47 protein-coding genes and 1 pseudogene (1 of these 48 only partly in view) are annotated in these 57,312 nt (G+C 65.7%); 27 read left to right on the forward strand and 21 right to left on the reverse strand.

Translation table 11 applies throughout. The annotated features are described in order from the left end of the window. A partial coding sequence (locus RBA41_RS29630; RefSeq protein WP_306627964.1) for a hypothetical protein occupies positions 1-896 on the reverse strand: 896 nt, incomplete at its 3' end. Between the two features lie 48 nt (positions 897-944). Between RBA41_RS29630 and RBA41_RS29635 the strand changes: the two genes are divergently transcribed. Continuing rightward, positions 945-1,925, forward strand: a complete 981-nt coding sequence (locus RBA41_RS29635; RefSeq protein WP_306627965.1) for a hypothetical protein — start codon at positions 945-947, stop codon at positions 1,923-1,925. A gap of 51 nt (positions 1,926-1,976) precedes the next feature. On the opposite strand, the gene RBA41_RS29640 is transcribed toward RBA41_RS29635, so the two are convergent. After that, positions 1,977-2,393 (reverse strand): MarR family winged helix-turn-helix transcriptional regulator, encoded by a 417-nt coding sequence (locus tag RBA41_RS29640; RefSeq protein ID WP_306627966.1) that lies wholly within the window; start codon positions 2,391-2,393, stop codon positions 1,977-1,979. Positions 2,394-2,484: 91 nt separating this feature from the next. Here RBA41_RS29640 and RBA41_RS29645 point away from each other — a divergent pair, with 91 nt between their 5' ends. Further along, a complete protein-coding gene (locus RBA41_RS29645) occupies positions 2,485-3,219 on the forward strand; it encodes a siderophore-interacting protein (RefSeq protein ID WP_306627967.1) in 735 nt (244 codons plus the stop codon). On the opposite strand, the gene RBA41_RS29650 is transcribed toward RBA41_RS29645, so the two are convergent. Both RBA41_RS29650 and RBA41_RS29655 read right to left on the reverse strand, forming a co-directional pair. Beyond that, on the reverse strand, positions 3,201-3,695 hold the full coding sequence (locus RBA41_RS29650) for a helix-turn-helix domain-containing protein (protein ID WP_306627968.1): 495 nt from the start codon (positions 3,693-3,695) through the stop codon (positions 3,201-3,203). The genes RBA41_RS29645 and RBA41_RS29650 overlap by 19 nt on opposite strands. A 99-nt stretch (positions 3,696-3,794) precedes the next feature. Beyond that, the gene (locus RBA41_RS29655; protein ID WP_306627969.1) at positions 3,795-5,225 is read right to left on the reverse strand and encodes a pyridoxal phosphate-dependent decarboxylase family protein; all 1,431 of its coding nucleotides are present in this window, start codon (positions 5,223-5,225) and stop codon (positions 3,795-3,797) included. A gap of 110 nt (positions 5,226-5,335) precedes the next feature. On the opposite strand from RBA41_RS29655, the gene RBA41_RS29660 reads away from it, so the two are divergent. The 3 genes from RBA41_RS29660 to RBA41_RS29670 all read left to right on the forward strand — a co-directional run bounded on the left by RBA41_RS29660 (position 5,336) and on the right by RBA41_RS29670 (position 8,478). Beyond that, a complete protein-coding gene (locus tag RBA41_RS29660) occupies positions 5,336-6,238 on the forward strand; it encodes a LysR substrate-binding domain-containing protein (protein WP_306627970.1) in 903 nt (300 codons plus the stop codon). Between the two features lie 106 nt (positions 6,239-6,344). Beyond that, complete coding sequence (locus tag RBA41_RS29665) at positions 6,345-7,871, forward strand: flavin monoamine oxidase family protein (RefSeq protein ID WP_306627971.1); 1,527 nt, start codon at positions 6,345-6,347, stop codon at positions 7,869-7,871. 226 nt (positions 7,872-8,097) lie between these two features. Continuing rightward, entirely contained in the window at positions 8,098-8,478 is a 381-nt protein-coding gene (locus RBA41_RS29670; protein ID WP_306627972.1) for a translational machinery protein, read from the forward strand. A gap of 65 nt (positions 8,479-8,543) precedes the next feature. Here the strand turns inward: RBA41_RS29670 and RBA41_RS29675 are convergent, their stop codons facing one another. Further along, entirely contained in the window at positions 8,544-10,085 is a 1,542-nt protein-coding gene (locus RBA41_RS29675; RefSeq protein ID WP_306627973.1) for a methyl-accepting chemotaxis protein, read from the reverse strand. 295 nt (positions 10,086-10,380) lie between these two features. Here RBA41_RS29675 and RBA41_RS29680 point away from each other — a divergent pair, with 295 nt between their 5' ends. After that, on the forward strand, positions 10,381-11,079 hold the full coding sequence (locus RBA41_RS29680; protein ID WP_306627974.1) for a GAF domain-containing protein: 699 nt from the start codon (positions 10,381-10,383) through the stop codon (positions 11,077-11,079). Here RBA41_RS29680 and RBA41_RS29685 read toward each other — a convergent pair. Beyond that, positions 11,076-11,471: a YbaN family protein gene (locus tag RBA41_RS29685; RefSeq protein ID WP_306627975.1), complete on the reverse strand. Its 396-nt coding sequence runs from the start codon at positions 11,469-11,471 to the stop codon at positions 11,076-11,078. The two genes, RBA41_RS29680 and RBA41_RS29685, sit on opposite strands and share 4 nt — an antisense overlap. A 92-nt stretch (positions 11,472-11,563) precedes the next feature. After that, positions 11,564-12,349, reverse strand: a complete 786-nt coding sequence (locus tag RBA41_RS29690; RefSeq protein ID WP_306627976.1) for a hypothetical protein — start codon at positions 12,347-12,349, stop codon at positions 11,564-11,566. 118 nt (positions 12,350-12,467) lie between these two features. Between RBA41_RS29690 and RBA41_RS29695 the strand changes: the two genes are divergently transcribed. From RBA41_RS29695 to RBA41_RS29715, 5 genes are all read left to right on the forward strand, one after another. Then, the gene (locus tag RBA41_RS29695) at positions 12,468-14,327 is read left to right on the forward strand and encodes a TonB-dependent receptor (RefSeq protein WP_306627977.1); all 1,860 of its coding nucleotides are present in this window, start codon (positions 12,468-12,470) and stop codon (positions 14,325-14,327) included. Positions 14,328-14,513: 186 nt separating this feature from the next. Beyond that, entirely contained in the window at positions 14,514-15,104 is a 591-nt protein-coding gene (locus tag RBA41_RS29700) for a ComF family protein (RefSeq protein ID WP_306627978.1), read from the forward strand. Continuing rightward, on the forward strand, positions 15,101-15,757 hold the full coding sequence (locus RBA41_RS29705) for a hypothetical protein (RefSeq protein ID WP_306627979.1): 657 nt from the start codon (positions 15,101-15,103) through the stop codon (positions 15,755-15,757). The genes RBA41_RS29700 and RBA41_RS29705 overlap by 4 nt, the downstream gene beginning before the upstream one ends. Positions 15,758-15,962: 205 nt before the next feature. Beyond that, a complete protein-coding gene (locus RBA41_RS29710; RefSeq protein WP_306627980.1) occupies positions 15,963-16,505 on the forward strand; it encodes a hypothetical protein in 543 nt (180 codons plus the stop codon). Continuing rightward, complete coding sequence (locus tag RBA41_RS29715) at positions 16,472-17,194, forward strand: substrate-binding periplasmic protein (protein WP_306627981.1); 723 nt, start codon at positions 16,472-16,474, stop codon at positions 17,192-17,194. Before RBA41_RS29710 ends, RBA41_RS29715 begins: the two co-directional genes overlap by 34 nt. Positions 17,195-17,209: 15 nt before the next feature. Here the strand turns inward: RBA41_RS29715 and trpS are convergent, their stop codons facing one another. Continuing rightward, entirely contained in the window at positions 17,210-18,229 is a 1,020-nt protein-coding gene (gene trpS, locus RBA41_RS29720) for a tryptophan--tRNA ligase (RefSeq protein WP_099875312.1), read from the reverse strand. A 214-nt stretch (positions 18,230-18,443) separates the two neighbouring features. Then, positions 18,444-19,157, reverse strand: a complete 714-nt coding sequence (locus RBA41_RS29725; RefSeq protein WP_306627982.1) for an aspartate/glutamate racemase family protein — start codon at positions 19,155-19,157, stop codon at positions 18,444-18,446. Between the two features lie 117 nt (positions 19,158-19,274). Here RBA41_RS29725 and RBA41_RS29730 point away from each other — a divergent pair, with 117 nt between their 5' ends. Together RBA41_RS29730 and RBA41_RS29735 are read left to right on the forward strand one after the other, a co-directional pair. Then, the gene (locus RBA41_RS29730; RefSeq protein WP_306627983.1) at positions 19,275-19,448 is read left to right on the forward strand and encodes a DUF6726 family protein; all 174 of its coding nucleotides are present in this window, start codon (positions 19,275-19,277) and stop codon (positions 19,446-19,448) included. Between the two features lie 63 nt (positions 19,449-19,511). Next, positions 19,512-19,952, forward strand: coding sequence for a hypothetical protein (locus tag RBA41_RS29735; protein ID WP_306627984.1), 441 nt, complete (start codon positions 19,512-19,514; stop codon positions 19,950-19,952). Here the strand turns inward: RBA41_RS29735 and RBA41_RS29740 are convergent. Continuing rightward, positions 19,946-21,658 (reverse strand): hypothetical protein, encoded by a 1,713-nt coding sequence (locus tag RBA41_RS29740; protein WP_306627985.1) that lies wholly within the window; start codon positions 21,656-21,658, stop codon positions 19,946-19,948. The two genes, RBA41_RS29735 and RBA41_RS29740, sit on opposite strands and share 7 nt — an antisense overlap. Before the next feature lie 191 nt (positions 21,659-21,849). On the opposite strand from RBA41_RS29740, the gene RBA41_RS29745 reads away from it, so the two are divergent. Together RBA41_RS29745 and RBA41_RS29750 are read left to right on the forward strand one after the other, a co-directional pair. After that, entirely contained in the window at positions 21,850-22,467 is a 618-nt protein-coding gene (locus tag RBA41_RS29745; RefSeq protein ID WP_306628012.1) for an LON peptidase substrate-binding domain-containing protein, read from the forward strand. 121 nt (positions 22,468-22,588) lie between these two features. Next, positions 22,589-23,353 (forward strand): anti-sigma factor, encoded by a 765-nt coding sequence (locus RBA41_RS29750; protein ID WP_306627986.1) that lies wholly within the window; start codon positions 22,589-22,591, stop codon positions 23,351-23,353. A gap of 96 nt (positions 23,354-23,449) precedes the next feature. Here RBA41_RS29750 and RBA41_RS29755 read toward each other — a convergent pair whose 3' ends face one another. Beyond that, on the reverse strand, positions 23,450-26,566 hold the full coding sequence (locus RBA41_RS29755) for a ligand-binding sensor domain-containing diguanylate cyclase (protein WP_306627987.1): 3,117 nt from the start codon (positions 26,564-26,566) through the stop codon (positions 23,450-23,452). A gap of 312 nt (positions 26,567-26,878) precedes the next feature. Between RBA41_RS29755 and RBA41_RS29760 the strand changes: the two genes are divergently transcribed. From RBA41_RS29760 to RBA41_RS29785, 6 genes are all read left to right on the forward strand, one after another. Further along, positions 26,879-28,411, forward strand: coding sequence for a DEAD/DEAH box helicase (locus tag RBA41_RS29760; RefSeq protein ID WP_306627988.1), 1,533 nt, complete (start codon positions 26,879-26,881; stop codon positions 28,409-28,411). A 182-nt stretch (positions 28,412-28,593) separates the two neighbouring features. Continuing rightward, positions 28,594-29,538, forward strand: a complete 945-nt coding sequence (locus tag RBA41_RS29765; protein ID WP_306627989.1) for a glycosyltransferase family 2 protein — start codon at positions 28,594-28,596, stop codon at positions 29,536-29,538. A 15-nt stretch (positions 29,539-29,553) separates the two neighbouring features. Further along, entirely contained in the window at positions 29,554-29,940 is a 387-nt protein-coding gene (locus RBA41_RS29770) for a GtrA family protein (protein WP_306627990.1), read from the forward strand. A gap of 40 nt (positions 29,941-29,980) precedes the next feature. Next, on the forward strand, positions 29,981-31,732 hold the full coding sequence (locus RBA41_RS29775; RefSeq protein ID WP_306627991.1) for a hypothetical protein: 1,752 nt from the start codon (positions 29,981-29,983) through the stop codon (positions 31,730-31,732). A gap of 121 nt (positions 31,733-31,853) precedes the next feature. Next, positions 31,854-33,287 (forward strand): MBOAT family O-acyltransferase, encoded by a 1,434-nt coding sequence (locus tag RBA41_RS29780; RefSeq protein WP_306627992.1) that lies wholly within the window; start codon positions 31,854-31,856, stop codon positions 33,285-33,287. A 1-nt stretch (position 33,288) separates the two neighbouring features. Beyond that, positions 33,289-34,488, forward strand: coding sequence for a hypothetical protein (locus tag RBA41_RS29785; protein ID WP_306627993.1), 1,200 nt, complete (start codon positions 33,289-33,291; stop codon positions 34,486-34,488). A 15-nt stretch (positions 34,489-34,503) separates the two neighbouring features. Here RBA41_RS29785 and RBA41_RS29790 read toward each other — a convergent pair whose 3' ends face one another. Genes RBA41_RS29790 through RBA41_RS29805 form a run of 4 tightly spaced genes read right to left on the reverse strand, consistent with a single transcriptional unit; the run spans position 34,504 to position 41,739 of the window. Further along, positions 34,504-38,274 carry a glycosyltransferase gene (locus RBA41_RS29790; protein ID WP_306627994.1) on the reverse strand — a complete coding sequence of 1,257 codons (3,771 nt, stop codon included), beginning with the start codon at positions 38,272-38,274 and terminating at the stop codon, positions 34,504-34,506. Next, positions 38,274-39,722, reverse strand: a complete 1,449-nt coding sequence (locus tag RBA41_RS29795) for a class I SAM-dependent methyltransferase (RefSeq protein ID WP_306627995.1) — start codon at positions 39,720-39,722, stop codon at positions 38,274-38,276. Before RBA41_RS29795 ends, RBA41_RS29790 begins: the two co-directional genes overlap by 1 nt. After that, positions 39,719-40,939, reverse strand: coding sequence for an ABC transporter ATP-binding protein (locus RBA41_RS29800; RefSeq protein ID WP_306627996.1), 1,221 nt, complete (start codon positions 40,937-40,939; stop codon positions 39,719-39,721). Before RBA41_RS29800 ends, RBA41_RS29795 begins: the two co-directional genes overlap by 4 nt. Then, positions 40,939-41,739 (reverse strand): ABC transporter permease, encoded by an 801-nt coding sequence (locus tag RBA41_RS29805; protein ID WP_099875330.1) that lies wholly within the window; start codon positions 41,737-41,739, stop codon positions 40,939-40,941. Before RBA41_RS29805 ends, RBA41_RS29800 begins: the two co-directional genes overlap by 1 nt. A gap of 366 nt (positions 41,740-42,105) precedes the next feature. Here RBA41_RS29805 and RBA41_RS29810 point away from each other — a divergent pair, with 366 nt between their 5' ends. Beyond that, positions 42,106-43,305, forward strand: a complete 1,200-nt coding sequence (locus tag RBA41_RS29810) for an acyltransferase family protein (RefSeq protein ID WP_306627997.1) — start codon at positions 42,106-42,108, stop codon at positions 43,303-43,305. On the opposite strand, the gene RBA41_RS29815 is transcribed toward RBA41_RS29810, so the two are convergent. Further along, positions 43,228-44,097: a YncE family protein gene (locus RBA41_RS29815; protein WP_306627998.1), complete on the reverse strand. Its 870-nt coding sequence runs from the start codon at positions 44,095-44,097 to the stop codon at positions 43,228-43,230. The genes RBA41_RS29810 and RBA41_RS29815 overlap by 78 nt on opposite strands. 166 nt (positions 44,098-44,263) lie before the next feature. After that, positions 44,264-45,637 carry an ABC transporter ATP-binding protein gene (locus RBA41_RS29820; RefSeq protein ID WP_306628013.1) on the reverse strand — a complete coding sequence of 458 codons (1,374 nt, stop codon included), beginning with the start codon at positions 45,635-45,637 and terminating at the stop codon, positions 44,264-44,266. 239 nt (positions 45,638-45,876) lie between these two features. Here RBA41_RS29820 and RBA41_RS29825 point away from each other — a divergent pair, with 239 nt between their 5' ends. Both RBA41_RS29825 and cysC read left to right on the forward strand, forming a co-directional pair. Beyond that, positions 45,877-46,146 carry a hypothetical protein gene (locus RBA41_RS29825; RefSeq protein WP_289310202.1) on the forward strand — a complete coding sequence of 90 codons (270 nt, stop codon included), beginning with the start codon at positions 45,877-45,879 and terminating at the stop codon, positions 46,144-46,146. Positions 46,147-46,172: 26 nt separating this feature from the next. Beyond that, positions 46,173-46,757 (forward strand): annotated as a pseudogene (cysC, locus tag RBA41_RS29830) (adenylyl-sulfate kinase); the annotation flags it as partial. Positions 46,758-46,770: 13 nt separating this feature from the next. On the opposite strand, the gene RBA41_RS29835 reads toward cysC, so the two are convergent. From RBA41_RS29835 to RBA41_RS29850, 4 genes are all read right to left on the reverse strand, one after another. Continuing rightward, positions 46,771-47,553 (reverse strand): Crp/Fnr family transcriptional regulator, encoded by a 783-nt coding sequence (locus tag RBA41_RS29835; RefSeq protein ID WP_229413375.1) that lies wholly within the window; start codon positions 47,551-47,553, stop codon positions 46,771-46,773. A gap of 13 nt (positions 47,554-47,566) precedes the next feature. Next, positions 47,567-47,878 carry a VanZ family protein gene (locus RBA41_RS29840; RefSeq protein WP_229413376.1) on the reverse strand — a complete coding sequence of 104 codons (312 nt, stop codon included), beginning with the start codon at positions 47,876-47,878 and terminating at the stop codon, positions 47,567-47,569. 94 nt (positions 47,879-47,972) lie between these two features. Next, positions 47,973-49,352: a tetratricopeptide repeat protein gene (locus tag RBA41_RS29845; RefSeq protein ID WP_306627999.1), complete on the reverse strand. Its 1,380-nt coding sequence runs from the start codon at positions 49,350-49,352 to the stop codon at positions 47,973-47,975. Continuing rightward, on the reverse strand, positions 49,349-51,166 hold the full coding sequence (locus RBA41_RS29850; protein ID WP_306628000.1) for a CHASE2 domain-containing protein: 1,818 nt from the start codon (positions 51,164-51,166) through the stop codon (positions 49,349-49,351). The genes RBA41_RS29845 and RBA41_RS29850 overlap by 4 nt, the downstream gene beginning before the upstream one ends. Positions 51,167-51,471: 305 nt before the next feature. On the opposite strand from RBA41_RS29850, the gene RBA41_RS29855 reads away from it, so the two are divergent. The 3 genes from RBA41_RS29855 to RBA41_RS29865 form a co-directional block, all read left to right on the forward strand. Continuing rightward, positions 51,472-52,812, forward strand: a complete 1,341-nt coding sequence (locus tag RBA41_RS29855; RefSeq protein WP_306628001.1) for a FecR family protein — start codon at positions 51,472-51,474, stop codon at positions 52,810-52,812. 254 nt (positions 52,813-53,066) lie between these two features. Then, on the forward strand, positions 53,067-53,291 hold the full coding sequence (locus RBA41_RS29860) for a hypothetical protein (protein WP_306628002.1): 225 nt from the start codon (positions 53,067-53,069) through the stop codon (positions 53,289-53,291). Between the two features lie 139 nt (positions 53,292-53,430). Then, on the forward strand, positions 53,431-57,312 hold the 5' portion of the coding sequence (locus tag RBA41_RS29865; protein WP_306628003.1) for a DUF4214 domain-containing protein. Its footprint extends 384 nt past the window's final position; the window shows 3,882 of its 4,266 coding nt (coding positions 1-3,882); its start codon is at positions 53,431-53,433; the stop codon falls past the right edge of the window.

Raw genomic sequence — 57,312 nt, forward strand, 5'->3', positions numbered from 1 at the left:
TGATGCATCAATGCCAGCGCGCCGAAATACACCATTCCCAGCGCACAGGCCGTACTTGCCGGCGCGCGGCGAAACAGCGGAATCACTTTTTTCAGCGTTTCCGGAACCACCTTGTAGGTATCGGCAATCCAGGCAAGCAGCAGCACGTTCGCGAATCCGCAAAACAGCGCCAGGTAGAAGGCCTGCGATGGCCAAATCGCCGCCGGCCACAGCGTTCCAAGGCCTGTCAGGGACAGGAAAACCAGCTGATACACAATGGTCGGCACCTTGATCACATAGGTCCACAGCGCCTTGGCCGCTTTGAGCACCGTTTCGTAAAACACCACCAGGAAGCAGATCAGCGCAACGACCTTGATGAGATTGACCCAGGACATATAGCGCGACCACACCGGCGGCTCGCTCGCTTCCGTTTTGACGGCGCCTGCCGCCGTTTCCCGGAAGTCGCTCGGGCTGACATATTTGCCGGCGACTTCCTTTGCCATCCGTTCGCTCAGATAGCCATCTTTCTGCATCTGCTTGATCAGTTCGGTCTTGATATCGCCAGCCGTGCGCGGAGACGGGGCGCTTGCCGGAGCCTGATGAGGTTCAGCGGCGGGACCCTGGGCAAGAGCGCCCGCGCTCATGATCAGCATCCATCCAAGGAAGATAAGTCGCCACGCAATATTCATATTTTTTCGCCTGATGATATTAACAGGATGATAACGCATCCACTGCCGGTTGCGGCGCCGGGAAATCGCCTTTCGCCGCACCTCGCACGTTGAATTGCAAGCCTGCACCGGGATGATCGCGCCGAAAAATAGCGGCCTGAGCGGTTGAGAAGCATCAAATGGAGGCGAGAATCGACCGATACACTCGACTCTTGAAGCGGCCCGTTTGCACTGCGTGCAGGGCGGCATCAACCTTTCGCTGCCACCTTTTTGCGCAGCAATTTCAAGGAGAAACTCATGAAAACAATACTCTCAACCATCGCCGCGGCGAACGCCATGGCGTTCGCCATGGCCTTTGCCAGCGGCGCCGTCTCGGCCCAGCCGACCGTGAGCACCTCACAAGCCGGTACAGGCAACACGCTGTACGTGGACCAGACGGCGCCCGACTACGAATACTATGAACTGCGCGCCGCGATCAAGCAGACAGGCAATAACAATGTCGCCGGCGATCCGGCATCGAAAACGCCGGGCATTCTTCAGGTGCGCTCTTACGATGCCTATGCTGAAATTGTTCAGACCGGAAACAAAAACGCGGCGAGCATAGCGCAGGACAATATCCACCGCAGCGGTACGAACATCAAGCAACTCGGCAGCGACAACAAGGCTGTCGTGAAGCAGAAGAATTCCGGTGAAGTAGCCAATACGATCGAGCAAGTCGGTAACCGCAATGCGCTCAATGTCGATCAGCTCGGGTTATTCCCATTCAGCATCCGGGCCTACCAGACCGGCAATGACAACGACATCACGGCGAAACAGGTTAATTCGGGTTTTGGCGGGCCGCTGGTCGTACAGACCGGCAATTTGAACAAGGTCACGATCGACCAGGATAACGCCGTGTATTCGGGTGTCGAAGTGCAGCAGTTGGGCAATGCCAATAACGCCAGCGTCAGGCAGAAGGATTCCTACTTCACGCGCCAACAGTCCATTCTCCAGAAAGGAAATAACAACCTCGCCAGCAGCGACGAGCAAGGCCACGATAATGCCAGCCTGATTGTCCAGACCGGCAATCTTAATAAAGCCACTGTCGTCCAGCGTCTGGACTACAGCCAGTCGCTCGTCACCCAGACCGGTAACAGCAATATCGCGTCCGTCACGCAAAACGGCGGCAAGAACTACGACACGCCGAACATCGCGAAGATCGCCCAGAATGGGAATGGCTTCTACGCCAACATCATCCAATCCGGCAGCGCCAATCACACCAGCATCGTGCAGCACTAGCAGTCACCCGGGAGCCTGGCCTTGGCAGGTTCCCTGGTGCGAATGCCATTCCTACCCGGCCTGGTCCAGATTGCCCTTCACCTGCAACAGCAGGGCGAGCAGCATTTCCTGCTGCTCCCCGTTCATCCCCCGTACCGCCTGCGCGTTCAGCTTGCCCGCTTCGGCCTGGGCCGCCTGCTGGATGGCCCGGCCGGCATCGGTCAGCGACAGGCGCGTGTTGCGGCGGTCGGCCGCATCGGCTTCCCCATGCAGCAATCCGCGTTTGCGCAGCCCGGTGATCAGGCGCGCCACCTGTGCCTTGTCGCGTCCGCTGTGGCGCGCCAGCTCGCTCTGGGTCGAGCCCGGATGATGGCCGAAAAACGCCAGCACCTTCGCTTCCATATGCGTCAGCTCATGCTGGCCGTCGCGCAATGCCTGGAATTGCTGCGAGCGGTACTGATGCATGATCGAATGGATCAGCTCCAACACGGCATCTTGGCGTGCCTCAGTAGAATGGTTGACATTGTCATTCGATTCGGGGATGATAGTGGACATTGTCAACCAATTGAAAGATAAAGACATGAGTATAGACTCTCGCGTCAGCCGTGTGCAGCGTGTGCGCCACGAGCTCAAGATTCGCCAGGTCGAGGTGCTGAGCGTGCGCGCCATCGGCAGCCATTTCCGCAGCATTAGCTTCGGCGGCCCGGCGCTGCACGATTTCCATAGCGCCTCGTTCGACGACCACGTCAAGTTCATCCTTGGCGACGGTCCCGATGCGGCCAAACGCGACTACACCCCGCGCAGCTTCGATCCCGCCGCTGGCGAGCTGGTCATCGAATTCGCCTTGCATGGCGATGGCCCCTGCGCGGCCTGGGCAGCCCAGGCCGAGCCGGGCCAGCAGGTGATCATCGGCGGCCCCAAGGGCTCGCTCATCATTCCGGTCGATTACGAGTGGCATTTGCTGGTCGGCGACGAAACCGGCTTGCCGGCGATTTCGCGCCGTCTGGAGGAGCTGCCCGCCGGCGCCCGCGCGACCGTCATCGTGAAGGTGGACGATGCCGCCGACCGCCGCGCTTTTGCCGGCCAGGCCGAGGTCGACCTGCGCTGGGTCGCCAGCGATGCCGACCTGCTGGCCGCCGTGCAGGCCTGGACGCTGCCAGCCGGCGAGGGCTATGCCTGGTGCGCCGGCGAAGCCGCCACCATGGCCGCGGTGCGCCAGGAACTGGTCGGCGTCAAGGGCCTGGACAAGACTGCCATCCGCGCCGCCGCCTACTGGAAGCGCGGCGGCAGCGGGTTTCACGAAAACCTGGAGTAAGCCGCTGCGGCTTGCGCGTCGTCAACTGGGGCATCGAACCAGATGCCGTAGCGGTCGCCTTGCCACGACAGCAAGTAAAACAGATACGCCGTGGACAGCATGATCAAGCCGCCAGCGAGCGCCGCTTCGCTCACGAAGCCCAGCAGGCAAAACAGAAACCCGCTGGCGTGCGACACGGCTTCGATGCGTTTGGCGACGCGCCGGGTCGGGTGCATGTGCAGAAAGCTGAAACCGAACCAGCAGCGCAGCCACAGCGGCAGCGTGTGCCAGTCGAGCGCGTGTTTGTCGATCACGAATGTCTCCTCGGTCAGGGTCGACACCTCCACTTCAAGCACCGCCGCAAGACATTTGAGCGACTCCACACTGGCCTTGTGGCCGCTTTCGATGCGCTGGATCGTCCTGACGCTCAAGCCCGACATCTGGGCTAGCTGTTCTTGAGAAAGATGGCGGCTGAGACGAAGTTGTTTAAGAATCATCATGGTTCCCGAGGCTGGTGAACCATGAGTATCGACCGATTTGCGCCGTGTCGGTGACGAAAATCACCCGACAGCGGCCCGACAGTAGCCTCATTGGCGCTATTTCCCCGCGTTTTCCTGCCCCCGCAAGGCCTGCGCGACCGCCGCGACCGCGCGCGCGACATCGGCGTCGCCGGTCTGCCAATTGCATACCGATACCCGCATGCAGCGCTTGCCGCGCCAAGTAGTGTTACTGAACAGCGCCTCGCCGCTGGCCAGCACGGCGCTGGTGACCTCATCCGTCCAGCGGTCGTGATCGCCCTGGGTGGCGCCCGGCGTGCGATCGAGAAAACGTACCAACCCCTGATTGATCTGCGGTTCCCACATAAGTTCAACGCCGGGCAGGGCGGCAATGCCGGTCACGAGCGCATGCGCGGCCGCGCAACAGCGCTCGATCATGGCGTCGACGCCGCCGCGTCCGAGCTCGCGCAGGGCGGCATAGGCGGCCACGCCGCGCCCGCGCCGCGACCATTCCGGATTCCAGTCCGCCGGCTCGCGCACCTGATCGCTGTGGGCAACATAACTGGCTTCGTAAGACATGGCGCGCCGCTGCGCACCGGCATTGGCAACAAAGGCAAACCCGCTGTCGTAGGGTACGTTCAACCACTTGTGACCGTCGGTCGCCCAGGAATCGGCCTGCGCCACGCCGGCCAGCAGATGGCGGTAACGCGCGCTGGCGTTGGCCCACAGGCCGAAGGCGCCATCCACGTGCACCCAGGCGCCGTAGCGGTGCGCCAGGGGAATCAGCTCGGCGAAACGATCGTAGGCGCCGATGTTGAGGTCGCCCGCCTGCAGCAGCACGATGACCGCTGTGCCGGCGCTGTCGGCCAGCGCCTGTTGCAGCGTCGCCGCGTCGAGCTGGCCAGCCTGGTTGACGGGCAGGCCGGTCACGGCGCCCGTGCCCAGGCCCAGCAAGCGGGCCGCGCGCGTGATGCTGCCGTGGAACTGGTCGCCGCTCAGAATGCGGATCGGCGGCGCGCTGCACAGGCCATCGCGTTCCACATCCCATCCACGGCGCGCCAGCAGCGCATTGCGAGCCGCCGCCAGGGCGGTCGCGTGCGCCATCTGGCAGCCGCTGGTGATGGCGAAGCTGGCGTCGCGCGGCAAGCCGAGCAATTCCTTCAGCCAGGCGCCGCAGACCTCTTCAATCACGGTCACGGCCGGCGCGCAGGCATATGCGGCTGCGTTCTGGTCCCAGGCGCTGGTGAGCCAGTCGGCCGCCAGCGCGGCCGGCAAGGCACCGCCGATCACCCAGCCGAAGAAACGCCCGCCTGCGCTGCCAGTGATGCCGCCGGCCGAATCGGCGGCCAGCTCGTCGATCACTTGCGCGGCCGGCATGCCGCCATCGCCCAGCGGCTTGGACAGCCGTGCGCGCAGGTTGTCGAGGCTGGCGCGGGCGCCGACCGGTTGCTGTTCCAGATGATCCAGATGGGCCAGCGCGTGGCTCAGGGCACGTTCCAGTGCCGGGCGAAACGGGGAAAGGGTAGTCATGGCGATCCGCGGCGGCCTTATTCAGTTGTGTAGCCCCGAGCGTAAGGCCGGCGATCGGCGGGCGCAAACGATCTGTTGCCGCTGTCACGTTAGCTGAGCTAAAGTGACACATGCACATCCCGTTCCAGAGCTTCTATACATTCTTTGTGGTTTGCCGTGCCGGCAGCATGAAAGAGGCGGCGCGCGAATTGCATGTCAGCGCCGGCGCCATCAGCCAGCGCATGCGCGAGCTGGAACTGCGGCACGGTCAGCGCCTGTTCGAGCGCACCTGTGCCGGCGTCACGCCAACCGCGGCCGGCGCGGCCTTGTATGCCGATATCCGGGCCCCGTTTCAGCAGATCGAAACGGTCTCGCGCCGGAGCTTGGCGGATCACGCGACCCGGCAATTGGTGGTGAGCGTGATGCCGTCATTCGCTTCCGGCTGGTTATTGCCACGCCTGGGCGACTTTGCCAGCCGCCATCCGGACGTGTCGCTCTCGATCGACAGCGATGCGCGCGTGGTCGACCTGAAAAGTGACGCGGTCGATTTCGCCATCCGGCACGGCCTGGGAAGCTATCCCGGACTCGAATCGCGCTGGCTGATGTCGCCCGAAATGATCGTGGTCGGCGCGCCGGCGTTGCTGCGCCAGGGGCCGCCAATTCGCTGCCCTGCCGATTGCCTGGCCTACCCCCTGCTGCATGATGGCGAACGCCGCGATTGGACATTGTGGCTGCAGGCCCACGGCAGCGCATCGCCCAAGGCGCGGCGCGGCCTGTCGTTCAGCGACGAGCATTTGCTGGTGCGCGCCGCCACCGAAGGGCAGGGACTGGCGCTGGTGCGCGATATCTACGCCGGCGCCGACCTGGCGAAAGGTCATCTTTGCAAGGCGCTGGAGCAGCAATGGCCGACCCAGTTCGGCTATTACCTGGTCGGTCTGCCGGACAGCTTTGCCGCATCGGGCGCGCGCGCTTTCGTGGAATGGATCCAGGCCGAAGCCGCGCAATCGCGCGCGACGCCGGCGTTGCGGCGGTAGCGCTAACACCGTCAGCGTAGCGATCTCACCCCTGCCAAGCTCATCAATTACATGGCACAATCGCGCCCTCGGTGCTCACGGCACCCCATTCGCGTGAATCGTTCCCATGTCAGAACAACAAATCGTCATTGCCGGCGGCGGCGTCTCCGGCCTGTATTGCGCCATCCGCCTGGCCGAAGCCGGGCACCAGGTCCTGATCCTGGAAGCATCGTCCGACCGCTGGGGCGGGCGCATCGAAACCGAAGACATGGATGGTTTCATCGCCGAATACGGCCCGATGCGCTTCGAGCCGACCCTGCAGCCGCGCTTCGCCCAGCTGTGCGCCGAACTGGGGGTGGGGCTGGTCGATTTTTCCGGTCCCTCGGCCGATGAAATCAGCGTGCCCGACAGCCAGCTGCCGCCCGAAGAACAGGGCCTCAATTCGCTGCAACTGCTCAAGCGCGGCATCATGCTGGTGATGGGACGCGACCCCAGCGACCAGGCCTGGATCGACGGCCTGACCGAAGCGGACTATAACCGCCTGCGCCGCCATGCGCAGCTGCACGGCCATCCGCTGTGGGCCACCGGTTTCTGGAACGTGATGTCCGGCCACGGCATCCTGAGCCACCGCGCGCTGGTCAAGCTGCGCGACACCGGCACTTTCTATCACATGATTCCGGAAAACCTGAACGCGATCGAATGGATCATCTGGTGGCTGCGCGCGCTCAAAACCGTGGGCCAGAAGCTGGCCAGCATCGCCGGCGGTTCGGCCAAGCTGACCGACGGCCTGATGGCCAAGATCCACAGCCTGCCCAATATCACCCTGGCCGGCGGCCATACCCTGCTCGGTTTTCGTCCCACCGCGCTGGGCCAGGCGACCATGGAACTGGACGTGCGCACCAAGAACGACACCATCAAGCTGCAGGCGGCGCGCCTGATCCTGGCGCTGCCGCGCATGCCGCTGGTCAAGCTGGCGCAGCATCTGCCCGAACACATCGCGACCCATCTGGATGCCGTCAACGGTTTTCCGATGCTGAAGATTTTCTTCGTGAGCAACGCGCCCTGGTGGGATTACGACCAGCCGCCGCAGCAATACGCCAACTGCCTGCCGACCCGCGAAGTGCATTACTTCCGCCGTCAGCAGGGGCGCGATATGGACGGCCACGGCATGGTGCTGCTGTACATGGACCGCCCGTCGACCGAATTCTGGCGCCATTACCTGAGCGAGCCGGACAAGCACGACCGCGCCGAAGTCGACCAGGATGCGCGCATCGTCGACGCCTTTGCCCTGTTCGTCGCGCGCGACGTCAAGCGCCTGCTGGAAACGAACGAATCGCACCTCAAGCTGAACGACCACTCGAAGGCGGTGTTCCGCGACCAGACCCTGGACCAGGCCACGGCCTACATCAGGAATTCGATCATCACCTACGGCATCCGCGACTGGGCGCGCGCGCCGTACGGCGCCGCCAACCATGGCTGGCAGCCGGGCGTGCGCTCATGGAAAGTGATGGATGCGTTCAAGGCGTTCGATTTCGGCTGCGGCGCGAAGAACGTGCACATCGTCGGCGAAGCGTATTCCGATTACCAGGGTTTCGTGGAAGGGGCCCTGAACAGTTCCGAGCTGGCGCTGGAAGCGATCTTGCAGGGGCGCTGAAGCGCCAATCGCCGTCTAAAATTGCCATCCCGGCTACGTGCGCTTCCGAACGGACGGGCCCGCCTCATGCGGGCACAATGGCTTCATTCGATTGCAACGCGCCGGCCCCCAGCCGGTGCAGTTTCCGTTTAAGGCGCGGCCCAGAATGCCGCGCCGTCTTTTTGCGTCGCGCCTCGCAATGGCCGCCGTCCGCGCACGATCACGTTTCATCTCAAGGAATACCACCATGTCATTCAATCACGTCGTCGTCTGGCTCGACCAGGCCGAAGCACACGTTATCCATTTCACGCGCGATGCCGCCGAATCGGAAGTCATCAAGACCGCCTCCGTGCATTCGCAGCATAGAAAATCCGGCGTCGATGCCAGCATCGAATCGGAACAGAATCCCGATTACCTGAACGAGATCGCCGCCGCCATCGAAGCCGCTCAGGAAATCCTGATCGTCGGCCCTGGCCAGGAAAAGCTGGTTTTCATCAAGCACCTGGAAAAGCAGCACCCCGCCGTGGCTGCCAAAGTGGTCAGCGTCGAAACGGTCGACCATCCGAACGACGGCCAGCTGCTCGCCTACGCGCGCAAGTATTTTGTCAAAGAAGGCATCATGCATTAATTGATGCGTAAAAAAGCCGGGAGCGCCGTTAGCGGGCGCTCCCGGCTTTTTTTTGTCCGCGCAGCTTATGCGTGCGCCGCGTCGAGCTTGAACACCCGCACCACGTCGGCCAGCTGCGCCGCCTGGTTCTGCATCGACTGGGCCGCCGCGGCCGCCTGTTCCACCAGCGCCGCATTCTGCAAGGTCATTTCGTCGAGCTTGACGATGGCCTTGTCGACGCTGCCGATGTCCACGCTCTGCTCGCGCGTGGCGGACGAAATATCGTCCATGATCTGACTCACGCGCTGCACGCCCTCGACCACTTCGCGCATGGTGTTGCCGGCTTGCTCCACCAGCACCGTGCCGGTGCCGACCTTGGCCACCGAATCGTCGATCAGCAATTTGACTTCTTTCGCCGCCGCCGCCGAACGCTGCGCCAGATTGCGCACTTCGCTCGCCACGACCGCGAATCCGCGCCCCTGTTCGCCGGCCCGCGCCGCTTCCACGGCGGCATTGAGCGCCAGGATATTGGTCTGGAAGGCAATGCCATCGATCACCGAGATAATGTCGACGATCTTGCGCGACGAGGCATTGATCACGCCCATCGTCGTCACCACCCCATCGACCGCTTCGCCGCCGCGCACCGACACTTCGGATGCGGCCTGCACCAGTTTGCTGGCGCTGGCCGCGTACTCCGAATTGCGCTCGACCGAGCTGACCAGCTGGGCCATCGATGCGGCCACCTCGGCCAGCGCCGAGGCCTGGTGCTCGGTGCGGCTCGACAGGTCGATGTTGCCGGCTGCGATTTCGCTCGACGCCAGCGCCATCGATTCCGTCCCCATGCGCACTGTCGACACAATGCCGCTCAGGCTGTCGCGCATGGCCTTGATCGCGAACACCAGGCTTGACGGCACCGCGGCCTGCACATCGACCGCGTGCTGCAGTTCGCCCTGGGCAATGCGCTGCGCCACCTCGGTGGCGTAGGCCGGCTCGCCGCCGAGCTGCCTGAGCAGACCGCGCACGATCAGGAAGCCGACGCCGGTGCACACCAGCACGGACAGCATGCTCAGCGCGCCGATCCAGTACGTCGCGCTCGCTGCATGGCGGCCGGCGTCGGCGCTGGCCGCGCCGCTTTGCGCCTGCACTTTTTTCAGCAGCACGTCGATATCGGCCACGATCTGGCGCCGCAGCGGGCTGCATTCGTTGACCAGGAACTGGCCGAAGGCTTCCATCTCGGCCTTGGCGCGGTACTGGCGCGGGCGTTCGAGCTCTTTGGCCATCGCCAGCAGGCCGGCCTTGACCTTGACGAAATCGGCATCGCCGGCGAACGCCTTGTCGAGCTGTTCCAGTGCGCTTAGGTAAACCGCCTTCTGCTGGTCGACGATGTCGAGCTCCCTGGTTGCGGCGCCATTGTCGACGAAGATGAATGCATTGCGCGCGGCAATGCCGGTCTGGGCCAGCGCTGCGCGCGCCACGTACAGCGGGTCGAGTTTCTGGACGTTGACCGCGGTCAGGCCAACGACGGCGTTCTCGACCTTGTTCATTTGCACGACAGCAAAAATGGCCAGTATCAGCGTGATGGACAGCGTCAAGGCAAAGGCACTGTAGAGTTTGGTAGCAATTTTCATGGTGTGGATGGTGGCAAGGTCAAGCGGTCCGAAATCGAAGGCGTCGCTCAACCAGGCAACAGTGAGAGCACGCGAAAATTGATGAATCCGTTGATATGTTGAACTGCTGATTTCTATAAATCAACAAATATGTGACGATTGTGATGATTGTGTGGCGTCTTTACACGCAGTGCGGCCGTGTTCATTAACTTCGATAAATATTTATTTGTTGAAATTTAAGTGGCGCACTACACTGCATTTTTCTTCTCTGAAATTAACCATGTCTCGCCTTTCTGTAGCGACTTCCGATCCAGTCATGACCACCAGCGACGCCGCGCGTCTGCTGGGCGTGGCCACGAGTACGGTACAGCTGTGGATGGAAAGTGGAGCGATTGCGTCGTGGAAGACGCCGGGCGGGCACCGCCGTGCGTTGATGAGTTCGGTTCTGCGCATGACCCGCTCCGGCCGTCCTGCGGCCGCGTCGGGCAGCGCGCCGCTCGCGCCGGAATTTACCCTGCCGGCCGCGCCGCCGTATCCGGTGCCGGACCAGGAACAGCTGCGCCTGTCGGCGCTGGCGGCGCTGCAGCTGGTGCCGTCGCCCGCCGAGGAGCGCTTCGACCGCATCGTGCGCCTGGCCGCGCTGGTCGCCGATTGTCCGATCGCCCTGATCACCCTGCTGACGGCGCAGCGCCAGTGGTTCAAGGCGCGCGTTGGCCTCAAGGCGGCCGACACGCCGCGCGAATGGGCGTTCTGCACGCACGCCATCCTGCAGCGCGAACCGTTCATCGTCGAGGATGCCCTGCAGGACGCGCGCTTTCGCGACAATCCGCTGGTGACGGGCACCCCGGAGATCCGCTTTTACGCGGCGTTTCCTTTAATGAGCGTCAATCACCTGGCGCTGGGAACGCTGTGCGTGATCGACCGCGAGCCGCGCCGGCTCAAGAGCCGTGAGCTGCAGGGCCTGGAAGACCTGGCCAGCATGGCGACGCGCGAACTGAACACGCCCCCGCATTAGCCCGGGCCCGGTCCATCGAGCCGCGCAGCGGGCGGCGCGCCGGTGGGCACATAGCGCAGCAGGTAAATCGTCACGCCGGCGCCGATACAGAGCAGCAGCAGGGTCAGGCTGGTGCGCTGCAGGCGCAGCATCGAATACGCCAGCGAGGCCCACATCAGCACGAGAATGGTGATCTTGGCGCGGCGCGGAATGCCGCGTCCCTGCTCGAAATCGCTGAGATATTTCCCGAACACTTTGTTCCCCAGCAGCCAGGCGTGCATGCGGGTCGAACCGCGTGCAAAACAGGCCGAGGCGAGCAGCAGGAAGGGCGTGGTCGGCAACAATGGCAGGAAAATGCCGAGGATGCCCAGCAGCACGGCAAGGCAACCGATCGTGTTCAGCAGCAGTTTCATGGAAGTCCTTGGTGGCCGTGGAGGAGGGCGCCGCACGCGCCAGCCTGCCGCGCGCATCCTACCATGGTGGCCAGGGCCGCCGCCTCACGCCATCAGGAATACGGGCGGGTCGCCGTCATGCGTTCCCACAGCCGTTCGAGCAGTGCTTGCACAAAGCAGACGGCGCGGTTGACGACGGCCTTGTACGCCACCGCAAATGGTGCCGGCATGCGCGCCTGTGCGCGTGCCCGTGGGGCCGGCGCCCGCAGCGCGCCGGGCGCGGCCGCCACTTTGGCCGCCGCTTTCTGCGCCGAGCGCGACGGTTCTTTCTCGACGCTGCAATTGCAGCCGAGCAGGTGCATGGTGGCAACCAGGCGCTGCGCCGTGACGTGATCGAGCCGGCCGCGCAGGACCGCGTTCGGCGTGGCCAGCATGGAGGCCGCCTGTTCGGGCGTGCATTTAAGCAGCGGCACCAGCTTGCCCAGCATGGCCGCCGTGTTCACGTTTTTCTGGATGCTGGTGAGCACCACGCGAAAGCGCGCCGGACGGTACACCAGGCCGGCCTGGGTATCGATCACGGTCAGCGACAGCGCGCCCGCCCGGCGCAGCACGAAGGAAAGCACTTCGATATTCTTGTACGACAGGCTGATCACGCCGATGTCGCCCGTCAGGCAATCGATCAGCGGCGTGTCGGCCCACGGGCAGGCGGCCGCGCTGGCCCTGCTGTAGGCGCCGCTCGACGCGCACGGATACCTGGCCGTGATCGCTTCGTAAAACTGCAGCAGCCGGGCCGACGGCGCCAAGTCCATCGAGGTATGCGCGAGCGTGTTGGCAAACCCCCGGACAGACAGATTGTCGGAAGGCACTGGCGGGACCACCACTTTCAAGATGTAGCTCATCCGAAAATATTGATGCTTATGGGAAATGCGTAGTGTATGCCATTTGGACGCGTGCGCGGAAGACTCACGCAGCAGCGTGGCGCGATTGAGACAGAAAAGGGAAAAACGCCGGATCGGAATGATGCAGTTGGCAAGCTTGGCCGGCAATGTCGACCTCATGAATGCCCCGTTCCACCTCACCAGCCTCACCGCCCAGGCCATTGACAACCAGCGGGCGGCAACGATCGCCGACGTGGTCGCGCGCGACCCCTCGGTGCGCAGTACCGCGCCCAGCGGCGACGTGGCCGACTCCTTCTTCATCCGCGGCTTCGCCATCGGCGACAACAACATCGGCGAAATCGCCTTCGACGGCCTGTACGGCGTCGCCCCCAACTACCGCCTGCTGGCCGACTACGCCGAGCGGGTCGAAGTGCTCAAGGGCCCGGCGGCCATGATCTACGGCATGTCGCCCAACAGCGGCGTGGGCGGCAGCATCAACGTCGTGCCCAAGCGCGCCGGCGCCGACCTGACCCGCGTGCAGGCCGGCTACGCCAGTGCATCGCAAGCCGGTGCGCGCATCGACCTGGCGCGCCGCTTCGGCCCCGATCGCGCATTCGGCGCGCGCTTTAACGGCAGCCACCGCGGCGGCGACACCGCCATCGATACGCAGTCGCGCAAGAGCAGCCTGGGTGCGCTGGCGCTGGACTACCAGGGCGAACGCCTGCGCGCCACGCTCGACCTGATCGACCAGCGCGACGATGTCGACGCCCCATCGCGCCGGCCCTGGCTGGGCGCCGGCCTGGCTGTGCCGCGCGCGCCCGACGGCCGCACCAACCTGACCCAGCGCTGGGAATGGTACGACAGCCGCGAGCGTTCGGCCTTGCTGCGCGCCGACTACGAGGCGCACCGGCAGCTGACCCTGTTCGCCAGCGCCGGCACGGCCCGGAGCGACGTCGGACGGCTGTTCAACACGCCCTCGATTCTCAACGCCGCCGGCGACACCAGCGTCGTGCCGACCCGCGCCGTGTTCGACGTGCAGCGCAGTTCGGCCAGCGCCGGCCTGCGCGCGCGCCTGGCCGGCGGCGGCATCAAGCATCGTCTGACCTTGGAATGGAGCCGGTACGAGGACCGCCTGGCGATGGGCACCCGGGCCGGCCGCGCCTACGCGTCGAACCTGTACGCGCCGCGGGTTTTGCCGGCCCAGGACGTGGCAGCGCCGGCGGCGGTGACGAAGCGCTCGGCCAACCGCCTGGGCGGCGTGGCGCTGGCCGACATGCTCTCGATGTTCGACGAGCGCCTGCAGGTGATGCTGGGCGTGCGCCGCCAAACCATCCGTTCCGACACCGTCGGCGCGGCCACTGCGCGCTACGGCCGCAGCGCGCCTGATACCGCCGTCAACGGCGGCGAAGCATTCGCGCCGTACAAGGCCAGGCAGCAGGAGATCGGCGCGCGGGTCGACCATGGCAGCCTGGTGACCAGCGTGAGCCTGTTCCAGATCACCCGTCCGAGCGGCCAGCTCACCGCCAACCGCTACGCCGCCGATGGCGAACAGCGCAACCGCGGCATCGAAGTCAACGCCTACGGCAAGCTTGGCAAGGACGTGCGCCTGTTCGGCGGCGCCAGCTGGACCGACGCCAAGCTGGTCAAGACCAACAGCGCCGCCACGCTCGGCAAGACGGCGGTAGGCGTGCCGAAACTGCACATGACGATGAGCGGCGAGTGGGATGTGCCGCTGCTGGCCGGACTGACCCGGAACGGCGCGCTGCAGCACAGCGGCGCGCAATACGCCAACCAGGCCAACACCCAGCGCCTCGACGGCTGGACCACTGTCGACGTGGGCGCGCGCTACCGCACCACGGCGCCCGGCAAGCCGGTGGTGCTGCGCGCCGGCGTGCGCAATGCGGCGGGCAGGCATTACTGGGCCGGCGCGTCGACCTGGGGCACCCTGATCGCGGGCGCGCCGCGCAGCGTGGCGATATCGGCGGCGGTCGACTTCTGAGGCAGGGACCGGACAGGGCGTGAGGTCGGCTGGAGCACCACTCCCTGCAATCCTGCTCTTCATACAAACCGATCAATTTTCCTACAAACGAAACGGCACCAAAGCAGAGCTAAATCAGGCGACTCCGACAAGCTATTTCGGCATGAAATGTCATGATCGGTATGAATTAACGGCGCGAGGATAGGGATGAACGTCGATGTCCTGGAAATCGAAGGTCTGTGGGATCGTGGATTTGTCCTGGATCGCCATTCGGTCAAGTCCGCGCTCACAGGTGTCAACGAACATGGTTGCCAGCGATTTGCCACCGAATATACCGAGGTCGGCCATGCGCTGCACGCGCTGAAATATCAACAAGATTTTGACCAGGTCAAGCCGCTTGCCAAGGCGTTGCACGCCCATATCATTCCCCGTACGGCAAAGATCGATCTGGTCGTGCCTATGGCGGCCAGCTCCAGGCGGCCGCGGCAGCCCGTCAACGCCGTGGCCGCCTATTTGGCTGCCATGTTGAAGGTGCCAGTCAAAAAAAACTTCCTGGTCAAGGCACCGGGTAGTCCCCCGCTCAAGGATATTGCCAGTCGTAACGAAAAAGAGGCTGCCCTGGCGGGACGACTCAGCCTGGCACATGATCTCGACGGTGGTGGTCCTTTTGACGTCCTGGTCGTCGATGACCTATACGAGACCGGCGCTTCCCTCGATGCCGCGTGCCGGGCCTTGCGGGAGTGTGAGAAAATAAAGGCGATTTATGTGGCAGCATTAACCTGGAGGCGTCCAAGATGACGACCGTATTTATCTCGGGATCAATCAAGATCAGGCACGTGCACACTGATGTGCAGGTGCGCATCATGAACATTCTCTCGATGGAATATGACGTCATCGTCGGCGACGCTGATGGTGCCGACAGCGCCATCCAGCAGTTTCTGTTCGACCGCGGGGCGCGCAAGGTGACCGTCTACTGTACTGGCGATAAACCGCGCAACAACATCGGTGGCTGGCCTGTGCGCCATGTGACGAGCTACCATCCCAAGGGATCGCGCGCTTACTTTTCCGCCAAGGATGTGGCAATGGCGGCCGCAGCCGACCTGGGACTGATGGTTTGGGACTGCATGAGCACGGGGACCTTGAGCAACGTCATTGAACTGTTGGGCCGTGGGCGCAAGTCGCTTGTCTTCCATAATGAAGAGAAACAGTTCCATAAAATTCTGTCTGTCGGTGATTTACAAATGCTGATCGGCCGCATGGCTGACGCAGCGCGTCTGAAAGCCGATACGAAAATCGACCTTGTCTCGCGTGTCGCTCACTTGCAGTCACGCGCCTTGCAGGACGAGATACTGGCAGCCCGCGCAGCTCAGCCTCGTTTCCGAGCCGGGCAACACGGCGGCAACAGCCTGCCACAGGATGTGCCTCTGGAACTGGATCCCACCACATCTTGATCAGGCAAGGACATGCCGTTTTTTTGCACAGCGGAGAGTGGCAAGCCGAGGGTTCAATGCGCCATTTGTTGCATTATGAAGATGGTGCGTGTGGACGGGACCTCGTCCAGCGAGGCCGCTGATGTAAAAAGCGGGGTTGGTTTGCTGAATCAAGTTCACACCCAGGCAGGGTATCATTGCCCCTTGAGCAATTTCCCCACCCGCCATGCGCATACCCCGGCTGCTCGCCATTCTCTTCGCCATCTGCTCGCTGCCGGCGCTGCTGGCCTGGTGTTTCATCACCGTGGTCGGGGGCGTCTTCATGCTTCCCGTGCTCGGCCCGCGCACGCTGGCCTCATCCTTGCCCGGCGCCGGCTATGGCGGCGCGATGCTGATGGGCTGGGTCAGCATCGCTGCCCTGGGCTGGACCGTGCGGCATTTTTGCGCCTTCATCAGCCCGACGCCGCGCTGGGTGCTGGCCGGCTACCTGTTCGGCGCCATCATCCTTGCCGCGCTGCTGGCGCAGGCGCCGCTGCGCCCCTTGCCCGCGCGCGCCGCCGATCCCTTGCTGCTCTATCTTGCCGGCCCCGCCTGCCTGTTGATGCTGGCCGCATGGCGCCTGTTGCGCATCCGGCAATTTTACGCGGCTCCCGTGGCCGCTGAGCAACAAAATAGTGCGTCGGATAATTCTGGCGATGGTACATTGGACACACCGTCCGACCACCTGGCCAGCCCATGTTCAAGCGTTCCGCCTGCCTCGCCGCGCTGATTGTCCCTCTCGCAGGTGCTGCCGCGCCGGGTGCCGACCTGGTCATGATCGCGCCCCTGAACCAGAACATGCCGCTGGCGCAGTTTCACAACGATAAGCTCAGCGGCGGCATCCTGAAAGACCTGGACGAGGCGATCGCACAGCGGCTCGGGCGCGGCATCGTCCATGTCAGCGTGGCGGGGGAGCAGGTCAGCGAGGCGCTCGCCACCGGCAAGGCCGATGGCATCTGTTATGTGCGCCCGTTCTGGATCGACGGGCAGTACGACTGGAGCCAGCCGCTTATTCCCGACGCCGAACTGGTCGCCTCGGTCCAGGGCGCGCCGCCGGTGCGCTCGCTGGCCGACCTGCGCGACCGCCCGGTGGGGACGGTGGCAGGCTACCGCTATCCGCGCGTCGAGCAGGTGCTGGGGCTGCGTTTCCAGCGCAGCGAATCGCCCACGATGGAAGAGAACCTGCGCAAGCTGATGACCGGCGGCGTGCGCCATACCGTGATCGGCAAGGCGACCCTGGCCTACCAGATGCGCATCAACAAGACCCTGCGCCTGCGCCAGGACCTGGTGTTCGCCTCGTTCAAGGCGCAGTGCGCTTTCTCGAAGACGGCGCGGGTGCCGTTCGAGGAGATCAACCAGGCCATCAATGGCCTGATCGACGACGGCAGCGTGGACCAGATCCTGGCGCGCTACCGCTGAGCTCTCCGAAGTAACTCAGAAGTAACTGAGACCCATCGCGCGCTTGACCTCGTCGGCCGTGCGCGCCGCCACTTCGCGTGCGCGCGCGGTGCCTTCTTTCAGGATCTGCATCACGTGGCCGCGGTCCTTTTCCAGCTCGGCGCGGCGGGCGCGGATCGGGGTCAGGAATTCCTGCAGGCACAGTTCGAGGCGCGCCTTGACGATGCTGTCGGCCAGGCCGCCGCGCTGGTAATGCGCCTTCATCTCGGCCAGCGCTTCCTTTTCCGGGTCAAAAGCATCCAGGTAGGCGAACGCGATATTGCCTTCGATATGGCCGGGATCGGCCACGCGCAGGTGCAGCGGGTCGGTGTAGACCTTCTTGACGGCCGCGCGCACTTCGTCGGCGCTGGCCGACAGGTTGATCGTGTTGCCGAGCGACTTGCTCATCTTGGCCTTGCCGTCGATGCCCGGCAGGCGCCCGATTTCCGGCACCAGCGCCTTCGCTTCGACCAGCACCTCGGCGCCGGCGATGCGGTTAAAGCGGCGCACGATTTCATTGGTCTGTTCGATCATCGGCACCTGGTCTTCGCCGACCGGCACCAGCACCGCCTTGAACGCGGTGATGTCGGCCGCCTGGCTGGCCGGATAGGTCAGGAAGCCGGCCGGAATATCGCGCTCGAAGCCGCGCAGGCGGATTTCTTCCTTGACGGTCGGGTTGCGCTCCAGGCGCGCCACGGTCACCAGGTTCAGGTAGTAAAAAGTCAGTTCGGCCAGTTCCGGAATCTGCGACTGGATCAGAATGGTCGACTGGGCCGGATCGATCCCGGTGGCCAGGTAGTCGAGCGCCACTTCGATCACGTTGCGCTGGACCTTGGCCGGGTCGTCCATATTGTCGGTCAGGGCCTGGGCATCGGCCAGCATGATGAACTGGCGGTAGTCGCGCTGGTAGGTCACGCGGTTGCGCAGGCTGCCCACGTAGTGGCCAAGGTGGAGCGGGCCGGTCGGGCGGTCGCCGGTCAGGATGATGGGTGCTGCGCTGGTAGCTGGTGTTGGCATGTCGATAGTCCCTCGGGTGGTGGTGCCCCTATCGGAAAACGCTCATGAAAAACGCCGCCCAATCGAGGCGGCGTTCATGGAAAACACATGATGGTGCAGGCGCCGCGCGTTTGTCAGCGCAGCCACCAATTCGAACCCAAGGCATGTGAATTAAACATTTTCATGCACGTATCCTCGCAGTTTTGCGCGCCCCTGTCAATCCGGCCGCGTCCGCTCACGCCGGCTGGCCGGTGGCGTGGCGCAGCGCGGCGCGCGCCAGCAGGCGGGTGGTGTCGAGCGTGGGCAGGGGCGAATTGCCATTGTTCATGAGTAGCGGAATTTCCGTGCAGCCCAGCAGCACCGCATCGCAGCCGCCCTCTTTCATGCGCGTGATGACTTTCTGGAAATACGCAACCGCCGCCGGCTTGCACTCGCCGCTGACCAGTTCATCCATGATGATGCGGTTGATTTCGATGCGCGCCGCCAGCCCCGGGCGCACCGTGGCCAGTCCGTGCGCGGCGAAGCGCTCGGGATAGACCTCGCTGTCGAGCATCCAGCGCGTGCCGGTCAGGCCGATGCGCTGGTAGCCGCACGCCAGCGCTTCGGCGGCGGCGACGTCGGCAATATGCAGCCAGGGCAGGGGCGAGCGCGCCTGCACCAGCGCCAGCGCCTGGTGGATGGTGTTGTCGGGGCAGATCAGCAAGTCGGCGCCGGCGCCGGCCAGCTTGTGCGCGGACGAGAGCATCAGTTCGCCCACGCCGTGCCAGTCGTCCACATCGATGCAGCGCATGTAGTCGGCCAGCGAATGCGAGTGCATCGACAGCTCCGGATGCTCGTACGGCCCGAGCAGGCGCGCGCCTTCGTGGCAGATGGTGCGGTAGCACAGCGCCGCACCCTCGGCCGAGCAGGCGACGATACCGATATGCTGCTGGCTGGCAGGTGGTTTCATGGGCAATATCCTAGCACTCTTGCGGCACGTAAACGTTTTGTTACCTCGATTTTCTTGTCGGCGGTGCTGCGCGCCATTTACAATTCTTCCTCACACAGACTTTTGCCCGGATTGACCATGAATGCCCGCCTTTGCCGCATCGCCATCTTTCTCTTGCTGCCAGCCGTGCTCGGCGGTTGCGGCGTGATGGCCGCACCCTGCCGCGTCGGTTCGGCCGTGATCAAGATGGTTCCCGTGGTCGGGAAAGTGGCGGCCCTGCCGACCGATGCCTGCGCCGCGATCATCGATTGACGCCCCGTTTGACGCCCCGCTTGACGGCCTTGACAGTCATGCCCGCGGCGGGCGGCTAGGCGCATGGAACAGCACCTGCGCCGCCACTGGCTCGCCTCGATCCTGCTCGGCGCCGGCCTGCTGCTGCTGGTCTGGGCCGCGATGGCGCCGATCCCGCCGGGCAGCCGCGACTTCCTGCTCGACATTCCCGCCCGCGCCGCCGAACGCCGCCTGGCCGGCGACCGGGCCGAGGTGCTGCCGCCGGTGGTGCGCCTGACCGTGGGCTTGCGCGACGTGCTGCTGCTGAGGAACAGCGACAGCGTGCCGCACCAGTTTGGCGGCCTGCGCCTGCTGCCGGGGCAGCAATTCCGCCTGCCCTTCGAGCGCGCCACCGAGCTGCAGCTGCCGTGCAGCGCGCGCGTGAGCGGCGAGCTGACAGTGCTGGTCGGCCTGCACCCGAATCCCGGACCGGACCGGCTGCGCTGGCGCCTGCACGCACTGGAACAGGCGCTGCGCGCCTACTGAGCGCTGGCGCTCGCCAGGTCGATGCGCCGTACTTCCCGCAGGCGCCCGTTCTTGAGTTTGCCTTCCACCAACTCGTCCCCCATCAGCGCGAAGACCCGGCCCTGCACGAACAGGGGCAGGGCATCGCCGCGTTCGCCGCCCTGGGCCTTGAGCGTGCCCAGTTCGCGCAGCTTGAGCGCGGTATTGCGCAGGTACAGCACCGACACCACGTTGTCCGGCTCCCCGGCCGCTGGCGCCTGGCGCGCCTGCACCAGCGGCAAGCCGACCATGCCCTGGCCCGGCCGCTGCCGGATGTAATGGAAGGCGTGGCGCACCCCGGCGCTGTCCTCGGCGAGGGCATGCACGTGGGTGTTGGCCAGGGCGGCCTGCTGGCGCAGCCGCACGCTGCTCAGGGATAGCTCGCCCTGCGCCTGCCCGGTCACCACGGCATCGTCGCCCATCGGCGCGATGTGTTCGGCCGGATGGGCCAGCGCCAGGCGCTGCGGCGCGCCCGTGCCATCCCAGCGCAGCGCGTACAGCGGCGCGCCGCCGCCGGCGCTGCCGTACAGCAGCCACGGGCCGACATAGCGGCTGCGCAGCTGCTGCGAGGCGAATGCGGGCAAGTGCCTGTAACTGGACGGCGCGGCGCTTTCGCTGCCGTCGGACAAGGCCGTCAGCGGCAGCCGCAGCAGCGCCAGGTCGTCGGCGCCGGCCTGCCCGCGCCAGGAGGGCTGGCCCGCGCCGCCTGGCCCGACCAGCACGTTCACGTGCCCATCGGCGCTTTCGTGGAAGGCGGACGGACCGTGCGGCGCGCCGGCCACGCGCATGGCGCCGGGGGCGCCGCCGTTGAGGGGAATGCGGTACAGGCTGGCGCCGGCGTCATCCTTGTGCGGCGCGCTCCAGACGTACACCGCCTCGGGCGCCATGTGGAATACCCGGGCGGGCGGCCCCAGCACGGCGCTGGCGTCGCAGCGCAGCGCGCGCAGGGCCAGGTCGCACACGGTGACGCTGTGCAGCACCAGGCCCAGGTCCGGATCGATGGGCGCTTCGCCGACGTGGATCCGGTTGGCCGGGGCGATGCGGGTGAAGGGCGCCGCTGCCGGCTCGGCGCCGGCCAGGATGCCGCGCAGCGCCGGCAGGGCCGCGAGCCGGTCGGACGCGAGCGGATCGAGCGGGAGCGCGCTGTAGAGCACCAGCTTGGTGCCGATCTGGCGCACGCTCTCTTGCATGGCCGCGCCGTGCAGGCCGGCGCGCAGCTGGTAGCTGGCGCGGTAGCGCAGGCGCCCGGCCGCGTCGATGTCGAACAGCGCGATGCCGGTGCCGCCCGGGCGGCGCCCGATCAGCGCCACCGTGCCGTCGGCCACCGCCATCTCTTCCTGCTCCTGTTCGCCTTGGGCGCGCGCATCGAGCGCCGCCACCAGCTTGAGCTGGTCCTTGCCGATATCGACCGTCAGCAGGCGGCCGCGCCGCAGCAGCACCAGATGGCGGCCGTGCTCGCGCACGACAGCGCTGGCCACGGCATCGGCCGGCGCGCCAGCCGCCGGCACGGCCGCATCCGCGCTGCGCTCGCCGGCCTGCTCGGCGGCGTCCTTGAGAAACGCGTCCAGCTGCGCCTCGTCCTGGAACGCACGCATGGTTTTCTGCGGCGCCGGCGCGCTGGCACGCGGCTGGCAGCCCGCAAGCGCGGCCAGCAACAGCGCCAGGCCGGCGGCGAGATAATGCGACATGAATGGCTCTCCTGTTTTTATGTCTGTCCGCTGCGACTGTTGCGCATTGGCGGGACATGGAATGTAACGGAAGCAGCCCCAAAAAGGGGTTGCTTGATGCAAAAAAAGTAAAATCGCGACACATCACCCACTGCGCATGCGCGCCGACAATCGTGCTTCGCTGCCGGCCCGGATTCTGGCATCATGGGGTGATGGCGACCCTCTCCTTCCCTCTCTTTCCTCTCGGTACGGTCCTGTTTCCGGACGGCGTGCTGCCCCTGCAGATTTTCGAGGTGCGCTATCTCGACATGGTGGGCAAGTGCATCGCCAACGGCACCCCGTTCGGCGTGGTCCTGCTGACCGAGGGCCACGAGGTGCGCACGCCCGAGGGCCAGGAGCGCTTCCACCCGGCCGGCACCCTCGCTTCGGTGCAGGACAGCAGCATGAGCGCGCCGGGGCTGATGCAGGTCACCTGCCGCGGCGCGGCGCGCTTTCGCATCCTGTCCAGCGAGCGCCGCGCCAACGGCCTGTGGATGGCCGAGACCGAACTGCTCGAAGACGACCACGCGGTGCCGGTGCCGTCCGAACTGCAGGGCGCGGCCGACGCCCTCGACCGCGTGCTGGCCTCGCTCGACGACGTGCCCGAGCAGCGCTGGCCGGTGCTGCCGCCGTTCCGCCTCGACGATTGCGGCTGGGTCGCGAACCGCTGGTGCGACTTGCTGCCCTTGCCGAACGACCAGAAATACCGCCTGTTGATGCTCGACAATCCGGTCATCCGGCTCGAATTGCTGCACGATATGCTCGACGAACATGGCCTGATTACATCCTGAGGGGCGGGTGCCACCATGCCGCCATGCCTGAATGATAATATAGTGATCACCGCAACAGAGAAACACCAGCAAGCGGCGCCGCCCGGACACTCCGGGCATCCCGACAAACGAGGACGGCAGCATGAGCTTTTCCGATGACATCCTGAGGGCCTACGCCGACGGCGCGCTCGACGCCGCCACCCGCGAGGTGGTGGCCCAGGCGCTGCGCCAGGACCCGGCGCTGGAGGCCCGTTTTCGCCAGTTGCAGGCCCAGCGCAGCAATGCCTTCGCCGGCTTCGGGCCGGGCGAGGGCGGCTCCCAGCGCCAGCCGGCGGCGGCGCGCTCGGCCAAGGTGGTGCAGCTGCATGCCGCGCGCGCGGCCCGCGCCGCGCCGCCGCCGGCCGCGCCGCAGTTGACGGGGCAGCTGGCCGACGCGGGGCCGCGCGACTGGTCCTGGAGCGCCTGGAGCGGCCTGGGGGCCACCCTGGTGCTCGGCCTGCTGGCCGGCGCCGGCATCGGCTACGCGCTGCAGCGCGAGGGCCTGGCGCAGATCGATGGCGATGGCGCGATCATGACGGCGCGCGGCGCGCTGGCGCACGCGCTCACGCAGCAGTTGTCCGGCACGCCGGAGGCGGACGCGCCGGTGCGCATCGGCACCAGTTTCCTGTCGAAAGACGGGGCGTACTGCCGCAGCTTCCGGCTGGCCAACGGCGGCGGGCTGGCCTGCCGCGGCAGCACCGGCTGGGACATCGCCGTGTACGCGCGCATCGACAGCGTCGGCAACGAATACCTTACACCCGGCAACGGCATGCCGCGCGCGGTGCAGGATGCCGTCACGCTGCGCAGCGCCGACACGCTCGATCCGATCGCGGAACGGGCCGCGCGCGACCGCGGCTGGAAGCGCTGAGGAGCGCCGCCGGCGGCGCATCGGGGACAGCATCCGGCACAGCGCCAGGCCCCGCATCCGGCACACGGCATCCGCTTCAGGCGCGCGCCGTAGCGCTCACGCACACAGTGCGCGGTTGCGGCCCTCGCTCTTGGCGCGGTACATGGCGCGGTCGGCGTGCTCGACCAGCTGCTCCGGGCTGCCCGTCTCGTCGGCCATCAGCGACACCACCCCGATACTGATCGTCACCACCCCGTACGGCGACTTGGCGTGCGGCAGCGCCAGTTTTTCCAGCGCCTGGCACAGCGCGTTGGCCAGTTCCAGTGCTTCGGCGGCGCTGGTGGCGGGCGCCAGCAGCGCGAATTCCTCGCCCCCGTAGCGCGCCACCAGGTCGGTGGTGCGGCGCGCGTGCGCGGCGATCACCCCGGCCACCGCGCGCAGGCACTGGTCGCCCGCCTGGTGCCCGTAATGGTCGTTGTAGCTCTTGAAGTGGTCGACGTCGAGCATGGCCAGCGCCACCGGATAGCCGTTGCGCGCGGCGCGCCGCCATTCGGACTCGAGCGCGGTATCGAAGCCGCGCCGGTTGTTGATGCCGGTCAGCCCGTCGGTGCTCGACAGCGCGGCCAGCTTGGCGTTGCTCGCTTCCAGCTCGGCGGTGCGCTCGGCCACCATGTGCTGCAACTGCTTCTGGCGCCGGGTCAGGTCGCGCACGCGCGCCCGGTAGGCGCTGCTGACCAGGCCCAGCGCCAGCAAGGCCAGGATCAGGCGGAACCACCAGGTTTTCCACCACGGCGGCAGGATCGTCACCGTCATGCTGGCCGCGTTCTCGCTCCACATGCCCTGGTGATTGGCGGCGCGCACCGAAAACACATAGGTGCCCGGATCGAGGTTGGTGTAGGTGGCGCTGCGGTGGGCGGAGTCGGTCACCACCCATTCGCGGTCGAAGCCGGCCAGGCGGTATTTGTAGGTGTTGCGCACCGGATCGGTGAAGTGCAGGGCCGCGAATTCGATCGAAAACACCGACCCGTCGCCGGCCAGGGTCAGGTTGACCGGGGCCGTCACCGCGCCGTCCAGGCGCAGGCCCGGCACCGCGCGCCCGTCGCGCAGCGAGCGGTTGAACACGCTGATATCGGTGATCGCCACCTGCGGCGGGGCCGAGACGCTGCGCACCGCCGCCGGCGTCACCCCGGTAATGCCCTTGACGCCGCCGAAGTACAGGCGCCCGTTGGGCGCGGCGTGCGCGGCGCCCGAGGAAAATCCTTCCGACATGCCGTCGGCGGCGGAAAAGCGCGCCACCTTGCCGTTGTCGGGATCGAGCCGCAGCAAGCCATTCGCGGTGCTCAGCCACAGCTGGCCGGCCTGGTCGCTGCGCATGGCCAGGATCTTGACCTGGCCGACGCTGTCGGGCCCGTCGTAGCGCTGGAACCGGACCGCGCCTTTGGCATCGGTGAGGATCTGGTTCACGCCGCGCGCGGTGCCGGCCCACAGGCGCCCGCGCGGGTCCTGGTACAGCGACACCACGTTGTTGTCGGAGAGCGAAGCGGGGTCGCTGGCGCGGTAGCGCAGATGGCGGAATTTGCCGCTGGCCTGGTCCAGCACATCGAGCCCGCCGCCGCCCCATTCCGAGCCCATCCAGACGCGCCCGAGCCGGTCTTCGACGATGGTGGTGGTGCTGTTCACGCTGCGGCTGTCGGGCCGGGCCGGGTCGGACGGGAACTGGGTGCTTTCGCCCGTGGCCGGATCGTAGCGCACCACGTGCTGGCCGGTGCCGAGCCACAGGGCGCCGCCGGCGGCCGGGGCGATGGTGTTGATGAAGTCGCTGCCGACCGAGCCGAAGCTGACCACCCGCACCGGCGCCTCGACCCCGTCGAGCCGGTTCAGGCCGGCCGCGGTGCCGATCCACAAGGGCCCGCCCGGCTGCTGGTACAGGCTGTACACGATGTTGCTGCTGAGCGCGCCCGGCTTGCCGTCGGCGCGGTAGCTGCGCAGCACCGCGCCGCTGGCGCTGTCGAACAGCGACAGGCCGGCATTGTTGGCCAGCCACAGGCGCCCGCTGGGCGCGCCTTCCATGGCGCGCATGGCATTGTTGGGGCGCAGGTTGTTGGCCTCGACGTCGAACGGAATGTAGCGCTGGAAGCCTTCGCTGTTGAGGTTGACGAGGCTGATGCCGTCGGTGATCGAGCCGATCCACAGCATGCCGCTGCGGTCGTGCATGACGGCGCGGATATCGTCCGACGGCAAGCTGTAGGAATCGTTGGCGCGGTGCACGTAATGCACGGGCGTGCTGCTGCCTTGGTCCTTGGTTTTATCCCAGCGCAGCAGGCCGGCCGCCAGGGTGCCGGCCCAGATCGTGTCGTTGCGGTCGCCGTACAGGTAGTTGATGCGGGTGGCGGGCGAGGGCACCTGCTTGCGCGCGCTCCAGGGCTGGCCGGCGCGCCAGGTCACCACCCCGGTTTCGGTGCCGATCCAGAGCGTGCGGTCGGGCGCGAAATGCAGGGCGCGCACGATGTTGAGCTTGGGGTCGGGCGACTCGGGGCGATCGATCCGGTAATGCACGAACTGGTCGGCCCCCGGCGCCAGGTAATCGAGCCCGCCCGGCCAGGTGGCGGCCCACAGGCCGCCGCGCTCGTCCATGGCAATGGCGTTCAGGTCGTTGCTGGCCAGGCTGCCCGGGCGCGCCGCGTCGTGCAGGTGCAGGGTGAACTTGCCGCTGGCCGGGTCGAAGTGCTGCAGGCCGCCCCAGGTGGCCAGCCACATGCCGCCCTTGCCGTCGCCGATGATCTCCTTGATGATGCGCTGCGCCCCCGGTCCCGGCGGCGGCACGAAGCGGGTGAAGTTGTTGGTCTGCGGATTGAAGCGCGCCAGCCCGTTCTGGGTCGCCACCCAGATGGTGCCGGCCGCGTCTTCGTACAGGTCGGAGACGCGGTCGTGCGGCAGGTTGCCGCCGCTGTTGGCGTTGCTGACGTACTTGACCGCGTGGTAGCCGTTGTAGCGGTACAGCCCGCCGCTATGGGTGCCGATCCACACGAAGCCCTGGCGGTCCTGCAGCAGCGCCAGGATGGACAGTTCGTCCGAGTCGAAGGAGGCCAGGCGCTTGAAGCGCAGCGGCGAGGTCGGCGTGGCGCTGGCATGGGCCGCGCCCTGCAGGCACAGACAGGCGCATACGCAGGCGAACAGCAGCGGACGCAACAGGGCGGACAGGCAGTGCGCGGGGGCGGTAAATACGGTTGGCATGTCAAATAGGTGTCTACAGTACCGGTCACCCCAGGAATGCCGGGGAACCCGGGCAGTGTAAACCAAGTTGACTCTGCGGCAATACCTCTTTCTTGATCTTATATCGATGTACAGTTGCCGGGATTTAGGGTATCGTTTACGGCACTATTATTGCATCTACGTCCGTTCGTCCGGTTCTGCCGACGCTGTCGTGGCACACTTCGAGCTGGCCACCGGTCTTGCCACTGCCCGGCTCGTTCCCGTCCATCCTGGAAGTTCCCCGCGTCGGCCTGTCCGGGCGTAGAGCATATCGAACCAACGCCCGGAAAACTTATGTCTGAAACACCGATTACCATCGAAGCCGACAGTGAACCCACCGTCAAGTTCGCCGATTTCGGCCTTGCGCCGGAAATCCTGCGCGCACTGACGGACCAGGGCTATATCCACCCGACGCCGATCCAGGCTGCCGCCATCCCGATCGTCCTGCAGGGGCGCGACGTCATGGGCGCGGCCCAGACCGGCACCGGCAAGACCGCCGGTTTTTCGCTGCCCATCATCCAGCTGCTGCTGGCCCACGCCAGCCCGAGCATGTCGCCGGCGCGCCATCCGGTGCGCGCGCTGGTCCTGACCCCCACGCGCGAGCTGGCGGTGCAGGTGGCCGAGAACGTCAAGGCCTATGCCCAGCACACCCCGCTGCGCTCGACCGTGGTGTTCGGCGGCATGGACATGAAAGGCCAGACCATCATCCTCAAGGGCGGGGTCGAAATCGTCATCGCCACCCCGGGCCGCCTGCTCGACCATATCGAACAGAAAAACGTCAGTCTCGGCCAGGTGCAGATGCTGGTCATGGATGAAGCCGACCGCATGCTCGACATGGGCTTCCTGCCGGACTTGCAGCGCATTATCAACCTGCTGCCGAAAAAGCGCCAGAACCTGATGTTCTCGGCCACCTTCTCGCCGGAAATCAAGAAGCTGGCCAACAGCTTCCTGACCGATCCGGTGACCATCGAAGTGGCGCGCAGCAACGCCACCGCCGACAAGGTGACCCAGATCGTCTACAAGGTCGCCGACGAAGCCAAGCGCGACGTGGTCGAATTCCTCATCCGCGGACGCGACCTCAAGCAGGTGCTGGTGTTCTCGAACACCAAGATCGGCGCCTCGCGCCTGTCGCGCCACCTGGAGCAGGGCGGCATCAAGGCCACCGCGATTCACGGCGACAAGACCCAGCAGGAACGCATGGCCGCGCTCGACGCCTTCAAGAAGGGCGAGATCGACGTGCTGGTCGCCACCGACGTGGCCGCGCGCGGGCTCGATATTTCCGACCTGCCGTGCGTGATCAACTTCGACCTGCCGTACAACGCCGAAGATTATGTGCACCGGATCGGCCGCACCGGCCGCGCCGGCGCCTCGGGCGATGCGCTGTCGGTGTTTTCGGACAAGGACGAGCGCTTGCTGGTCGATATCGAAAAACTGATCAAGCAAACGATCACGCGCGGCGAACTGGCCGGCTTTGTTGCCAGCAGCAGCGCCAGCGCGGGGCGCTTTGACGCCTCGGGCGAGCGCCGTCCGCGCCGCGACGACAGCAGTGCCGGCAGCAGCGCCGGCCGCCCGTCCGCCCGTGTGCCGGAGCGCGAACGCAGCGGCGAGCGCAGCAGCAGTAGCGACCGCGGTTCCGAACGCAGTTCCACCGGCGGTTCTTCCGGCCGCCCGGGCCCGTATCCGCGCCGCGAGAAGGTCGATCCCTGGTTCCTGACCCCGTACGAGCCGGCCAAGAAGAATACGCCGGTCGTCGCCGACCAGGTCGCCACCAGCACCAAGCCCAAGCAGAAGATTGCCGTGCTGCTCGGCGGTTCGCCCAAGCAGTAAGCACCCAGGCGGGGCCCGCTTCCGGTTCCGGTTCCGGCCCCGGTTCCGGTTCCGTTGCCGGGGCGGCCGCACTGCCGCCTGGTTGTTGCCAAGATGTATAATTTGCTTGAATGTAATGCCGCCACCCGCCTGGCTTTCCGGCCAGGCGCCGCGGCGTTTCTCTTTTTACTCAATGTATAACCATGAACAAACTAATTAATCAAAGCATCGCCATCCTCGTGCCTTGTTATAACGAAGAACTGACGGTTGCCGCGATTGTTCGCGACTTCAACGCCTGCCTGCCGCAAGCCGTGGTGTATGTATTCGACAACAATTCCAAGGATGCCACCGTGCGCCTGGCGCGTGAAGCCGGCGCCGTGGTGCGCAATGTGCCGCTGCAGGGCAAGGGCAATGTGATCCGGCGCATGTTCGCCGACGTCGATGCCGACATCTACATCATGGTCGACGGCGACAATACCTACGACGCCAGCGTGGCGCCGCAGCTGGCCGAGAAACTGGTCGACGAAGGCCTCGACATGGTGGTCGGCACGCGCGTGTCGACCGAGCAGGAAGCCTACCGCTTCGGCCACCGCTTCGGCAACCGCCTGCTGACCGGCTCGGTCGCTGCGGTGTTCGGCAACACCTTCACCGACATGCTGTCCGGCTACCGCGTGTTTTCGCGCCGTTACGCCAAGTCGTTCGCGGCCCACTCGGCCGGCTTCGAAACCGAAACCGAACTGACCGTGCACGCGCTCGAACTGCGCATGCCGGTGGCCGAGGTCGAAACCATCTACCGCTCGCGTCCGGAAGGCTCGGTCAGCAAGCTCAATACCTACCGCGACGGCGTGCGCATCCTCTGGACCATCATCAAGCTGTTCAAGACCGAAAAGCCGCTGGCCTTCTTTTCGCTGGCGTTTTTCGCCTTCATGCTGGCCGCCGTCGGCCTTGCCTTCCCGCTGCTCCAGACTTACCTGGAAACCGGCCTGGTGCCGCGCCTGCCGACCGCGATTTTGTCCGTGGCGCTGAGCCTGTTCGGCGTGATTTCGCTGAACTGCGGCGTGATCCTCGATACCGTCACCAAGGGCCGCATCGAACAGAAGCGTTTCGCCTACCTGGCGATTTCGGGACCGCGCGTCAAGCATGCCTGAGCCGGGCAGCCTGCGATGAAGCTCGGTACCCAGGTCCTACGCTTCGGCGTGGCCGGCGTGGCCGGCCTGCTGGTCGACCTGGCCGTGCTCGAGCTGGCGCTGCGCGCCGGCATGAATCCGTATGCCGGCCGCGCCGCCTCCTTCCTGTGCGCGGTATTGGCCACCTGGCAGATCAACCGCCGCTACACCTTCCATCCGGCCGGCATCTCGCTGTGGACCGAATGGTGGCGCTACCTGCTGGCCATGAGCGGCGGCGGAGCGGTCAATTTCGCCACCTACAGCGCCATCGTCTGGACCTTCCCGAACGTGCCCCACATCACCTCGTGGGGCGTGTGCGCCGGTTCGCTGGCCGGCATGGCGGTCAATTTCGTCGGCGCGCGCTGGTTCGTCTTTCAACGTTGATCCCTCCTTTGTTAATCCTCCTTTCTATCGCAGGTACGGCATGAATGCACTGACTCGAGCAATTTCCCGCCTGGATGGCGGCGTCGTGCGCCTGTGGGATGGGCTCGATCGCGCCCTTGTGCTGCGCCTGTCGATCTGGCTCGGGCCGGTGCTGGCCGGCCTGGTATCGATGTCGCTGGGGCAGGATGCCAACTGGGATTTGCGCAACTATCACTGGTATAACCCGTACGCCTTCCTGAACGGCAAGATCGGCTTCGATCTCAATCCCGGCCAGTTCCAGAGCTATTTCAATCCCACCATCGACTTGCTGTATTACGGCCTGGCCACGCATTTCCCGACCCGCGTCACCGCTTTCGCGATGGGCTATCTGCACGGCCTCAATTACGTGCTGCTGCTGATGATCACGCGCCAGGTGCTGCGCGCCGGCGAACCGGCCGCGGCCGGGGCGGCGCCGTACCGCCTGCCGCTGATGCTGGCGCTGGCCGGCTGCGCCGGGTTTTCCTTCCTCAGCCAGCTCGGCAACACCATGGGCGACAACCTGACCTCGCTCACCGTGCTGGGCGCCATCGCGCTGCTGCTGCGCCAGTGGCCGCAACTGCTGGCGGGCGGTGCACGCGGCGCCATCGCCGCCGCGCTGGCGGGCCTGGTCATCGGCGCCGGCACCGGCCTGAAACTGACCAATGCCAACTACGCGCTGGCGCTGTGCCTGGCGCTGCTGACCCTGCGCGGCAGCCTGTGGCTGCGTTTCAGCACGGCCTTCGTGTTCGGCCTGGGTACCCTGGCCGGCATTGGCGCCACCGCCGGCCACTGGTACTGGCTGATGTGGAAAACGTTCGGCAATCCCCTGTTCCCCCAATTTAACAATATCTTCAAGGGTCCGCTGGCCGCGCAGATCAGCGTGGCCGACATGGGCTGGGTGCCCAAGGACTGGACCGAATTTCTGCTGTGGCCCTTCATCTTCACCTTCAATCCGCGCCGCGTGATCGAATTGCCGATGACCCAGATCCTGTGGCCGATCGTGTACATCGCCTTTATCGCCTTCATCGCCCAGCGCCTGCGCCGCCTGTGGCTGGCCGCGCCGGCGGCACCGGCCGCCAGCGCCGCAACGGGTGCCGACGCTCCCGGCGCGCGCCTGCTGCTGGTGTTTTTCGCGCTCTCGTATGTCATCTGGATCAAGCTGTTCGGCATCTACCGCTACCTGGTGCCGCTCGAACTGCTGGCGCCGCTGGTGCTGTGGCTGCTGCTGCACCGCCTGTGCGCGCCGTCCACCGCGCGCGTGATCGGCGCCACCTGCGTGCTGCTGGCCGTCATCGCCGGCTTGCCGCGCGTGAACTGGGGCCACCATTACCATGGCGAGAAGAGTGTCACGGCCCAGGTGCCGGTGTTCGCCGATCCTGAACAGAGCATGGTGTTTACCGTGCATGGCGACCCGCCGATGTCGTGGCTGATCCCGAATTTCCCGGCGCGCCTGGCGTTTGCCGCGCTCGGTTCGGGCTTTCCCGAGTCGCCTGAATTTGCCGCCCGCGTGGGCCGGATGGTCGCCGCGCGCAAGGGGCCGCTGTACGTCATGCTCACCGCCAATGGCCTGGCGGCCGGTCCGCGCCAGGGCGCCGCCGCGCCGGACGCCGACACGGCCGCGCGCCAGCAGCGCGTGGCCGAGGCCGGCCAGGCCATCCTCAAGCGCTACGGCCTCACCTTCAACGAGGCCAGCTGCATCGTCTACGACGCCGGCTTCGGCGGCAGCAGGAACAGCGATCCGTACCAGTTGTGCGAGGTCGGCCACCTGCCCTGAAGTGTTGCTTTTTTGGGTGGTTGGCTTGTAGCAGCATTCGATTCTTCGTGACATGGGGATGTATAATCGCGGGTTGATCCGGCTCTGCCGTTGCCGCGGTTTCCATCTCACGAGACATCCTATGGTATTCAGTTCGGCCGTTTTCCTCTTCTATTTTCTCCCCGGCTTCCTGCTGCTGTATTACGTTCTTCCCTGGAAAAACACGGTCTTGCTGATCGGCAGCCTGCTGTTCTATGCCTGGGGCGAGCCGCGCTTCGTGCCGCTGCTGCTGCTCTCGGCTGTACTCAATTACAGCGTCGGCTACCTGATCGCGCGCGCCGGCGCGCAGCGCAAGGCACTGCTGGTGACGGGCGTGGCGCTCAACCTGGCCATGCTGGCGTACTACAAATACCTGGGCTTTTTCGCCGGCATCCTGCAGGCGATCAACCTGCACGAAGGCGCGCTGCCGGCCATCGTGCTGCCGCTCGGGATTTCCTTCTTCACCTTCCAGGGCATTTCCTACCTGATCGACGTGTACCGGCGCGATATCGCCGCGCAAAGCAGTTTCCTGCGCTTTGCCATGTACAAGGCCATGTTCCCGCAACTGATCGCCGGTCCCATCGTGCGCTACAGCCAGATCGCCGGTGAAGTCGAGCACCGCTCGCTGGACAATGCGCGCATCTGGATGGGCTTTCGCCAGTTCGTGCTGGGCCTGGCCCAGAAGGTCCTGATCGCCAATTACGTGGGGCTGCCGGCCGACCGCATTTTCGCGGTCGATCCCTCCCAGCTCGACGCCCCCAGCGCCTGGATGGGCATCGCCTGCTATTCGATCCAGATCCTGTTCGACTTCGCCGGCTACTCGAACATGGCGATCGGCATCGGCCACATGCTCGGCTTTACCTACCCGCCCAATTTCAACCGTCCGTATTCGGCGCTGTCGATCACCGATTTCTGGCGCCGCTGGCACATCAGCCTGTCGACCTGGTTCCGCGACTACCTGTACATTCCGCTTGGCGGCAACCGCGTCTCGCCCGCGCGCACCTATTTCAACCTGGCGCTGGTGTTCTTCCTGTGCGGCCTGTGGCACGGCGCGGCCTGGACCTTCGTGATCTGGGGCCTGTGGCACGGCGCCCTGCTGGTGCTAGAACGCCTCGGCGGCGCGGCGCTGCTGGCGCGCCTGCCAGGCGTGCTGGCCCAGGCCTGGACCATGCTGTGCGTGATGATCGGCTGGGTGTTCTTCCGCGCCGCCGACGTGCCGTACGCGCTCAAGTACCTGGGCAGCATGTTTGGCGCTTACGACGGCCAGGCCCTGCTGCATACCTGGCGCCTCGACGTGCCCGCGACCTCGCTGACGGCGCTGGTGGTGGGCATCGTGCTGGCCTGCTGGCGCTGGCGCACCTCCGCCGCGCCGAAAGACAGCGCCGCCGGCACGCACGCGGCGGCGCACTCCGTGGCGCGCGTGCCGGCGCTGCTGGCGCACGGCGGCCACCTGGCGTTGACCGCGGGCCTGGCGCTGCTGTGCATCGCCAGCCTGGCGGCGGGCACCTACAACCCCTTCATCTACTTCCGCTTCTGACATGGGCAACTCTGTTCTCACTTTGCTGGGCCGGCATGCCATGAAGCTTGCCGTGGTGGCCGTGCTGGCGATACCGGCCATCGTGTCGGTGCATGACGCGCGCACCAAGCCGAACGACCCGAACCTGGCGCAACTGCCGGCCCGTCCGGTCTCGTGGTGGGAGCTGGGCGAAGCGCCGGGCAAGGTCACCGCCTGGATCAACGACCATTTCGGCTACCGCAACGGCCTGGTCAAGCTGAACAACCGCATGCGCTTTACGGTGTTCCACGAATTCCCGTCGGTGCAGATGTCGAGCGGGCGTCACGGCCGCTACTTCCTCACCGCCCACGGCACCAACGAGCCGCCCTACCAGGCTGTCATCGCCACCTGCGGCGGCGCGGTCGTGAGCCCCAGGATCGCGCCCTACATCAACCAGCTGTTCGACACCTACCAGGCGGCCGGGCTGGCGCCCAAGCTGCTGATCGCGCCCTCGGCGCCGGTGGTCCATCCCGAGGACTTGCCGGCCTGGCTGACGCCGCGCTGCATGGGCCTTGATACGCCCGTCAAGACCCTGTTCGCGTCGAACGCGCTCAATCCCACGGCGGCCGCGTCGATCCTGTTCCCGCTCGAGCAGATGCGCGAGATCAAAAAGAGCGCGACCCTGTTCCCGAAGACCTGGTTCCACTGGACCGGCGAAGGACTCGACCAGGTGGCGCGCCTGAGCCTGACCGCATTCTGGCAGCGCCCGCTCGACCAGGCGCCCGCGCTGCAGGTCAAAAAGCACATGCAGTATTCGGACGTGTCGCACCTGTTCGATGGCGTGGGGCTGCAAAGCGAGACGGCCGAGCCGGACCTGGAAGCGTCGCAAGTGACGGGCTGCTTTGGGGAGAAGTGTTTTCCGGAGGTGGAGGCGGGCAAGCTGCTGCGCGACGTCAGCCGCTTCGGCAATCCGAAGGCGCCGGCGCGCCGCTTGCTGATCATTTCCGATTCGTTCGGCTCGAAAATCTCGCCGTGGTATGCGCGCTACTACCGCGAGGTCGAGCAGTTCGCGACCAATAATATCGACCTGCTCTCGCCCGCGCAGCTGGGCGCCCTGAAGACCTATATGTACCGCAATCCGGGCGACACCGACATCCTGCTGCTGTACCACGACGGCGGCGCCATGCACAACGACGTGCTGCGCTACGCCACCGAGCGCATGCTGCCGGTGCCCGCCAAGTAACGGCGGGCGCCGGCTTCAGTCGGCCGGCCAGCGCACTTCCTCGCGCCGTCCGGCCAGCACGTCGAGCAGTTCGCTGGCGTTTTCGCGCCAGGTAATCCACGGCATGCCGTCCGATGCCGGCGCCGTGCCCGCGCCGTGCCGTTCGAGCCACTCGCGCAGCGCCGCCGCCAGGTCGGCCCCTTCCATTCCGCTGAAGTACGCCGCGTGTTCGCGCGCCACTTCCCTGAACACGGGCAGGTCGCGCGCCAGCACCGGCAGGCCGTAGCGCGCCGCCTCGATCAGCGGCAGGCCGAAGCCTTCCCCTTCGCTCGGCACCAGCAGGCAGGAACTGGTCCGGTACAGGTCGAGCAGTTCGGCGTCGCCGATCCCCTTGAGCCATTGCAGGCGCTGCCCCAGCTGCGGATGGCCGCGCAGGCGTTCGACGATGCGCGGAATGGTGCGCCGCGCGCCGTCGGGCAGCGGGGTCCAGCCCTCGGCGCCGACGATCGTCAGTTTCACGTCCACGCCTTCGCGCCAGAGCTGCTCGAAGGCGTCGAGCGCCTGCAGGTGGCCCTTGCGCGGCTCGATCGTGCCGACCATCAGGAAGGTGGCCGCGCCGTCTTTGGGCGCCGCCGCGCGCGCGCCTGGCACCGGCTGGGCGCCGCCGATATCGGCGCCGTGGTGCAGCACCGCCATCTTCACCTGGCCGTGGATCTCGGGCCGGGTGTGTTCCAGCCAGGCTTGCAGTTCATTGCGCACGGCGTCCGAAATGCACACCAGGCGGTCGGCCTGGCCGGCGACGCAGGCCAGCCAGGCGCCATGGCCATGCTGCGCGCCTTCGGGGAAGAATTCGGGACGCAGCACCGGCAGCAGGTCGTGGATCAGGAAACTGACTTCGACCCCGCGCGCGCGCCAGTGCGCATACACGCCCTTGCGCGCGGCGGCCATGACCGCCCCCGGCGCGTAGTCGGCGCTGTAGAAGCGGTCGCCCGCCTGCACTTCGACCGCCTGGTCGGGCGGCAGCGGGCAATCGATGCCGAACAGGCGGCGCGCATAGTCGCGCGCGTAGCGGTATTCGCAGCGGCCATCCTGGTCGGCCAGGTACACCGGTTCGATGCGCGGGCCCGGTTCGACCCGCGCCAGCAGTTCGATCAGCTGCATGCGCACCACCCGTTCGATCCCGGTCTTGAGGTCGTGGCGGGCGATCGAGGTGACGTCGACCAGCAGCTGGCGCGGCGCCAGCGCTTCCGGCATCACGGCCAGGCACTGGGCGCTGCGGCGCACCAGCGCGTCGTCGGCATGCAGCGAAGGCTGGTCCGCCAGCGCCGCCAGCAGGGCGCCGCGGGAACCGGCTGCCGGCGCGTAGGTCTGTTCCAGCGCTTCGGCATACAGGCGCGCGCTGTGGGCGGGGCTGTGCACCGTATGGAGCAGGGTGCGCGCGCGTTCGCCCAGCGCGGTGCGGCGGGCCGGATCGGCATGCAGGCTTTCCAGCGCTTCGCGCAGCTGCACCATGCTGAACTGGTCGGGCAAGCCCCACACCGTATCCGCCGGCAGTTCGGCCATCGAGCCGTTGGCGTTGACGATGGTCGCCATCCCGTAGTTCAGGCAGTCGAGCACCGCGGCCGAGGTTTCGCCGCGCGACTGGCAGCGCAGCTGCACGCCGACGTCGGCCGCCTGCAGATACTGGTGGTACACCGCTTCGTCGGTCCAGCCGGCCACGCGCATGCGCTTGCTGGCGGCGCGGGCCAGGGTGGCGTTGATCGCCACGCCGTACTCGCCGCCATCGTTGGCGCCGACCAGCACCAGCTCGCAGCGCGGATTGGCGTGCAGGGTGGAGCTGATCCAGGCGTCGAGCAATTCCTGGCTATGCTTGGTGTGCGCCACGAAGCCGAAGCTGCACACCAAAAAGACATCGTCGGCGATACCCAGCGCGCGCCGGGCGCTGGCGCGGTCCTGTGCCTGGGGCAGGGCGCGCGGCAGCGGCACCACGCTCCAGTCGCCCGCGGCCAGCGCTCCGTACCACTGGCGCGCCAGGTCGCGCGCATGCTGCGAGTGGACCACCACGCGGCGCGCCTGCTGCAGCACGGCCAGGTTGCACGGATACAGATTGCGGGCGTCGAGCGCGCGCGCCGGGTCCAGCCCGGCCAGCAGCGCGGCCATGCCGTGGCCTTCGTACAGGGCGTCGGTCCAGCCGTTGGGAATCCCGCCGGCCATCTGTTCGTAGGCCAGCACGCTGCTGATGAAAAAGTCGTGCAGCACCACCACGCCCGGATGGCGCGCCAGCAGCCCGAACATGTGGCTGTGGAAGGGGCTGTTGCCGAACTGGTACAGGATGCGGTCGAACTGGCCGGCGTTCTGGTCGAACCAGGCGGCGCTGCGCTGGGGCAGGGACGCCAGGGAGGGCGGCAGCAGCACCTTGTCCTGGTGGACGACCAGGTCGATGTCGTAGTGTTCCATCATGGCCGGCAGCACCTGGGCCGCGTAGTCGGCAATCCCCGTGCGCTCGGGCGGCAGCGGCGAGACGAACGCCAGGCGCGGACGCCTGGACGGCAGGGCCGCGACCGGGGCCTGCACATTGCCGAAGCGCGCTTCGAGCGCGCGCAGGGCCTTGGTGGCGCTCGCGTCCCACGAAAAGCGCGCGGCCTGGGCGCGTCCGTGCATGCGCAGGCGTTCCTGCATGGCCGGGTCCTGCAGCACCTGGGTGATTTTTTCGGCGATCGATTGCGGACGGTCGGCGTCGAACAGCGCTTCCGCGCAGCCCACCACTTCCGGGATGCTGGTGTTGTTGGCGCCGATGACCAGCGCGCCGCACGCCATCGCTTCCAGCGCCGGCAGGCCGAAGCCTTCGTGGCGCGACGGGAAGATGAACAGGGCCGCGGCCTGGTACAGGCGAATCAGGTCGGCGTCGCTGACGTAGCCGGTCAGGATCAGCTGGTCCTTTTCCATGCCGCGCCTGGCCGCGTGGGCCACCAGTTCGGCGCGTTCGCGCTCGCCCATCTTGCTGGCGATGAGCAGCTGGTGGCCGTCGCGCAGCGCCGGCGGCAGCAGGCAGTAGGCGGTGATCAGGCCATCGATGTTCTTGCGCGCGTCGAAGCCGCCCGGCGCGTACATCAGCATCTGGCGCGTGATGCCGAAGCGCGCGCGCAGTTCGGCCATTTGTCCGGCCAATTGTTCCGGATTGCTGTCGGACGGGCGGAAGCTGTCGTCGACCGCGGTCGAAATCGCGGTGACCGAGTCGGGCGCGAGACCGAGTGCATCGATCGCTTCCTGGCGCGAGTAGTCCGAGATCGACAGCAGCAGGCCGGCGCTGCGCAGCGAGGCGATCTTGCGCTCGTAGTAGGTGCGCTGGGTCTGGCTGCCGAGGTAGGCGGCGGGATTGAGGAAGGGGATCAGGTCGTACAGCACCACCGCGGTGCGCGCGGCGCCGTCGAAGGCGCCGACCGAGACCACGGCGTCGTCGACAAAACCCTCGAACAGGCTGGTGACCAGCACCGCGTCGGGCCGCAGCTGGGCGATGAAATACTCGCGCATCAGTTCCGCGGCGCGGCAGCGCGCGCTGTTGCCTTCGTCGATTTCGGCGACCGGGCCGACGATGTCGAACACGCGGATGCGTTCGGGGGGCACCAGGCCGGCAAAGGCGCGCCGCAGTTCGGCGATGGCCCCGCCCAGCGCACCGTTCAGGACCAGCCAGACTTCATGCTCGCCGGCGTTGCGCGCCACGCCCAGCGCCAGGGCCAGTGAATAACGGCCGATGCCGCGAAAGCGGCTCTCCGACTGGGCGCCCTGCAGGTCGATCACAATCCGCATCACTTGTTCCTTGCTTCCATGGCTTGTTTGAGTTCGTGGTACATGCGCTGCTCGCGCGGCGACAGGTCGGCCGCGCTGGCGCTGTGGGTGGGCGAGGCGGCCGGCGGCGGTGGCGGCGGCGCATTGCCGCGCCGCAGAATGCCGTACAGGCGCGCGTGCAGGCCGGGGAAGCGGCGCAGCACCGTCAGCGCCACGCGCTTGACGCGCGGGCGGCGCAGCATGGCGCGCATGAAGGTCACAAGCGGTCCCGCCAGGCGCCGTTTCACGCCGCTCGCCAGGCGTCCGTCGCGCGCGGCGCTGCGCAGGCGGTAGGTGGTGCCGGCAACCATGCGCAGCGGCGCCGTCGCGCGCCACGAGGTGCTGTCGAGCAGGGCCGCCACATGGGCGTCAGCCTGTTGGGCGCGCGCTTCGGCCATGCCGATGCGGTGCCCGAGCGCGTCGAGCTGGCCCTGGACCTGGAGCTGGGCCTGCAGCGCCAGCTGGACCTGCTGCACCATCTGGCCTTGCAGTTCGGCCAGGCGGTCGGCGTTGGCGCCGACGCGCTGCAGGATCGGGTCGGCCAGGTCGAGCCGGCGGCGGTTGTTTTCGACGCCCTCTGCCACCCGCGCCACGCCCTGGTGCGCTTCGCCGAGCGAGACCAGGCCGGCCTGCAGCGCATGTTCGACGCGCGCAATCCCGGCGTGCAGTTCGGTGCGGCGCCGGTTATCCTGCTCCTCGAAGCGCAGCGCCAGGTCGGACAGGCCGATGCCGAACTTGGTGGCGAAGGGCGCGGCAAACGCGGCCAGCGCCTCGGGCGGCGCATCCTTCTGGCCGAGCACCGCGTAATCGGGGCTGACGCCATCGAGCACGTTGATCAGGCCAATCGGCGCGTCCGTGTGCAGCTGCGCCGCTTCCTGCAGGCGCAGCACCTTGTGGCGCGGGAAGCCGGCAAAGCCGGTCACGAATTCGAGCAGCGGCGACGGGATCGGTTTCAGGTGCGAGGGGTCCATGTAGAAGCTCGACGCGCCCACCACCAGGTTTTCGGGATTCGGCGTTTCCATGATCAGCAGGCCGCCCGGCAGCAGCACGCGCAGCGCTTCGGCGATCATGAGCTGGACCTGGTCGAACGGGATGTGTTCGACCAGGTGGAAGGCCGAGACCATGGCCACGCTGGCGTCGCCCTGCGCGCGCAGGGCCGACAGGGCGTCGGTCAGTTCGGCGTGCAGGCCGCGTTCGCGGCAGGCCGCCAGCATGCCTTCGTCGAGGTCGACGCCGCGCGGGGCGAAACCGTGTTCGGTCAGCAGTTCGAGCCACTCGCCGCGCCCGCAGCCCAGGTCGAGCACGGCGGCGCCGGGATACAGCGCCGCCAGCGGCGCGAAGAAGGGCTGGTACGCCATCAGGCGCGATTTGATCAGGGGCCGCGCGCCGCGGTAGCGGTCTTCAAAGGCGCGGTAAAAATTGTCGCTCATCGCAGGATCTCCACATGCGGTTCGAGCCAGCTGGTGCCGACGAATTGTTTGCGGTTCATGTTCATGACAATGAAGAGGAAGGCCAGGTCGCGCCACTCGTAGTTGTCGCCCAGATGGGTTTCGGTGCTGGTCAGCGCCGTGGTGACCGAGTAGCTGCCTTCGCCCAGGTTGAGCGGAAAGCGGAAGCGGAAGTCGATCTCTTCGCCCGCGGCCACGTCGTGCAGCGCCATGTCCATGTGGTGGGTATTGGTGCCGTACATCTGCTGGCCGAGGCGGTCCTTGATCATGTAGCCGAGCACCAGGCGCTCGAGCGGTGCATGCACGCGCACGCGAATGCGCAAGGTGACGGCGGCGCCCACGTTGACCGTCTCGAGCGCGCGCCCGGCCTCGTCTTCGAGGGTAATGGCGCTGACGCTTGCCTCGCCGCTGCCGGAACTGGTGCGGGTGCGCCCGGCCTCGGTGACGACCTGCTCGACGCCGGCGCCGTCGCGCGAGGCGATCAGCGCGTTGTAGTAGTCCATCACCTGTTCCGGACTGCCCTGCGAGGCCAGGCGGCCGCCGTCGAGCAGCAGCGCGCGCTCGCAGATCGACTGGATCGCGGCGCGGTCGTGGCTGACGATCAGCAAGGTGGTGCCGAGTTTCTGGAACTGGCGGATGCGCTCGAAGCTCTTGTGCTGGAAGTAGGCGTCGCCCACCGACAGCGCTTCGTCGACGATCAGCACGTCGGGCCGCTTGACGGTGGCCACGCTGAAGGCCAGGCGCATCTGCATGCCGGACGAGTAGACCCGCACCGGCTGGTCGATGTAGTCGCCGATGTCGGCGAACGCTTCGATCTGCGGCATCAGCTCACCGATTTCATCGACCGTCAGGCCGATCAGCTGGCCGGCCATGAAGGCGTTCTGGCGGCCGCTGAAGTCGGGATGAAAGCCCATGCCCAGTTCCAGCAGGGCGGCCACGCGGCCGGTGATGCGCACGCTGCCGGTGGTCGGCTGGGCGGTGCCGGTGATCAGCTTGAGCAGGGTGCTCTTGCCGGCGCCGTTGATGCCGATGATGCCGACCGCTTCACCGGGCGCGAGCTGGAAGCTGACGTCCCGGATCACCCACTTGAGGCGGTGGCGCGGGCCGAGGAAGGGCAGCACCCATTCCCACAGGCGGCCCCAGCGATTGTCGTACTGCTTGTAGGCCTTGCCCAGGTTGCTGACAACGATACTGCCCATCAGAGTTCATCCACCATTTCACCGGCGCGCTTGCGGAACAGCAGCAAACCCATGACGCAGCACAGCACCGTGAGCACCGCGATCGGCAGCAGGCTGGCCCAGTCGGGCATCTGGCCCTTGACCAGGATGGTCTGGTAGGCGCCGATCACGCCGGCCATCGGGTTAAACACCAGCAGTTCGCGCACCGCCGGCGGCAGCGCGCTGGCCGGGTAGACGATCGGCGTGAACCAGAACCAGAACTGCAGCAGGATGGTGAAGAACTGGCCGACGTCGCGGAAGAACACATTGAGCACGCCGAGGACCATGCCCAGGCCGATCGAAAACAGGATCTGCAGCAGCAGCACCGGATACAGCGCAAAGTAGATCCAGCCGGGGAAGGTGCCCGACAGGACCATGAAGATGGTGAACAGGCCGAAGATGATGGCGAAGTTGATGCCGGCATTGAGCACCACGATGATCGGCAGGCAGATGCGCGGAAACTGCAGCTTCTTGATCAGGTTGGCGTTTTCCAGGAACACGGTCTGGCCGCGCGTGGTGATTTCGGCGAACAGGCCCCAGGTCAGCGCGCCCGCGCACAGGTAGATACTGTAGGCGAAGGTCGAATCGACGCCCTGCAGGCGGCTGCCCATCACTTCCGAGAAAATGACGGTGTAGACGATCACCATCGCCAGCGGATTGAGGACGGTCCAGACGGCGCCGAACAGGGAATTGCGGTACTTGGACTGGAATTCGCGCTTGACGCTGCCGAGCACGAAGCCGCGGTAGCGCCACACGCCGCTGAACATCGACAGCGAGATCATGCGCGCGCGGCGCGGACGGACAGCGCGCAAGTGCGGAGGGGCGTGGCTCGCGCACTGGCGGCTAACAGCAGGGTCAGGGGTTGGATCGTGTCGATTTTCATATGGGAAAAGTAGGGTCGCGGAGGGGCCACCGGTTCAGCTGCCCGCGGCCGCCATGGCCTGCGCGGGCGCCAGCCGGACTGCCGCGGGATCCCTGCCGCCGCTGTTACCGTGGCGTCAAAGGGGCTTAGGATTATAGCATGCAGCCCCTGCGCCAGCCGGTGGGAATGGTGTCGCTCGCGCCGCTGCCGGCCCCCTGCGGCGCGATCTGGCCGCAGGCATGCACAGCCGTTATAATATTGCACCTTTACACGCCATTTTCCCCACATGCAAAATCCTCCCGTCCAGCGCGCCAAGGCGGATGCCGACGCCGCTTCCGGTACCGGCAAGCTGGCCGGCATCGACCTGTTGCGCTTTGGCAGTGCGCTGGCGGTGCTGCTGTGGCATTACCAGCATTTTTCCTTCGTGGCCAACCAGGGGTTCGCGTTCCAGACCGAAGCCCAGCCGCTGTTCGGACTGCTGTCCCTGTTCTATCGCTATGGCTTGTACGGGGTGCAAGTGTTCTGGTGCATTTCGGGATTGATCTTTTTCTGGAAGTACGGGCAGGCGCTGGCCGACAAGACGGTCGGCGCCGGACGCTTTTTCCTGCTGCGTTTTTCGCGCCTGTATCCGCTGCACCTGATTACCCTGCTGCTGGTGGCGGGCGGGCAAGCGCTGTATGCGAGCACTCACTCTTGGTATTTTGTCTACAAGGATAACAGCCTGTCGAGTTTCTTCTTGCAGCTCGGCATGGCAAGCCACTGGTTCTTTCCGCGGACGGGGTTTTCCTTCAATGCCCCGATCTGGAGCGTGTCGCTGGAAGTGATCGCTTACTTGTTCTTCTTTTGCTTCAGCCGCGTCGCCGGCGTGGGCGCGCTGGCCACCGTGGGCGCGCTGGCCGCGCTGGGGCTGGCGCGCTACGCCAGCGAGCTGCCGGTGATCGAATGCCTGCTGTTTTTCTATCTGGGCGGGGTGCTGGCGCTGCTGGACCGGCGCAGCGCCGGCTGGAGCGCGGTGGCGCGCCATGGCCTGGGCGTGGCGCTGGCCGTGGCGCTGATGGGGCTGGTGGCGGCCACCGCGGCCGGCACCATCAAGCCCGAGCACGCCATTTTCGGCATCGTGCCGGTGATGGTGTATCTGATGCTGCAGTATGTGCGGCCGGCCCACGCGGGCGTGCAGAAGCTGTTTTCCAGCCTGGGCAACCTCACCTATTCGAGCTACCTGCTGCATTTTCCGCTGCAGCTGGCCATCGCGCTGGTGTGCGGTGCGCTCGGACGCGCCATTCCGTGGCGCTCGCCGTGGCTGCTGCTCGGTTTTCTGGGGGCGACGTTCGTGCTGTCCTTTTTCTGCTACCGCCATGTGGAGCGGCCGCTGCAGGCGTGGATCCGGGCGCTGGGGCGGCCCGGCGCCTTAGGTTTCCATCAGCGCGAATACCTGTTCCGGGCGCGCAACGCGCTTGTGGGCGCGCGTAATGCTGGCCCACAGTGAGGGCGCGGCGGCGCTGTGCGTGAGCGCAAAGCCGGCCGGCAAGCGGCACAGGTCGAGGATCAGGCCTTCGCCGGCCATGTCGATTTCGTGCCGCAGCGACCAGTCGCGCTCGAACACCATCACCTTGCCGGACGTGAAGTCGCGCGACTTGCGCTCGGTGAGGGCGGACACGCCCACGCAGCGGGTGCTGGCGTCGAACGCCACGCCGCGCGGAAAGCCGCCGGTGTCGAGCACGAAGCCGGAGTCGCTCAGCAGGCGGCTTTCGGCCGAGGAACAGGAATACAGTTCGCCGTCCTCGCGCCAGATATTGTGGCCGCAGTTGCCCATGGCGACGGTCTGCACCAGTTGGCGCGTTTCCAGCGAAAAGCCGAGCAGTTCGCTCGGACCGCGGTTGTGCGCCAGGATCCAGACCAGGCCCTGGTCGAACATGAAGGAATTGAAATGGTTGACGTCGCCGGCATCTTGCGCGCCCAGCGGATACCAGCGCTCCCACACCTGGCCATCCCAGATGGCGATCATGTTGTCGTGTGAACTGGTGAGCCACAGCTTGCCGTCGTGCCAGGCGATTTCGTGCAGGTCGCGCAGGGGGAAGGGCGCTTGCAGGCGCTCGCACAGCCTGAGCGAGCGGTCGAACACGAGCACCTCGCCGCGTTCCTCGGATGGATCGACGTCGGACGACACCAGCCGGTTGCGGGCGGCGACGAACAGCTTGTTCTCGTTATGGGCGATGCCGTAGTACAGCCCGTGACCGCGGTCGAGCACGTGTGCGTGGCCGCTGCTGGTGTCGAGCAATAGAAAGGATTGTGATGTAGTAATTAGTAAATTCATGAGGCAAGAGACCGTGGTGACGTGATGCGCCTGTCGCAATGTTGCACGCGCGGCGCCTTATGCCGCTAGGCGGCAATCGAATCGGCGATTATAACGTGAAGGCTGAGTCGGCCCGCAACAGGAAAGAATTTCACACCGGATCGGCCATGCGTTGCAGCTCAAGAACCGGGTCCAGATTGACCACGCCGCTCCAGATGATGGCGTCCAGATTGCGCAGCACGCTGAAGGCGCTGGCGTCCTGCACGCGCGCCAGGGTCTGGCGGAAATCGCCGTCGCCGGCGCCGCCTTCGGCCACCCCGGCGGTGATGGTGTATTCGCCGGGCGCGAGCGCCGCCTTGAAGGAAAATTCGGCGGCCACGGCTTCGCCGGCGGCGACCGCGCCGATCGGGCGGCGCATGCAGTAGGTGTTGGTCATGAACACGGCTTCGCCGCGCGCATTGCGGATCTGAAAGCCGATGTGCGGGTCGGCAAACGCGGCGCTGAACAGGACCTCGACCCGCACCGTGGCGACGCGGTCGCTGATGACGGTGGCCACCGGGCGCTCGTCGGCATACAGGCCGATGGCGCGGATCAGGGCGCCGCCGCGCTCGAAGGAGCCGACGGCGGCCGCAGCCGGCAGCGGGGCGGGAGCCGGCGCGGGAGTCGGGGCAGTAGCCGGAGCCGTGGACTCGGCAGGCGCGGGCGCCGGCGTTTCAGCGGCACTCGCTGCCGGCAACGTGGCCGCCTTGGCGGCCGCCAGGGCGGCTGGCGGTGGTGCGGGCGGCTTGCCGTCGCGCTGGTTGAGCACGTGGGCGTTGTACAGGTCGATCACTTCGCGCGGGGTGCTGTCGAGCGCGACCTGGCCTTCGCTGATCAGGATCGCGCGGTTGCACAGCGAATACACGGCGCCCATGGCGTGCGAGACGAACAGCAGCGTGCTGCCGGCATGGCAATACTCGCGGATGCGCTCGAAGCACTTTTGCTGGAAGAAGACGTCGCCCACGGCCAGCGCTTCATCGATGATCAGGATGCCGGGCCGCACGGCGGTGGCCACGGCGAACGCCAGGCGCACCTGCATCCCGCTCGAATACACGCGCACCGGCTGGTCGATGTAGTCGCCGATTTCGGCGAAGGCTTCGATCTCGGGCATCAGCAGTTCGATTTCCTCGACGCTCAGGCCGATCAGCTGGCCGGCCATCAGGGCGTTCTGGCGCCCCGTGAAGTCGGGATGGAAACCCATGCCCAGTTCCAGCAGCGCGGCCACGCGGCCGGTCAGGTGCACCGCGCCGGTAGTCGGCTGGGCGGTGCCGGTGATCAACTTGAGCAGGGTGCTTTTGCCGGCGCCGTTGACGCCGATGATGCCGACCGCCTCGCCCTGGGCGATGCTGAAATTAATGTCGCGCAACACCCACTTGAGGCGGTGGCGCTGGCCGAGGAAGGGCAGTGCCCATTCGAGCAGGCGCGACCAGCGGGTCGGATATTGCTTGTATGCTTTGCCGAGCTGGCTGACCTGGATACTGCCCATCAGCGCATGCTCCGTGGGCGCGAAATTGCTATCGTCATAGAACATTCAATGGTTAAGGCCGGCGCGCCGGGGTGGGCGATTATACAGCAGGCATGCGCGCGGCCGCGCTGTGGGGGGCTGCACGGCAGGCGTCCGGATTGCCGCTCGCGGGATGAACTGCTATCATGACGGCCAAGAAAAAAATAACAATTGAACAAGCAGCGGCGCCTGGCAAGAGCAGCGGAACTTTTAGGAAAACGATGGAACGGTCCTGGGTGTACATCCGCTTTAATACGCGTAACGACAACGACAATCCCCTGCCGTGGCGGGTGCTGACCGAGCGCGGCCGGGTCGATGGCGTGCTCGAACTCGACCAGCAGTTCGCCGCCGAGGTGCGCTTCACCGCCACCGCCGTGACGTCCTGCGACGAAGTCGAAGCCGGCGTGCTCAAGTGGCACCTCAAGGCCCATGGCTACCTGGCCTGGGACGGCGACGTGTGCACCGTGTGCGACCAGCCGGCCGCGTCATGAGCGCGCCGGTCCATCCCGATCTGACCTGGCAGCAGCACCCGGTCGACCGCGCGCGCCGGGCTGCCAGCAAGCAGCAAAATCCCTGTCTGTTGTGGTTCACGGGCCTGTCCGGCGCGGGCAAGAGCACGGTGGCCGGCATGGTCGAGCGCAGCCTGGCGGCGCGCGGCGCGCACACCTATCTGCTCGATGGCGACAATCTGCGCCATGGCCTGTGCCGCGACCTGGGCTTCGGCGCGGCCGACCGGGTCGAAAATATCCGCCGCGCCGGCGAAGTGGCGCGCCTGATGACAGACGCAGGATTGATCGTGTTGAGTGCCTTTATTTCACCGTTCCGCTCGGACCGGGAGTTGGTGCGCAGCTTGATGCCGGCCGGCGAATTCATCGAGATTTTTGTCGATGCGCCGCTGCACGAGTGCGAACGGCGCGATCCGAAGGGGCTATACGGCAAGGCGCGCGCCGGGCAGTTGCCCAACTTCACGGGACTCGATTCACCGTACGAGGCGCCGCAGCAGCCCGAGGTGCGGCTCGATACCCTGCGTGACGACGCCGAGACCTGTACCGCGCAGGTGATGGCGTATCTGGAGCGCAGCGGGTTGATCGCGCCGGCGTAAGCGCCGGCGCGCATCACGTCTGCGCCAGCTTCTGCAAGGCCGCCGGATCGAGAATGATCAGCCGGTGCGTGCCTTTTTCGATAATCCCCTGCTGCACCAGGGTCAGCAAGGTGCGCGTGACGGTCTCGCGGCTGGTATTGATCATGTTGGCGATATCCTGGTGGGTCGGCAGGTTTTCCACCACTTCCACATCGCCGTCCTTCTTTTCCTTGAGCAGTTCCAGGAAGGTATAAATGCGCTTGGCTGTGTTGTGAATGCTGAGCAGCGCGCGGAACTGCGAATCGCGCTGCACTTTTTCCGCCAGAAAGCGCAGCATGTGATTGGCCACCGATGGCGAGTGCGAAAACAGATGCAGCGCCGTGTTGCGCGGCAGCAGGGCCACCATCACCGGACTGAGCGCCACCACCGACGCCGAGCGGGTCGAGCCGTTAATCACGGCAATTTCGCCGAAGAAGTCGCCCGGCGCGAGCATGCGCAAGCCGATCGCGCGCCCATCCTCGGTCACGTCGATCACTTGCAGCTGGCCCGATAGCAGAAACAGCAGGCTGTCGCCGCTGGCCCCTTTTTGCAGCACCACATCGCGCTTGGCATAGGTGCGGATGCGCAAATCCGTCATCACCTGGCGCATTTCATCTTCGCTCAGGTTGGCGAGCAGGGGAATCTTGCGCAGATGAATCTGAAAGCTGATCTTGTTCTGCGAATCCTTGGGCACCGGCATGACCGAGCCGGCGTCAGCCTCGCTGACCGGCGCGCCATGCTTGGGCGCGGACACGATGTTATTGTTGTCTGTACTCATGCAAATACTTCCGTCATTGATAGGCGTGCAGCAGCGGTGCGCACAGCGCCACCGTGGCGATGCCGGCGGCATTGGCTGCCATGTCGCGCCAGCAAAATTTCCGTCCGGGCACCAATTCCTGCAGGATTTCGATCAGCAGGCCGGCCAGCAGCAGGCCCAGCAAGCTTACTTGCAGGATCCATCCTCCAGGCACCATGCGGGCCAGCAAGAGGGCGAGGACGCCGAAGGCGAGAAAGTGCAGCAGTTTGTCGTTCGGTAAAGGCGGCAGCCATTCGTTCGGAACCAGGCAGCCTGCCACGATAGCAACCGTGCCCAGTAAAAACAAGATCAATTCCCAAGTCATAAAGTCCACATCAACAGTCGGACCGCCGGCAGCGATTGCACCCGCGGTTCCGCCAGCAGCGTGCTGGACTGTTATCTTACCAGTTGTCGGTGCGCCAGCTGAACTGGACCGCATGGCTGTCGTACCGGAACAGGGGAATGTTCTCGCGGTTCCAGGTGCGCCGCAGTTCCAGTTGCAGGGCGCTGTGGGTGCCGACCGGCACCTGCAGGCTGGCGCGCAGCTGGGTGGTGTCCTGCCGCCGCGTGGTGTCGATCAGGCCCGGCGAATAGGCATGATCGCTGCGCCACGACTGGCGGCTGACGCCCACTTCGCCGATGGCCTTGTCGCCCAGCGCGCCGAAGACATTGGCCGAGCCGTACCAGCCGGCACGGTCGCCCCCCGGACGGCTGTCGCGGCCATGGTCGGCCAGCACGCCGGCCGCGAGCACCACGCTGGCGCGTTTGGCGCTCCAGGCCACGGTACTGCCCAGGTCCAGCGTGTGCGAATCGTAATAGCGCCGGGTCGGATATTCGGCCCCGCTGTAGCCGGCCGTGAGCGACCAGCTGGTCGCTTCGCCCAGCGCCACCGGCGGCGTGGCGCGCAGCAGCACCTGGCCCTGGCGCTGATACAGGTCGCCGCCCAGGCGCACCAGGCCGAAAGCGGCCGTGGCGCGTCCGTTCCAGGCGCCGGCGCTCCATGGCTTTTCCAGCGCCAGCAAGCCCGAACTGGTGTCCTGGCTGTCGACGCGGCTGTGGCGCAGCGCGCGCAGCTGGGCGATGAGCAGCGTGCCGCGGCTGCCGAGCGGCTGGTTGAAGTCGCCCGAAAGTACATTGAAATGATCGCCCTTGGGCAGCGAATCGGGGCCGAGTTCCACCTGGGACAGCTTGTCGCCGCTGCCGACGGTGATGAAGCGGTTGCTCGAGCCCTGGTTGACGTTGCTGTCGTAGCCGCGTCCGAGCTTGAACGACATGGCGCGCCGCGCCACCTGCGCTCCCTTGCAGCCGGTCTTGCGGTAGTGGGCGATCAGTTCGCGGATCGCGGGCGGCGGGTTGAAGCGCGTTTCGATCTGCTCGAACATGCGCTCGGCCTCGGATTCGTTGCCCAGCGAGCAATGGCTGATGGCCAGGTCGAGCCAGGCTCCCGCGTGCAGCGAATTTTTCTCCAGCAAGCGTTCGAGTTTGCCGGTGGCTTCGTCGGGCCGCCCTTCGGACAGGGCGCGCACGGCGTCGAGGTAGAGTTTTTCTTCCTGGACAGCCGCCGCCGCGGCCGCCGCGCCATTGTCGTCGGCGCTCGCGTCGGACGGCGCCAGGCTGGCCTCGGCGGCTGCCTCGGGAACGGCCTCGGCAGCGGCCTCGGCAGCGGCTGCGCTGGCCGCGCCATTGGCGGCGGGCGCGGCCGCCCCGTCGGCTTGCTGGGCGTGGGCGGCGGCGCACAGGGTGGCGCCGGCCAGCAGCAGGGTCCATGGCGCGCGCCTCATGCGGCCGCCTCCAGCGTGTAGAGCTGCATCGGGTGCTCCTTGCCGCGCAGGGTGTGTTGTCCCAGGCTGATGAAACGGTGACGTTTGGCGTAGGCCACGGTGCCCTCGCCGATGATGACGTCGTGAGGGAAGTCGCGCGCCGCCTGTTCCAGGCGCGAGGCGGTGTTGACGCTGTCGCCGACCGCTGTATAGATGCTGCGGAAGGCGGTGCCGTAGTCGCCCACCATGGCCGGGCCGCTTTCGATACCGATGCGCACGCGCAGCGGCTGGCCGCCGGCGCGCACCCGCGCCCGGCTCAGCATGGTCACTTCGCGCAGGATGTGGGCGGCGGCGTCGAGCGCCAGGTCGGCGTGCTCGTCGTTGGGAATCGGCGCGCCCCAGAAGGCCACCAGGCCGTCGCCCGTGTATTTGTCGAGCGTGCCGCGCTGTTCCAGCACCGGACGGGTCAGGCAGTCGAGGAAATCGGTGGTCAGGCGCGCCGCTTCTTCGACCGGCAGCGATTCGACCTGGGTGGTGTAGCCCTGCATGTCGGCGATCAGGGTGGTCACCTGCAGGCTGCGCGGGGCCAGCGGGTTTTTCAGGCCGCTGCGCAGCAGTTCGTCCACCACTTCGCCGGCCACGTAGCGGCGCATGGTGTCGAGCAGGCGGCGCGAGCCGGACTGCGCCAGCTGCCAGTGGAACGGCACGCCCACGGCCAGCAGGAACAGGATCGCCAGCAGCGGGCCGCTGACGGAAAAATGGGCGTCGTGGGCGCTCAGGCCGTAGGCCAGGGCCAGCCAGGCCAGCGCGGCGGCGCCCAGCATCAGTACATTGAAGGCGGCCGACAGGCGCGCGAAGGTCAGGCTGGCCAGGGCCGCCACGGCGGCGGCGAACAGGACCGCCAGCAGGCGCCCGGGCCAGGGCGCCGGCGCCAGGCCGCTGTCGCGGTCGAGCAGGGTGGTGAGCATGGCCGCGTGCACCAGCAGGCCGGCGCTGTTGCGCCCCATGGGCGAGGCGACCCGGTCGCCGATGCTCAGCGAGGACGAGCCGATCAGCACCAGGCGCCCGGCCACCAGCGACGGTTCCACGCGCCCGGCCAGCACGTCGCCGGCCTTGGCCACCAGATAAGCGTCGAGCGAGCGGGTAAACGGCACGCGCACGAAGCCATCCTCGCGCGCGCCCGGGGCCACTTTGGGCGGTTCGCCGCAGCAGTCGAGCAGGGCGCGCGCCAGGGTCGGGTAGCGCCGTCCTTCGAACCAGGTATACATAGGGACGCGCCGCAGCACGCCGTCGGGATCGGGCAGCACCCCGATATTGCCCACGTGCGGGGCCGCGGCCAGGCCGGCGTGGTTGGCCATGTAGCCATAAGCCGGCACCGCGCCGGCAGCGCCGGCGGCCGTGCTGCCGCCGGCGGGCTTGCCGAAACGCAGTGGCTGGGGGCGCTGTTCGTAGTCGAAGACCTGGGCCAGCACCACCGGCCCCTGTTGCGCCAGCATGGCCAGGCGGGCGTCGCCGCCGGGTTCGCCCGGCTCGCCCTGGATGATGTCCAGCGCCACACCGCGCGCGCCGTCGGCCAGCAGGGTTTCGACCAGGTCGGCCAGGCGCGTACGCGACCACGGCCAGGGATGGGCGGCCAGGCTGGTTTCATCGATGTCGACCACCAGGATGCGCTGCTCGAGGGTATCGACCGCCTGGGCCACCACGAAGCGGTCGCGCAGCCACTCGTCGGCGGCGTCGAGCGCGGACGGGCCGCGCGGCAGCTGCGCCCACGCGGCCAGCAGCAAGGCGGCGAGCGGGATGGTCAGGTGCAGAAAAGAGGCGGAAGGTAGGCGCAAGTTGACCAGTACTGTGGAAAGTATCCCCGCGCCATCTGATGCTTAAACAGAAACGTTGCCGAGGTAAAATAGCTGCAAGTATAACGCCTGTAGCGCGTCAAGGCCATCGGGAGTGTGTCTGCATGTCCCGCGGCGCACACATTATGCAGAGCAACAGGTGTCACGCTTGTCGCACGAACGTCGCAGAATTGTATCGGGATGCAAAAATGTGACGCAGAACACGTTTTCGGTGGGGCGATGAGAGCATAATCTCAATTAGTAAGGGAGAATTTATGTTTAGTCAATCAATTATCAGAGCTGGATTCATGTCTGTCGCGTTCGCCGCATCGTGCGCCGCGCTGCCCCACGCCGTTGCCGGCGAAGCGGGCCGCATCGTGTTCGTGACCGGCGAGGTGCAGGTGGCCAGCCGCGCCGCCGTGCTCGACAGCGCCGTGCAGGAGGGCGACGAGCTCAGTACCGGCGCCCAGGGCTACGTCTATATGAAGACCGTGGACGGCGGCTTCCTGATCCTGCGTCCGAACAGCAAGGCGCGCATCATCGCCTACAAGGTCGACGCCGCCAATCCGGCCAATACGCGCGTCAAGCTCGAGCTGCTCAGCGGCGTGGCGCGCAGCATTTCCGGCCAGGGCGTCAAGCTGTCGCGCCAGAACTACCGCTTCAATACGCCGGTGGCCGCCATCGGCGTGCGCGGCACCGATTTCATCGTCTCCACCGACCAGCAAACCTCGCGCATTGCCGTGGTCTCGGGCGGGGTGGTGGTGAGCGGCTTTGCCGGCGCCTGCCGCCCGGAAGGCGGGGGCCCTTGCGAGGGCACGGCCAGCCGCGAACTGTTCGCCGGCCAGCGCGGCATGCTGCTGCAGGTCGAGCGCGGGCAGAATATTCCCAAGTTGCTCAACAGCCCGGCCAGCAATCCGGACAAGGTCGTCCCGCCACGCCCGGACGAGCCGTCAGGCCAGGCCGCCACGACCGTGCCGGCCACGCCGGGCTCCGGGGTCAGCCTCGATGCGCAGAAAGACAACAGCAAGCAGATCGCCAAGGCGGCGGTGGCCAACAGCGTCAACAATAACAACAACAACAACAACGGCGGCACCGGCGTGCCGCCGAAGCCGGCCGTGGTGGTGCCGGTACCGGTGCCGGACGTGCCGAAAGGTCCCGAAGTCATCTGGGGCCGCTGGGAGCGCATCGCCAATACGCCGCCCGACCCGGCCGTCATCGAACGCTTGAGCAATCCCGACTATAACCAGGGCTACGTGCTGGGCGCGTATGCGGTGCGCAGGCAGCTGACCAGCAACCTGGTACTGCCGACCGAAGGCACGGCGTCGTTCGCCCTGCAGAGCGGCGAAGCGACCCTGCAGCGCACCGGCGGCGATGCGCTGGGCGCCACCATCGGCGACGCCAGCCTCAAGGTCGATTTCGGCAAGAAGACCTTCGTCACCAGCATGATGGTCTACAGCCCGGAAACGCAGATGAAAGTGACCGGCGTGGGCGACGTGCTTTCCAAGGGCGACCTGTACAACCAGGCCGTCTCGAATTCGCTGATCCGCGGCTACCTCAGTGGCGACAAGGGCACTGCCGCGACGTTCATCTTCAAGTCGCGCAACGATCCGAACCTGACCGCCGAGGGTATCACCCAATGGGCGCGCTGACGTCCCTGGGAGGCGCGATCATTCCCGCCTTTGTATTATCCGGATCGCCGGTTTATTAACTGCGCGATTATCAGTTCCAAGGCCGCCGATAAGGCGGCCTTTTCTTTTGCTGTTTATTTCGCAGAACCGCTTATGGAAACGTGGGGCCAAACATAATCGTTTCCAAAGGACAAGGGTGGTAATTGAACACGCTTTGGGGCGGGAGCGCCGAATGCAAGGGCGCGCGGGCAGGCGCGCGGGGCGTGGAGTACCTTTTGACGGCCCAAAAAGCGCATATGGATATTCGCCTTATTAAGCCGGTCTTAAAACGGTGGGATTTAAGCCGGCGCGCCGCGCGTATTATCCGGCGCAAGCGGGCGGGCAATGAAACGCATAAAAATGCGGCAGCGCAGCGTTGGTTGCACAATAAAGCAGCAAAATTTGTTCAAGAGCAAAATATAAAGCCAAAAAATCGGGAAAAAAGTGCGAATAGTCCGTGATTTGTGATGGCGGTCACAACCTGTGCCCCACGATGTGGCAATATACTCCCTGTTCTGCAAAAAAGGCGTCTGGCGGGGTACTTCTACCCCTCCCGAGCCGCAGAAATTTGGTTATATCTATTCATTTAAAGGATCAATCATGGCCGCAGCAACTGAGTACACAAAAGTAGCACAAGAACTTTACATTTCCTATTTCGGTCGTCCGGCTGACCCTGCTGGTCTGGCAGCCATGACTGCTGCGCTCGCGGCTGCGGATGCTCCTACGTCGACCTCCGGCCTGGAAACCGCCTACAAAGAGGGCAATGTCGCTGTTAAAGAACTGATCGACAGTTTCGGCACCAGCGCTGAGTCCCAGGCTCTGTACGCTGGCGCGACGACCACCCAGTTCGTCACCGCGATTTTCCAGAACCTGTTCAACCGCGCTCCTCTGGAAGCCGGCCTGACCTTCTGGAAACAGCAGATCGATACCGGCGCAATCACCAAAGCTGGTGCCGCCCACGCCATCCTGGAAGGCGCAGTCGCAATCGCCGGCGGCGCTGACGCTGCTGTCATCGCACGTAAAGTCGCTGTTGCAGAAGGCTTCACCACCGCTGTCGACACCGACAACGAAATCACCGCCTACAAAGGCGCTGCCGCTGCTGCCGAAGCACGCAAGCTGCTCGCTAACGTCAACGGCACCACCGATGTTGCCGTGTACCAGTCGACCGTCAACACGACCATCGCCAACCTGGTGCTGGGCACTGTTCCTGGTTCGAGCCTCGACCTGACCATCAACAAAGATGCGCTGGTTGGTACCGCTCTGAACGACACCTTCATCGCTACGTTCGCCAATAACGACAACACCCTGCAAGCTGGCGACCGTATCAACGGCGGCGGCGGCAACGACACCCTGCGTGCCGACCTGGGCGATTCGAACAACTTCGCAATGCTCGTCGAAACGACCAGCGTCGAGACCGTTGTTCTGCGCGCACAAGCTATTTCGCGTGACAGCACCGACAACAACACCGAGCGCACCAGCAAGACGCAAATCGATGCCCAGGACATGGTAGGCGTTCTGCGTTGGGAAGACCGCGACAGCCGCGCTGATCTGCAAATCGAAGATGTCCGCATCCTCCCTTCGCAAATCACCCGCGACATCACCATCGCCATGGTTGGCACCGATCCAGGTAACGTCGATTTCGGCCTGTACTTCGATCAGCACTCCCTGCGCGCAGCTCCTGTTGCCCAGAGCGGCGCCACGATGCGTCTGCAACTGATGGACACCCGCGCATCCGATGCGTCGCTGCCACCACTGACCAGCAATCCATACAACGGCTTCACGTTCAAACTGGACGGCAAGGCAATCGTTGTTCGCTCGCAAGAGATCGACCAGGCTAAAAACTACGACGAACTGTTGATCGCAGTGAAAGCCGCTGTTGCCAACACCCCTGGCATCCAGAATTTCAAAGTCGAAAAAGGCGTTACCTTTACCGCTGTCGATACCCAGTCGGGCCGTCCACAGACCGGTACTGAAATCAACATCACCAACCCAGGCGCGGGCGTTATCGCTATCGACAGCGAATCGGGCTGGTTGGCTGAAGCCGCAGTGCCAGCAAACTCCGGTCTGCACACCGCGATCCTGACCGACACCCCTGCAACCCAGGCGTTCAAAGTCACCAGCACCATCATCCTGGACGACGTGGGCCGTGGCTCGAACGGTGGCGATCTGGTCATCGGTGGTCTGTCGGTTGGCGACACCTCGAACTCGAAAGGCGTTGAGCGTTTCGAAATCACCGTTGAGCGTACCAGCAAGCTGCAAACGATCAACTCGACCAACAACACCCTGGAAGAAGTTGTTCTGGTCAACGGCGTTACCAAAGGTAACCTGTCGGTCATCGGCAACCAGAACCTGATCAACTCGGCTCTGAACCCGAACGCCCTGTTCCCACTGACCCCGCTGGTCGATGTCCTTGGTCTTCCAGGCACCATCGGTGGCCTGCCAACCGGCGGCACCCCAGTTGGCACCCGTAGCGACTTCCCAATGCCTGGTACCGTTTCCCAGCGCGGCGGCAGCCAGCATGGCGACATGTATGGTTTCCATGACGTTCGCCTGATCGACGGTTCGACCCTGAGCGGCGACCTGAGCTTCACCGCTGTCGTGACCGACCGTTCGATCGCCAAGTACGTCAACAAGGTCGACACCCAGGCTGACGCTGCTGTTGACAACATCGCCTTCACCTACACCGGCGGCACGGGCAACGACACCATGATCGTCGATCTGGACGCAGCCGTTGCTGGCAGCCGTGCACGTATCGAAAGCGGCCTGGAAGACTTCACGTTCGGCCTGAACGGCGGCGCTGGTAACGATGCACTGACCCTGCGCATCGCTCCTGCTGTTGCTGGTGGCGGCGTTACCGCAACCACCAACTGGGCTAACAACCAGGATCTGAACAACAACATCAGCATCAGCGGCGGCGACGGCAACGACACCATCCGCAAACTGGGCGATGGCGACACCCGCATCTCCGGCGGCGCAGGCGACGACACCATCTACAGCGAAAACACCGGCCGTCAGCCTGTGAACGTTCTGGTGTACGGTTCGACCACGCCTGTTGCAACCTCGACCAACGCAGCATGGGTATTCAACACCGTTGACCAGGTCGCTCTGACCCTGGACGCCGACCGTTTCGTCAGCGACACCCGTTCGGACTTCAACAACACCTACTTCCTGTACAACACGAAAGTAAACGTGACGTACAAAGGTATCGTGTCGACGATCACCCTGGCAAACAGCACGACCTACACCGCAACCGACCTCGACATCAACCAGGCGATCAAAAAAGCGATCAACCTGGATCCAGTGCTGAGCAAGCTGCTGGTCGCAACCGATGCTGAATCGAACGCACTGCACGTCACGGCGCTGACCGATGGCCTGCACGCTGTCACCGATCTGTCGATCGCCCTGGTTGCTCCAACCACCGGCCTGTCGGCTGCCGACATCACCGCTGCTGCCAAGGCATACGGTATCGTTGCTGACGCAACCGGCGCCAATGTGTACGCTGCCATGGTCAACTCGATCAATGCATTCGGCATCAAAGGCGATTACAACTCGGCCTTCGCTACCGCGCTCGATCCAGTTCTGCCAGCAACGTTCGTTGCAATGACCGGCGCTGAAAGCGCTGCGATCAGCGACAACATCATCACCGGCGGCACGGGTAATGACGTTATCGTCCTGGGCAACAAGGAAGTCATCGCAGTTGATCTGGCTGCTCCAACCGCGACCGAGTTCGCTGTATCGAACAACGAAACCGTTGTCTACGCTCCTGCATTCGGCAACGACACGATCGTCAACTTCGACGTGACCGGCGCTGGCATCGATCACTTGGACTTCACGGCACTGGGCGGCACCACGCTGACCAACACCCTGACGACCGACAAGTCGATCACCATCGGTACCGCGATCAATGTTGCACTGACCGAGACCGCAATCACGGCTCTGTACGCTGCTAACAACGTTGCTGCCCAGACCCACGTGTACGTGGCTGTTGATTCGGTTACCTCGATCGGTACCGTGTACCAGATCGCCGATGCAATCGGTGCAAACACCGCGACCATCGTCAAGGCTGGCACCATCGATCTGGCTCAAACGATCACCGCAGGCACCTCGCTGTGGAACTCGCTGACCCAGGCTAACTTCGTCAACTCCGAAGCAGCTAACTACTACCTGCTCGAAGGCGCAGCTGGTGGCGTACCTGCAGCGATCATTCCACCGAACGCTGTTGCTTACACCATGACTGGTGCTACCGGCTACAACGCTGGTAACAACAACAACGTCACGATCACCGTCGCTAACAACGGTACGTACAATTCGACGGTCAGCAACTTTGCTACTGGCGACAAGTTCGTGTTCGCTGCTGGTACCGTTGTGACTGTTGCTGACGGCGCCGCAGGCGACAATGAAGTGACCCTGACCGCGACCAACGGCGGTAACGTTCAGACCATCGTGGTGCAAACCCCGATCGCTGCCCCTATCGTTGACCCG

Source organism: Massilia scottii (assembly GCF_030846495.1).
GTDB lineage: Bacteria > Pseudomonadota > Gammaproteobacteria > Burkholderiales > Burkholderiaceae_D > Telluria_A > Telluria_A violaceinigra.

Excerpts from the sequence above, each read along its gene's own strand:
- RBA41_RS29635 (WP_306627965.1), top strand. The coding sequence starts at position 945 with ATGAAAACAATACTCTCAACCATCGCCGCGGCGAACGCCATGGCGTTC.
- RBA41_RS29645 (WP_306627967.1), top strand. The coding sequence starts at position 2,485 with ATGAGTATAGACTCTCGCGTCAGCCGTGTGCAGCGTGTGCGCCACGAG.
- RBA41_RS29650 (WP_306627968.1), bottom strand. The coding sequence starts at position 3,695 with ATGATTCTTAAACAACTTCGTCTCAGCCGCCATCTTTCTCAAGAACAG.
- RBA41_RS29655 (WP_306627969.1), bottom strand. The coding sequence starts at position 5,225 with ATGACTACCCTTTCCCCGTTTCGCCCGGCACTGGAACGTGCCCTGAGC.
- RBA41_RS29660 (WP_306627970.1), top strand. The coding sequence starts at position 5,336 with ATGCACATCCCGTTCCAGAGCTTCTATACATTCTTTGTGGTTTGCCGT.
- RBA41_RS29665 (WP_306627971.1), top strand. The coding sequence starts at position 6,345 with ATGTCAGAACAACAAATCGTCATTGCCGGCGGCGGCGTCTCCGGCCTG.
- RBA41_RS29670 (WP_306627972.1), top strand. The coding sequence starts at position 8,098 with ATGTCATTCAATCACGTCGTCGTCTGGCTCGACCAGGCCGAAGCACAC.
- RBA41_RS29675 (WP_306627973.1), bottom strand. The coding sequence starts at position 10,085 with ATGAAAATTGCTACCAAACTCTACAGTGCCTTTGCCTTGACGCTGTCC.
- RBA41_RS29680 (WP_306627974.1), top strand. The coding sequence starts at position 10,381 with ATGACCACCAGCGACGCCGCGCGTCTGCTGGGCGTGGCCACGAGTACG.
- RBA41_RS29685 (WP_306627975.1), bottom strand. The coding sequence starts at position 11,471 with ATGAAACTGCTGCTGAACACGATCGGTTGCCTTGCCGTGCTGCTGGGC.
- RBA41_RS29690 (WP_306627976.1), bottom strand. The coding sequence starts at position 12,349 with ATGAGCTACATCTTGAAAGTGGTGGTCCCGCCAGTGCCTTCCGACAAT.
- RBA41_RS29695 (WP_306627977.1), top strand. The coding sequence starts at position 12,468 with ATGATGCAGTTGGCAAGCTTGGCCGGCAATGTCGACCTCATGAATGCC.
- RBA41_RS29700 (WP_306627978.1), top strand. The coding sequence starts at position 14,514 with ATGAACGTCGATGTCCTGGAAATCGAAGGTCTGTGGGATCGTGGATTT.
- RBA41_RS29705 (WP_306627979.1), top strand. The coding sequence starts at position 15,101 with ATGACGACCGTATTTATCTCGGGATCAATCAAGATCAGGCACGTGCAC.
- RBA41_RS29710 (WP_306627980.1), top strand. The coding sequence starts at position 15,963 with ATGCGCATACCCCGGCTGCTCGCCATTCTCTTCGCCATCTGCTCGCTG.
- RBA41_RS29715 (WP_306627981.1), top strand. The coding sequence starts at position 16,472 with ATGTTCAAGCGTTCCGCCTGCCTCGCCGCGCTGATTGTCCCTCTCGCA.
- trpS (WP_099875312.1), bottom strand. The coding sequence starts at position 18,229 with ATGCCAACACCAGCTACCAGCGCAGCACCCATCATCCTGACCGGCGAC.
- RBA41_RS29725 (WP_306627982.1), bottom strand. The coding sequence starts at position 19,157 with ATGAAACCACCTGCCAGCCAGCAGCATATCGGTATCGTCGCCTGCTCG.
- RBA41_RS29730 (WP_306627983.1), top strand. The coding sequence starts at position 19,275 with ATGAATGCCCGCCTTTGCCGCATCGCCATCTTTCTCTTGCTGCCAGCC.
- RBA41_RS29735 (WP_306627984.1), top strand. The coding sequence starts at position 19,512 with ATGGAACAGCACCTGCGCCGCCACTGGCTCGCCTCGATCCTGCTCGGC.
- RBA41_RS29740 (WP_306627985.1), bottom strand. The coding sequence starts at position 21,658 with ATGTCGCATTATCTCGCCGCCGGCCTGGCGCTGTTGCTGGCCGCGCTT.
- RBA41_RS29745 (WP_306628012.1), top strand. The coding sequence starts at position 21,850 with ATGGCGACCCTCTCCTTCCCTCTCTTTCCTCTCGGTACGGTCCTGTTT.
- RBA41_RS29750 (WP_306627986.1), top strand. The coding sequence starts at position 22,589 with ATGAGCTTTTCCGATGACATCCTGAGGGCCTACGCCGACGGCGCGCTC.
- RBA41_RS29755 (WP_306627987.1), bottom strand. The coding sequence starts at position 26,566 with ATGCCAACCGTATTTACCGCCCCCGCGCACTGCCTGTCCGCCCTGTTG.
- RBA41_RS29760 (WP_306627988.1), top strand. The coding sequence starts at position 26,879 with ATGTCTGAAACACCGATTACCATCGAAGCCGACAGTGAACCCACCGTC.
- RBA41_RS29765 (WP_306627989.1), top strand. The coding sequence starts at position 28,594 with ATGAACAAACTAATTAATCAAAGCATCGCCATCCTCGTGCCTTGTTAT.
- RBA41_RS29770 (WP_306627990.1), top strand. The coding sequence starts at position 29,554 with ATGAAGCTCGGTACCCAGGTCCTACGCTTCGGCGTGGCCGGCGTGGCC.
- RBA41_RS29775 (WP_306627991.1), top strand. The coding sequence starts at position 29,981 with ATGAATGCACTGACTCGAGCAATTTCCCGCCTGGATGGCGGCGTCGTG.
- RBA41_RS29780 (WP_306627992.1), top strand. The coding sequence starts at position 31,854 with ATGGTATTCAGTTCGGCCGTTTTCCTCTTCTATTTTCTCCCCGGCTTC.
- RBA41_RS29785 (WP_306627993.1), top strand. The coding sequence starts at position 33,289 with ATGGGCAACTCTGTTCTCACTTTGCTGGGCCGGCATGCCATGAAGCTT.
- RBA41_RS29790 (WP_306627994.1), bottom strand. The coding sequence starts at position 38,274 with ATGCGGATTGTGATCGACCTGCAGGGCGCCCAGTCGGAGAGCCGCTTT.
- RBA41_RS29795 (WP_306627995.1), bottom strand. The coding sequence starts at position 39,722 with ATGAGCGACAATTTTTACCGCGCCTTTGAAGACCGCTACCGCGGCGCG.
- RBA41_RS29800 (WP_306627996.1), bottom strand. The coding sequence starts at position 40,939 with ATGGGCAGTATCGTTGTCAGCAACCTGGGCAAGGCCTACAAGCAGTAC.
- RBA41_RS29805 (WP_099875330.1), bottom strand. The coding sequence starts at position 41,739 with ATGATCTCGCTGTCGATGTTCAGCGGCGTGTGGCGCTACCGCGGCTTC.
- RBA41_RS29810 (WP_306627997.1), top strand. The coding sequence starts at position 42,106 with ATGCAAAATCCTCCCGTCCAGCGCGCCAAGGCGGATGCCGACGCCGCT.
- RBA41_RS29820 (WP_306628013.1), bottom strand. The coding sequence starts at position 45,637 with ATGGGCAGTATCCAGGTCAGCCAGCTCGGCAAAGCATACAAGCAATAT.
- RBA41_RS29825 (WP_289310202.1), top strand. The coding sequence starts at position 45,877 with ATGGAACGGTCCTGGGTGTACATCCGCTTTAATACGCGTAACGACAAC.
- RBA41_RS29835 (WP_229413375.1), bottom strand. The coding sequence starts at position 47,553 with ATGAGTACAGACAACAATAACATCGTGTCCGCGCCCAAGCATGGCGCG.
- RBA41_RS29845 (WP_306627999.1), bottom strand. The coding sequence starts at position 49,352 with ATGAGGCGCGCGCCATGGACCCTGCTGCTGGCCGGCGCCACCCTGTGC.
- RBA41_RS29855 (WP_306628001.1), top strand. The coding sequence starts at position 51,472 with ATGTCTGTCGCGTTCGCCGCATCGTGCGCCGCGCTGCCCCACGCCGTT.